We start from the raw sequence: 52010 nt of genomic DNA, 5'->3' as shown, positions 1-52010 counted from the left end.
CTTGGCCCCTCCTGTGACCGGACTTTCACCGGCTAGAGAATGCGTGCTTAGCTGGGCACGCCCTTCATAAAAAAAGCATCTCTGCGCTTTCACGCAGGGATGCTCTTAACCATGATGATTTATTCAAGCTGTTACTCCATACATGCATTACTTTTGGCCGCGCACATACAAACGGGAAGTTTCTTCCCAGATCTCGCCTGATTTCAGACGGAACAGTCCGATCTCATCTGCCGGAAGATCTACATTCGGGGCATTTACAAGGTTAATTTGCGGCTCCGGACAGAAGAAGCCCTCGGTCGCGAAGTTGTTCCAGATCATCCACTGCTTGTACGAGGTGCCCGCATCATAGACAAACGTCAGACCGCTCTTCGTATCGGCAAGCTCCATCCGGTTCCGTCCACCCTGCGCAGCTGCCGTGTAATGATTGTCCATCGCTTCAAAGAACGGATAAACTCCTTCATCACGGAGCTGCTCTTCCTCAGCTTTAAGCGGCTGGAATTGTCCGGTCGGCAGCATCCGCTGATCCAATTCCCAGCGCTCTCCGATCGTTAACTTGACGCGGTAATCCTTGGCCGAGCTGTTCGGGTCGAAAGGAGCATTTACTGCGGTATGAAATGCCAACAGGCACGGCAAGTCGGCTTCGCCGTTATTGCGCACCATTACACGCTGGGACAAACCGTCCCCGCTCAATCCATATCTCAGCTGAATCGTGAAGGAAAACGGGAAATGCTCATATACCGGGTGGTCTTTATCAATCGTGACTGAAACGGTTACATAGCTCTCAAGCATGGATTGTCCGTATTCCTCTACTTGCCATGGAATGTTGTGCAAAAACCCGTGCAAATGGTTGCCCGTCGCCTCTTCATTCACAGGAAATTGAAGCGTGCTTCCATTCCACGGAAAGCGTCCATCTTCATAACGGTTCGGTGGAAAAAGAACCGGAATGCCGTGAATAATCGGCCTTGCTTTGAAGGCCTCCATTTCTTCCTGCTTTGGTTCATGCAAAAACTGCAAGCCGCTCTCCGTATCGCGAAACGCGATCAAATTTCCGCCAGTCTCCGGAAGCAGGGCTGCTTCATAACGCCCCGCTTTCAGCCATACTGCTTTCTCCCCTTGATACAAACCCTCATACGCATTGGTGTGAATCATTTCACATCTTCCTTCCCTGAATTATGGTACTGCGCTTTCATAAGACTAGAATCAGTACGGATCGTCCGCTAACAAGCATTATATCGCAAAATGTGACGAATGACTGCATGAATTCCAGCCTCTGGATCCCAACTTAGTTTAATCGCCACTCAAAGGTCAATTTTATCTACCTAATATACATATACCACCACTATTAGCTAATGATTGTTCATATGAATCTTGTAGAAAGCCTTACGATACTCGGTAGGCGTCATATTCTCGTACTTTTTGAACAGCCGCATAAAATACTTCTCATCATTAAAGCCGACGTAATCGGAAATATACTTTATGCTTCGCGAGCCCCTTGTCAGCATATCCTTAGCCTTGGAGATTTTCATTAAGTGAATGTATTCCTGCAGATTGAAGCCGGTTTTGCGCTTGAAGAATCGAGACAAATAATCCCGGTTATAGACAAATTTCTCCGCTACATCAGACACAGAGATGTCTTCCATCGCATGAACCCTGATCCATTCGATAATCTCGGAAATATTCCAGTCGCCCTGTGACATGCCGGGAGAAATATAGTAGTCCGATATCATTTGCTCCGACAGCTCGATCAACAAAGAGGTTGTTATATAATGTGCGGCCAAATGGGTATAGTAATTCGAGTTCACCACATGCTGCAGCTGCTGGAACAAAATATTGACTCTCTCGATCCGGGATGGCGCTGAGAGAAGCGGAATGAAAACATCCGAAGTATGCTTGGGGGCTTCCGGCTTCTTCAGCTTCGTTAATTGTTCGGTTAATGCTTCTTCATCGAGCAATTCATAAATTTCGTCTACTAGAAAGTGAAACCATGAGAACGAGACATCCTCCTCGCATGGCTTATACCCGTGATGCACATGACCGGGCAGCAGCAATAACACATCGCCAGGGCCGACCTTGTACTCCACATTATTTTGCGCGATATACAGGCATTTGTTGACTCCAATAATGATTTCAAACGAATCGATGGTCCGGCTGGTATGGGTCCAAGGAACGTTCGAAACAAATAAACCACATGAAATAAACTCGACCGGCTTATCTATACTCGTTTTAAAATATTTCATAGCAGCCTCCTAAGTAGTCAGTTTTATCCACTTAATATCTTTGACCGACTACTTACATTTACCTGCTTGGGTGATAAACTATTTTTGTAAACGTTTACAGTAGTATTCTGCAACACAACATGATACCGCAGCCTGTTCTTAACCAATGAAATTGGAGGAGGGTCTGTCCGTTGAAAAAATTTCGTATGTTGTTCATTGTGTTGTTATGTTTGCTTGTCACTGCTGCATGCTCCAGCGGCGGCACGAATGGCAATACCGCTAACAGCGGAAATAACTCAGGAAATGCCTCAGGTGATGTTGTCACATTAAAATTCATGGGTTGGGAAGCCAGTCCGCTCGAAACGGAGGCCGTAAAAAAAGGCCTTGAGAAGTTCATGCAGCAGAATCCGGATATTAAAGTTGACTATCAACCCGTTCCCGGCGCACAATACGCGCAGAAATTGCTGACCATGCTTGCCGGAAATGCCGCTCCGGACGTATTCTTCCTCGGCGCCACCGAATACCGCTCCTTCCAGAATAGAGGCGTGCTGCTGGATTTGACAACCATGTTTGAAAGCCAGATGTCGCTCGATGAATTCATTCCATCCTCTGCTCAGATTATGGAAATTAATGGAAAAATATATGGCGTAAGCAGCTGTACGGTATCTCCTGTGCTTTATTACAACAAAGATGTTTTTGACAAAGCAAATATCCCGTATCCTCCGAGCGATCCGGCTAATGCCTGGACCTGGGATGAATTCCGTGAGGCAGCTAAACAGCTTACCGTTACGGAAGGGGACAAGATCGCCCAATACGGCGCATTCGGCTTTGAGAACTTCTATATGACCACAGCTGAAATCTTCTCCAACGGCGGCCAATTGTTTAATGAAGATGGCACGCAGATGAAGATTAATTCACCGCAAGCCCAGGAAGTGCTGCAAAGCATTCTGGACTTGCGCGTTGTAGACGGCACTTCCCCGACCGCAAAAACGCTTGAAAGCATTGGCATGAGAGCGAACCAGATGCTGCAGACCGGCAAGGTAGCGATGGTCGTCGACGGATCCTGGGCACTGCAGGAGCTTGCTACGATGGGCTTCCCGGTCGGCGTAGCCGCCCTGCCCAAATTCGAAGATGCGAAGACGCATGGCCAAGCCCACGTCCATTCCGCCTCCGCCAATACGAAGCATCCGGAAGAAGCATGGAAGCTCTTGCAGTTCCTCTCCTCCGAAGAATATCAAATTGGACTGATCAGCGAAGGCTTGTGGATGCCTAACCGTAAATCCCTCTATACCGAAGAAGGCATTCAAAAGTGGTACAACGAATCCGTCCATCCGGAAGGCTTCCGGGAGCTCGTCTCATTCTTTGAAAATGCCGAGCCTTATCCGTTCACATTGATTACGCAAAACAAGGTCAACGATATTATCACAGAAGAAACGGATAAACTGTGGTATTCCGGACAATCGGTTGCTGACACGCTCGCCAATATCGAGAGCCGGTCCAATGTAGAGCTTGCCAAATAAAATACAGACGTTGCCCCGGAAGTCAATCTGGGGCTCTCTCTTGGAGGTGATCACATGAAAGTCGAGAAGCGTCTGAGTGGATCCGGTGCCAAGATGCGGGGGCCGGCTCCGGCACCCGGCCGCACGAGCGCGATTAAGAATATGTTTCATAAAGATGGTACGTGGGCCTTTCTGCTGCTGCTGCCTAACATCATCGGATTTCTGGCGTTCACCTTGATCCCCGTGATTGCTTCTTTTTTCCTCAGCTTTACTTCCTGGGATATGCTCTCGCCCATGAAGTGGGTTGGACTAAGCAATTATGTGGAGTTGCTCAATGATGAGACGTTCATCAAGGTGTTCTGGAATACGATTTATTTTGCTGGCATTTCCGTGCCGGCCGGCATCGTGGTTTCACTGTTTCTTGCTGTCGCGTTGGACCAGAATATCCGGTTCAAAAAGTTTTACCGGGCCGCTTATTTTCTGCCGGTCGTCTCTTCGATGGTCGCGGTTGCCGTCGTATGGCAATTCATTTATAACCCGGAATACGGCCTGCTGAATTATTTTCTAAGCTTTATCGGCATTACAGGACCGAATTGGCTGACCAGTACGGTGTGGGCAATGCCTGCCGTTATATTAACGACGATCTGGAAAAATCTCGGATTTAATATGTTGATCTTTCTGGCCGGCTTGCAGGGCATATCGGACAGCTATTACGAAGCGGCGGATATCGACGGTGCGAGATGGCATCACAAGTTTTTACTGATCACCGTTCCGCTCCTCTCTCCAACGACATTTTTCGTGACGGTCATGTCATTTATCGGCTCCTTCCAGGTGTTCGATACGGTATTCCTTATGACGCAAGGAGGACCTGCGCGCTCGACGTCCGTCATTGTCCATTACTTGTACGAGAACGCTTTTAAATACTTCAATATGGGTTATGCCAGTGCGATGGCCTATATCCTCTTCTTCATGGTTTTCGTCATTACATTGATCCAATTCTGGCGCCAGAAAAAATGGGGCGTGAACTAAAGGGGGTGAATCGGTGAATAAACAGACGGCATTGAAGCTTACGGCGCACTTCATCCTGCTGTCCGGGGCGATCACGATGATACTTCCGTTTCTATGGACGGTAAGCACATCGCTCAAGCAGCTTAGCGAGGTCTTTATATTTCCGCCCACCCTATTCGGCGAAGAAATACGATGGGATAATTATTTACGGATTTCCGACCGGTTTCCTTTCGAAACTTATTTTCTAAACAGCTTGAAAATTACGGTCGTTGTTGTCATCGCTCAGTTGATTACAAGCTCGATGGCCGGGTTTGTATTCGCACGGCTTCGTTTCCGGTATCGTGAAGTGCTGTTCGGCTTATATCTGGCGACGATGATGGTGCCGGCTCAGGTAACGATGATTCCGAATTTTATCATCATGCGTAATTATAATCTGATCGACACGCATTGGTCGCTTATCCTTCCCGCGCTTGTGTCGGCATTCGGGACATTCCTGCTCCGTCAATTTTTCCTGACGATCCCCGCTTCGTTAGAGGACGCCGCCAAAATAGACGGCTGTACGCCATTTGGGGTATACTGGCGGGTTTTCGTTCCTTTATCCAAGCCTGCAATGGCGACGCTTGGCGTGTTCGTATTCATGGGCACGTGGAATGACTTCTTGGCACCGCTCGTCTATATCAATACCCAAGCCAAAATGACCCTGCCGCTCGGACTTGCCTCCATGCAGGGCATGTATTCGACAGATTGGCCAGTCTTGATGGCCGGAACCGTCATCAGCATCATTCCGCTGATCGCCATCTTCCTGCTGGCGCAGGATTTCTTTATTAAAGGCGTTACGTTATCAGGCCTTAAGGGCGAATAAAATTGGACATGGAAAAGGAGATCTCAAATGAACAAAACAGAAAAGCAAATCCAAAATCAATTGATACCGGTAGTCCTTAAACAGGTTGCCATTCAAGATTCCTTTTGGTCCGCTCGCGAACGCAATGTTATCGAAACCGTCGTCCCCTACCAGTGGGATGCGCTGAACGATGCCATCCCCGGCGCTGAGCCGAGCCACACGATCGAAAATTTCCGGATTGCTGCCGGGGACTCACAGGGCGAATATTACGGGATGGTGTTTCAGGACAGCGATCTTGGAAAATGGCTGGAGACAGTAGGCTTTGTCTTATCGAAGAAACGGGATCCGCAGCTGGAGAAAATCGCGGATGACGTCATCGACCTGCTCGGCCGCGCCCAGCAGTCGGACGGTTACTTAAACACGTATTACACCGTTAAAGAACCAGGCGCCCGGTGGACGAACCTGCGGGATAACCACGAGCTTTACTGCGCAGGACATTTAATGGAGGCGGCAGTCGCTTATTATGAGGCAACCGGCAAGAAAAAATTTCTGGACATTATGTGCAGATATGCCGACTATATCGCAACAGTCTTCGGCAGCGAGGAAGACAAAACACGCGGTTACGACGGGCACCCGGAAATCGAGCTTGCGCTCGTGAAGCTTTATCAGGCTACGGGAAATAGGGCCTATCTTGAGCTTAGCAAATATTTCGTCGATGAACGCGGCCAGCAGCCCCACTACTTTGACCTCGAAGCGCAGGCACGGGAAGAAGTGCTGTCACCCAATAAGAAAAAACGTCTTTATGATTATTTTCAAGCCCATCTTCCGGTACGGGAACAAAAAACGGCGGAAGGACACTCCGTACGGGCTGTTTATCTATACAGCGCCATGACTGATCTGGCTGCTGACTATAACGATGCAGAGCTGTTCGACGCCTGCAAAGCCTTGTGGAAAGATACGGTACAGTCAAAAATGTACGTGACCGGAGGCATTGGTTCTTCTGCGTATGAAGAAAGGTTCACCGTCCCGTTTGACCTGCCGAATGACCGCGCCTATACCGAAACCTGCGCCGCGATCGGACTGATGTTCTGGGCCCAGCGCATGCTGCAGGTTGAGAAGGACCGGGAATATGCCGATGTGATGGAATTAGCTTTATATAACGGGGTGTTGAGCGGCATCTCACTGGACGGCAGGAGCTATTTCTATGTTAATCCGCTGGAGGTGTGGCCAGCAACCGCTAACTTCCGCAATGATATGTCTACCGTAAAGGTAACCAGGCAGCCTTGGTTCGGGTGCGCATGCTGTCCGCCTAACATCGCCCGTTTGATCGCATCCTTGGGACAGTACATTTATTCCACCGACCCGGGCAACAGCGAATTATATGTTCATTTATACATCGGCAGCGCGCTTGAGCTGGAGCTGGGCGGACAGACCGTTAAACTGCAGCAGCAAACGAACTATCCTTGGGACGGCCGCGCGGCATTGGAGATTGCCTTGGAGCAAGCCGCTCCATTCACTATCGCGCTGCGGATGCCCGGCTGGTGCAGTTCTGCGAAGATTTCTGTTAATGGGCAAGAGATAACCGATTCGGTCCAGGAGAAAGGATATGTGAAGATCAACAGAACCTGGCAAGATGGCGACCGGATTGAGCTCGCGATGGAGATACCGGTCCAGCTCGTCAGATCGCATCCGGATGTGCGGGAAAACGCCGGCAAAGTCGCCCTGCAGCGCGGCCCTGTCGTCTATTGCCTGGAAGAGATCGACAATGGCCCGAACCTGCAGGACATCGTCCTCTCAAGCGATGCCGAATTCGACGTTGAATTCGATGCGCAGCTGTTAGGCGGCGTAACGGTCCTCACTGGAGAGGCCACTCGCAGCGATATTAAAGCAGATGACAGCAGGCTCTATACCACACAGGCTTATTCACGCGTACCTGCTGCGATCAAAGCGATTCCTTATTTTGCATGGAGCAACCGCACACCTGGCGAGATGACCGTGTGGATCCGGAGCCAATAACCGAAAGGGGCGAATGTGAAGTGCCGACGAAACTGTATGAACAGAAGCAACGCACGTTGCCATACGGCAAGATCAAGCTGCTGCCGGGGTTATTTCAATCCCGCGCAGCCTTAAACCGCAGCTATGTGATGAGCTTGAACAGCAGGGATCTGCTGCAGAATTTTTATGTGGAAGCCAACCTGTATGAGCCTAACAATCATGTGCACGAGCATTGGGAGCCCGGACATCTGGGCTGGGAGTCCCCTGCCTGCCCGCTGCGCGGCCATTTTCTTGGCCACTGGCTGTCTGCAGCAGCCAAGCTGTATGCCGCAACCGGGGACGGCGAAGCAAAGGGCAAAGCCGATTGGATTGTGGAGGAGCTGTCCCGGTGCCAAGTGCAGAACGGCGGCGAATGGGCAGGCTCCATCCCGGAGAAATATTTGCATTGGATAGCCGAGGGCAAACAGGTATGGGCCCCCCATTATACGCTGCACAAGACGTTGATGGGCTTGTATGATATGTACGCCTTTGCAGGTAGCCAAAAAGCACTCGAAATTATTGATAAATGGTCCAATTGGTTCTACCGCTGGACTGAAGAATTAGGGGAAGAACAGCTTGCCGATGTGCTCGATGTCGAGACCGGCGCCATGATGGAGGTTTGGGCGGACGTTTATGCGGCTACCGGCAAACGACAGCATCTGGAGCTGATGCGGCGTTATACGCGCCATCGCCTGTTCGAGCCGCTGCTGCAGGGCGAAGATATCTTAACGAACATGCATGCCAATACGACGATCCCCGAAGTTCACGGTGCCGCCAGAGCGTACGAGGTGACCGGAGAGCGGAAATATCGCGATATCGTTGAAGCATATTGGAAGTCCGCCGTTACGGATCGCGGCACCTATTGCACCGGCAGCCAGACATCAGGCGAGATCTGGTCCCCGCCGGGAGAATTATCCGCCCGGCTCGGCCATCGGAATCAAGAGCACTGCGTCGTCTATAATATGATCCGGCTCGCTGATTTTCTGTTCCGCTGGACCGGGGAATCCGTCTATCTGGATTATATAGAGCAGAACCTGTATAACGGCATTCTGGCACAGCAGCATCCCAAAACCGGCATGATCACTTATTTTCTGCCGCTTCATGCGGGAGCAAGAAAGAAATGGGGTTCGCCTACCATGCATTTCTGGTGCTGTCACGGCTCGCTGGTCCAAGCGCATACGATACATGCGAATCTCGCCTTTTACGAGACGGATGAAGGCATCATCGTAGGACAATATATCCCTGCGGAACTAACATGGCGCTCCGGAGCTGCCAACATCCGTCTAAAACAAACGATCGACAGTCAGACCAACTGGGGAATACGCAATCCTGCGGTGGACCGCACGCGGCGTCCGAACGATCTGTCTGTGACCCTCTTAGTCGAGTGTGATCAGTCAGCTGAATTCACGATCAAGCTAAGAATGCCCGGCTGGTTGAGCGGCAATGCAGTCATCAAGATAGGAAGCCAGGAAATTTCAGCTCAGCGGGACGAATCCGGTTTCGTCAATATCAGCCGCGTATGGAGTGATGGCGACAAGCTGCAACTCAAGCTGCCTAAGACGCTTACTGCATTCCCGCTTCCCGACCGCCCGGATATGGTCGCTTTTATGGAAGGCCCTGTCGTACTGGCAGGATTATGCGATGAGGAACGAGAGCTTCATGGGAATATCAATCATCCGGAGACGCTGCTGACGCCTGATAATGAACGGGAATGGGCAACCTGGCTGACCGGCTATCGGACCGTTAATCAAGACCGCGGCATACGGTTCATTCCGTTATATGAGATTGAAGAACAGGCTTATACGGTATACTTCCCGGTGAAGAATTAATACTCCATAACAAACAAAGAATCACCTGGCGTTCCTTCGAACGCCAGGTGTTCCCTCTACCCCTTAATCCCCGATAAAGTTACCCCTTCGATAATGTAGCGCTGGCCGATGATATACACAATCAGGACAGGCACCAGAGCGATTGCGGCTCCCGCCATCATCAGCGTCCAATCCGTCGCGTACATGCCGCGATACAAGTTCAGCATCATGGGAACTGTGAATTTATCCGGGCTGTTGAGAAAAATAAGCGGATAGAAAAAGTTGTTCCACATGCCCAGAAAGGTGAAAATACCGAGTGCCGACAGTGCCGGCTTCGTAAGCGGAAGCATAATGCGGAAATAGATCGTCCAGCGGTTTGCGCCGTCCACAATCGCCGCTTCTTCCATCTCTTTGGGAATACCCTTGAAGAACTGGCGAAGCAAAAAGACGCCGAATGCGTTCAAAATGGCGGAAGGAACAATAATCGACAGATGGGAATCTAGCCATCCGATATTTTTCAGCAGCAGATAAAGCGGAATAATTGTCACCTGCCCAGGCACCATCATCGTAGCGAGGAAAAGGATAAACATCGGCTCCCGGAACGGGAAGCGGATTTTGGCGAAAGCATAGGCTGCCATGGAGCACGTCAACAGCTGGCAAAATACAACGATCACATTAATGTAGAAGCTGTTGAAGTACGCCCGCCCGAAGGGTAAAGCAGTCAAGGAATCTTTAAAGTTAGACCATACGAACGGATCGGGTATCCATTTCGGCGGAACGATAAATACCTGTGATAAATCCTTTAAAGCGCTGAGCACCATCCAGACGAACGGCAGCGCCATAACGCAGGCGCCCAGGAGCAGTGCGGCATGAAGCAATATTGTAGATATGCGAAATCCCTTAGCAGGCATGTTTGTCTCCTCCTCCCCGGTCGAACTTAATCTTCATAATGAACCCAACGTTTCGAAATATACATTTGAAATAAAGTCAGCGTCAAAATAATCAGGAACAAAATGACCGCTGCGGACGTGCTCTTGCCGAACGTGAAATCGACGAAAGCCGTTTCGTAAATATGGAACACCATCGTATAGCTGGCTTTGGCCGGCCCGCCGGATGTCATAACGAACGACTGGTCGAATACCTGAAACGATCCGATGATGGATATGATGGTAACAAAGAATGTCGTTGGCGACAGCAGCGGCAAGGTAATGTGCAAGATCTGCTGCCATTTATTGGCGCCGTCGATTTGCGCAGCTTCATAATAGGTGGAAGAGATGCCCTGCAGGCCCGCAAGAAACATGACCATGCCAAAACCAAGTCCCATCCAGATACTAAGCAGGGCGATCGATGGCATAACGAACCGGGTATCCGTCAACCAACGCGGACCCTCGATGCCGAACCATTCCTTCAAATAGAGATTGATTAATCCGAAATCCGCGTTGAACAGCCACATAAAGACGACCGCTACGGCCACGGACATCGTAATATTCGGCATGAAATAAATGAGCCGGTACAATATCTTGCCCCTTACTTTATTGAGTCCGATCGCAACCAGGATCGCCAGCACGATGCTTGTCGGTACCGTAAGCAGGGTATAATACGCCGTATTGATGACGGCAATCTTGAACTCTTCATCCTTGAACTGCGCAGCGAAATTCTCGAAGCCGACGAATGTCCTTTCACCGAAGCCATCCCAATTCATCATGCTGAGAACAAAGGATAAGATAAGGGGTATCAAAGAAAAGCATATCAACCCGACCAATTGCGGAAAAATAAACACAAATCCCCAGATGTTATCCGCCGTCTTCTTTTTTAAGAAGTTCTTCTTCACTTTTTCCCGTGTCAAAGAAGTAGAGGCGTCCGGGCCGGCAGCTTGAACCTTCATGTCGATCAACCTTCCCTCTTCTAAAAATATGAAGGAAGGAACCCGGGCGACCGGCATTCCTTCCCGTCTCCTGCTGTGTGATCACACGGTTAAAGTCGCTGCTTATTTATTTTTGTACTCTTGAATTTTTTGATTGGCCATATCCTGCAGTTCTGTCATAGCCTTATCGAGGTCCTCGTCCTTCAGCCAAAGCGCCTCAAACCTGGAATTAATCTCGTTGCCCAAGCCAGGAATGCCGGCTTCGTCTGGAGTCAATGCATATCCAATCTCGCGAGCATCGAGGAAGAACTGTGCATGCTCAGGCAGATTTCCTTCCAGTACGACATTATCTGCTCCCGATACCGACGGAACGGCATTACCGCCGCCCTGCAGACGGAAGATCTGGCCTTCCTTGCTTACGAATTCGGACAAGAAGGTGTATGCCGCTTCTTTGTGTTTCGTCGCTTTATTCAAAACCATGTAAGCGGTCGGAATGCCAGCCGGCTCGATCTTGTTGCCGGTATTGGTCGGCCAGGTGACAATATCGAATTCGAGCGCTTCGTTCTTGCTGAACAGCGGCAGATACCAGCGTCCAGCGCCGACAAAACCGACTTGATTGGACATGAACATGGCGTCGCTTCCTTGTCCTTTTGGCAGAGTGCCTGCAAAGGTAATGTTTTTCTCTTTTATGTTATCATACAAAAACTGGAAGGCTTCTTTGGATTTCGGATCTGTCCAGCCGATGTAATTGCCGTTTTCATCGTATACTTTACCGCCGTTTGATGTGACCCAGCTTTGTGTATGGCCCCACCAATTGTCCAGTACATAACCGTATTTGCCTGTTTCTCTAATTTTAGTCGCCATGTTCTTGAATGCTTCCCAAGTCCACTCGCCCCGCTTCTGAAGCTCGGCAGGCATTTCCGTAATTCCCGCTTCCTGCAGCACCTGCTTGTTATACCAGAGCACCATAGGGTTATTGTCCACTGTTACTCCGTATATCTTGCCGTCTTTCTTCGCGGCGCCCCATAGTCCGGGAAAGAAATCCTCGTCTTTAATGATGCTGTCGGGAGCCTGCATGAGCGGTGTCAGCTCCTCAATGCTGTTATTTTCAATCAGCTTGGATACGAATCCGTCACCCGCATAGAAAATGTCAGGAGCCGTTCCTCCGGTTAGCTGGGTGAGGATCTTCTGGTCGTATTCACCCGGTATCGGAATAAGCTCCGCTTCAATATTTGGATGTCTTTCATTAAAATCTTTAGTGAATTCCTGGAAGCGCGTCAGTTCTCCCGGATTACCCCAGGTTGCCCATTTGATTTTGACCTTTTCCCCTTTTGCCGCTTCTTTACCGCCATTCGCTTCTGTAGAAGCCCCTTCATTTGTGCCTCCGTTCGCGCTTCCTCCTGATCCCCCGTTGTTCGAGCCCCCGCAAGCCTGCAGCACTGCGGATAATGCAAGGATTACCAAGAGCAAAGACCATCTTAACTTTTTCATTGCTGATCCTCCTTTATTTTTCTCTGCATTCTCACTTACATTTATGTAAGCGCTTTTATTATAAAATTTTGCTAAAGTGTTTTGAACGGTTTATGTTCCGAAAACGTGTTTTGTTTTCCGGCAAGCAATATCTATTTATCCTCCCGCAGGCCTTGGAACTCTGCTGGCGACATGCCAACCATTTTTTTGAATTGTTTGCTGAAATACTTCACATCGTTGAACCCCGATCTTTCAGCCACTTCATACACCTTAAACGATGAGCTCTGCAGCAGCTCCTTGGCTTTCTTTACACGCAGGGCGAGCAGATAATCGATAAAGTTCTGCCCAGTGACACGCTTGAACATTTCGCTGAAATAGTTTCGGCTGACACACACCTCGTCGGCAACCTGCTGCAAAGAGAGTGATTCGGTGTAATGGGCATCGATATACTTAATGGCCTGCATCACAATCCGCTGATGAAGCGTTTTGTCCGGCTTCGGTTTTTCATCGCCGCCGCACAAAGCAATAAAACACTGCTTAACATGCTCGGCGACTTCCGAGACGTAACGCAGGTGGCCTAACTGCCTGATCTGCCTGACTGCAGCGCGATCCGTATCCTTGCACAGGGCAAACAAGCTCAGCAAATCTTCGGCTTCCTGAAGCACATCATCCTTCGTCCGGTATTGGGGTACCCAGCAGTTAATGATTTGGTCGATATACGATTTAGATTTGGCATGAAAGCCCATTGTTAGCGATTCCTGAAGCTCGTTTAATGCCGTCATATAATCATAAGGAGGTTCTGCTTCAGGGAGTAGCTGGGATTCCGCCAGCAGCACGCGGCAGGGTCCGTTGAAAAAACCATACGCCAATGATTTTTTAGCCTCCCTATATGCGCTTTGGATCTGGGAGAGAGCATTATGGATGCGGCTCATTCCAACGGAATATTGGAAGCGGTCGAAGGAGGCCTGATCTCTCAAGTACTCGATGTTTTTTTGCACGATGGCATCTTTGAGTTTATCAGCCGGGAGAATAGCCACCATGAAATCGGGACGGATTTGCACCGATATGGATGAGGGGAACATTTCATGGATATACTGCTTGAGCGTTTCGGATTGTTCAATAAAGAGGGCTTCCTGCTCCGATGAAGATTCACCGGTTACATCCGGCCTGACGACTGCGATTCGGTAGTTCCCTTCCGTCCATGCTTGTTGCATTCGCATCATCGCCTTCGCATCGCCGCAGAGCGCTTTGCAAAATGTCTTTTCCAGTTCCTTGAGCGTGTTGGAATGCTGCTGATCTTTAAACTGCTCGATGATATGCTGGTTTTGTTTCTCCTCTTGAAGCTTTTGCCGCATTTGCTGCAGTACCGATCTGAGTGAATCCGAATCGAGCGTCGGTTTTAAAATATAATCGGATGCTCCGAGCCTTATTCCCTCTCGGACATATTCGAAGTCACTGTGGCAGCTTAACAGCAGCACTTTAACCCAAGGGCACATTTCCCTCGTTTTTCGGGTCAATTCCAAGCCGTCCATCACCGGCATTGCGATATCTGTAATCAGGATATCAACTTCTTTATTCTCGATCCATTTCATTGCATTTTGGCCATTAGAAGCCTCCCCGACAAGCGTGTACCCATTCTCTTCCCAATCAAAAGTCGAGCGAAGGCCGACCCTCGCCATCTTCTCATCGTCAACCAACAGCACTCTGCACATGTTTATCCCCCTCTGATTTGGAAATGGTTATCATCACCTGCGTCCATTGGCCCTTGCAGCTGGTAACGCTGACGCCGTACGAATGGCCATAATACAATTGGACCGTCTGATGCACATGATGCAGTCCGATATTCGTCATCCCTTTATTGTGGCGCTCCCGATCGTTGAATAATAGCTGAGATAGCCGCTCCTCCTCAATCCCTACTCCGTCGTCCGTGATCCGAACGATGAGATCATGCTCGGTATCGTCCACCTGAATTTCGATTGAACCGTCCTGATCCTTAGGAGCTATCCCGTGAAAGATAGCATTCTCAACAATCGGCTGGAGCAGCATGCGCGGGATCAAAACTTCCTTCAATTCGTTTGAACATTCGATTCTAAGGTCGATTTTATTATCATAACGGTATTCCTGAATGATCATATATTTCTCCAATAACTCAAGCTCCTCACCGAGCTTGACAAAGACGCCTTTTCGCTCAAGGCTGCCTTCCAATAGATGAACCAGCGTAGTCACCGCATTATCGACATCGTTAGTCCGGTTCAGCTTAGCCATCCAGCGGATGGAATTGAGCGTATTATAAAGAAAATGGGGATTGATTTGATAACGAAGCGCGCGGATTTCCGCCTTTTTCTTCTCTGCCTCTTCTTTGGCGATTCTGCCAATTAACAGGTCAATCTGCTGGATCATCTTGTTAAAGCTCCGTCCCAGCTGTCCGATCTCATTGCGGCCAACATTTCGGCTCCGCACGGTCAAATCCCCATTCTCGCCCTTGCGCATCAACCGGCTTAAATTTACCAGCGGATTGCCGATTTTGTGGGCTACGAAATACCCCATACCAATCGCGAACAAAATCGAGCACAGCGCTACCCACATCGTAAACTTGCGGATGCTGGCCGAGTCTGCACTCAGCTCTTCGAGCGGAACTACGCCAACGACATGCCATCCATTATCCAGCAGCTCCGGAAGGACAAGCGTACTACCCTGTATTGTTTGGTGAGAAGGCGTGATGTCGGACATTTTACCGTATTGATCTGGATCCGGGTGGTAGAAATACCGATTCTCTCCATTGGATACATAGATATAGCCTGTATCGCCGAATTGCACACGGTCGAGCTCGTCAATCAGCACATCGCCCATCACTTCGAAAAACATGACACCTATAATTTCTCCCGTCTCCCAGCTTCGAATGGCCCGGCCTAAACCGAATACGGGAAATCCCATTTCTGTTTTCTTCAAGTACGAGTCCTTTGAGAGGCCGAACCATACCGTACTTCCGTTTGCGTTCCGTATTGTTTTGTACCAATCCGAGTCCCACTGGTCAGGAGTAGACATGAGGGTATCTGAGCTCAGCACCGAATTATTCCGTTTCACATCGAAGATATAGATATCGATCAGCTCCGGAGAATTGATCATGATCGAAGTGAGCAGTTCCTTCGCCTCTTTAATCCTCAAATTGTTTTGATAAGGATCCGTCTCCATCGGCTGCTCCAAAATCTCCTGTACAAGCTTGCTGTTCAATACCATCATCGATGAATCGTCAAGCTTTTTAAAAAAAAGATTTAGCTTGTCACTTACCTGCGTAATGGTGAGAGAAGCCACTTTACTAACCTGCTCCTCAACGATGGAAGAAGATTTATTCGCGGACAAAATCCCCATCACGATGACGGGGACCGTCATCCCGATGAAGCACAGCAAAAACAGTTGGACTACGATGGAATGAAGATAACGGAACCGCATGATTGTTCCTCCCGCTTAAATAAATGCTAAAGATTTATAGTAAATAATGGTTATCATATCGCATTATCGCGAATAACGGCAGACCAGAAAAATTCAGCAGATGAAAATTTGTCCTGGTTACAGAAATCAAGCAGCAGAAAATCGGGAATCCTTTTATTTTAACAGATAATGATAACGCTTTCTTATTGTTTCTATCGAATCCGAACATCCGACGAAAAATTGGAATAAAAGACACCCGAACAGAATTGGCTGAAGCTATCTTTGGTGGCTGGAGCTCCGTTCACATTAAAAAAACCGGTCCCTGCACAAAGGCAGTACCGGTTTAATGAGGTTCTACTATTTAATTTGAAATTTTTTAAATGTTTTACGGGGTATTCCCAGCTTAATGCGTCTCCGCTTTTCCTTATATAACTGTATATCCGCATGTTTTACCAGCTTGACCACCGTATCGCCATGATCAGGATAGATTGCATACCCTGCGCTGGAACAAACCTGAATATTGTATTCTGTATCCGGCAGGAAACATGGCTCCGTAAGCGAGCACATAAACTGCCGGATGTAATAATTAACATCTTCGTCCCCTTTAAGATCTTTTAAGACGATTGCAAATTCATCCCCGCTCAATCTTCCGACAGCATCGCCTTCCCGCCTGCAATGAAGCAGCCGCCGCGAGAATTCCTTTAACATCAGATCGCCGACATCATGGCCGTAGGTATCGTTGATTGTTTTGAATTTATCCAGGTCCATGATAATAAAACCGACTCTCTGTCCTGCTTGTGAAGCTTCAAGTAAAGCCTCTTCCATAAACATCCTGATTTTTCTGCGATTATACAGACCGGTTAAGAAATCATGGAAGGCCATGTACTCCAATTCCCTTTCATATTTCTTTCGATCGCTAATATCCCGCGAAACTACGATAATATTTTGTACGGTCCCTTCCTCTGACATGACCGGCGAACAGGAAGCTTCGAGCCAGCCCCATACACCATCGCTGTACTTTTTCCGAAACTCCAGCATCTGCGATTCCTTCGTTTGCAGAATATCTTGATAGATGCTTTTGAATTTCTCCACATCATCCGGATGGATGAATTCGAAGATGTCTGTCGTCTCATCCATATAATCAAATATTTTCTTATGCGAGGGAGAGGCATACTCGATCTTGCCGTGAATATCCGTCACTTTGATCGTATCTTGCGAATGCTCGGCAATAAGTCGATACTGTTCCGCCCCATTTCTCAACGTTTGTTCCAGTTTCTTCTGGGCGGTAATATTACAATATACGATCAGTGCTCCTTCGATATTTGAATGTTCATTCTTAATAGGAGTGACTCGAATCGTAAAAAATTGGTCACCCTCCTTTGATGGATGGACAGCATCATAGTGAAATGCAGGAAGCCCTCCCGTTAAAACGCTAACAATTCCAACAGTGAATTTGTCCTGATCTTTGTACAAATCTAAAAATTGATCGCTTGAAACACCGCGCACATTTGCATCATTTCGAGTCCGCAGCTCTAACCAAGCTTGATTTTCAGAACAAATCGTACCTTGTTTGTTTATGATTACGGCCGGCTCAAGAAGCGAATGAATAAGCAACCCGTTTAAATCATTTCTGCGTAGTAGAGAGTCCATACAATTTCACCCTGCTTTACTTCAGATATTTTCATAAGATGCGCTCAATACCTATTGATTTATCCTTACTTAAATCGATATATCTTCCATTTACTTCTATTAAGGGGTTCACAGGATCATCCGGAGAAATCATAATAATCTTCCCTTTAACCCCATTGGATAAAATGACCGTATTGCCAATCAGCATTTCCATAATTCGGCTCATAAAGCACAGCGTAATGTCAGGTTCGAGCGTGCCGTATGCATTGTGTGACATTTCTTGAAGCACTTTATAGAAAGGCACCGGATCTTTATAATTGCGTTTGGAGATCATCGCATGAAAGACATCCGCTACGGCCACAATTTTACTGAAAGGATCGATCTCCTCCCCCTTTAAACCGAAGGGATACCCGCTGCCGTCTTCGCGTTCATGATGCTGCAGCGCTACGATCGCATGCCGATAGGATATTCCTGATGTATTGCGGAGAAGCTGAAACCCATGAACGGTATGTTCTTTCACGAGTTCGAATTCTTCGCTGGTCAATTTTCCGGGTTTATTAATCAGCTCGGACGGAACTTGCGTCTTTCCGATATCATGCAAAAATCCGGATATGGTCAGTTCCAACAAATCAAATGTATTAAAACCTTTCGCTTTGCCAATTAATCTTGCGATTAACGCTACGCCTATGCTGTGTCTGTAGGTATACTCATCATGATTTTCCAGATGGGATAAGATTTCTTTTAATTGCTGATGGTGGCTCATCTCGACAATGATCGGAATCACTTTCTTATAGATGTGATCAAGCGGGATCTGCTCGGTATCCCGTATTTTTGCAAATGCATATTTGATCTCTTGAATAGCAGAATCGACGAGATTGAGAGTGGACAGCTTCTCAACATCGCCGTCTGCGATTAAAATGTCTTGTTGAATGAGCAGAGCAATGTCTTTTTGAGTCAGCAACGTTGATCGAGGGATGACCAGCACGCCTAACCTGTTATAAATATTTTTGTTCACTTTCATACCAGCATATAGATGTAACCGGGAATCATTTTCTTTCATTTTCCCCACCACTTTCTTTAGCCATGCTGCCTCAAGTTATCGATTTCGAACGTTTTATTTTCAACGTACTCCATAATATCCGTGTAATATTTGCCAACACAAACTTTTCCTGTGTACATTTGCTTAACGGCTACCTGTTTTCTCGCTCGAAGGATCGTATTCACGCCTGTTTGCCCGCCAACAATCTTCGCTGATATACTGCCTTCAGCATCCAGCTGTGAGCCCCTGCAGACGGAAGATTCATGCTTGAAGATAATGTTCCCCGTCGAGAACAAATCGCTAAGCAGCACCCCTTCGCGATGGATCAAGATATCGCCATTACTTTTCAACTCACTATTCTGGCATTGGTTAATGCTGATATGTACGTTTTCTTCCTGCATGCTTGCGATTTCTTGATGGGTATCCTTGAGCAGTACGAGAAAGCTCTGGACAAAGCTGTACGTTGCCATTTCCAGCAATGTTACCGGTTGAAAGAAAATCTCGCACATTTCCTTCAGCTTTTGATTCGCTTCTTTTTTTAGATGCTGTATGTTTGTGATGACATAGAGAAGATCTCTAATCGTTACCGAAATGTCTTTAAATTTATTCTCCATCAGTATTAAAACAATTTGGCCATACCGAATCGTTTGCTTTTGGGATTCCAGAGCCTCGCCCAGCATCTTGGAAGCAGCCAATAGCTTCTCTATTTTCTCGCTTAAGTGTTTCGAAGTATGATACAGCCGGTTGAACATCACCCCGAAATACCCGGAGTATAGCTTGCTTCCAATCACATTGCCTTTCACATGAATACTTCCTGTCGCCGTAATCGTCGAATTATAGACGCCTCCGATTACATATACATTGCCTAATGACTCAACAATCATATTATCGGTAACGTTTCCATATACCGTGACGTCTCCCGAGAAAACGATATTTCCCGTCTCGATGTCCACATCTCCGGAAACGATATAAGATGTGGAAATATCCAATGTTTTGATTTTTCCGCCTGTCAGTCTGGGCCTTCCTTCTTTTCTCGCAAATATCTCACCATCCGGCGTCATTTCAACATTGGATTTAGTCACAATGATGATATCTTTGGGCGGCGCCGGAATAATGACATTTCCAAATACGTCATATCCCGGAATGCCATCGACCATAGGCGTTTTCTTCGCGATAAGATCGCCGCTTTTGACAGAAGGAATGTGCAGATGATTGCGGAAATCGACCGATCCGCCCAATTCTGAAAAATGGCTTTCCACTTGCTCGGAAAAATAAATATCCAGCTGCGCGTCTTGACCTGGAGCCGCCGGCTTTCCTTCTGCGACCAGTACTGACTTATATGTAGGATTCATTAATTCCTGTTGAATCGAAGGGATATCAAGATTCGATCGAATCAGCTTCTGCTCAAGCTTCATAACAACATCGCTCAAATGTAAGGTCTGGAGGACAATGTCCCGATCCTCTTCAGCCATAATGATAATCATGGGAACTGGCTCGACATCAATTAACCGCCAAGCATACCGCTCTTTCGATATAAGCTGGAAGTAAGCAAATAATTTGTCTTCGGAGACCGAGATCTCGAACAAGTTTTTCTCAACAATTTCCCATTCGATTCGATCGGTTGATGTGACCGCAGCTTCGGTCAAAATTTCAATATCGTTAATTTTTAGTTTCACAGGAGCTAACGAACTAATAACAGGCGGCTTTCCGCCGTCATTCGGGTCCTGAACGACAATCGTATGATCAGCAACCTGAATCCAGCCGTTCTGCTTTAATGAAGCACCGTCTATATTGCTATCTATTGTTACGTTTATTTGTTCTTCTGCTGGATCTGTTTCGAGTTCGTCAAGGTTTAATTGCTTGATCAGAAGCGTCAATTCATATTCCGTTATTTGTTCCATCCCGGTATCCACCCCGTCAGAAAATCACTTCTCAATGTTGTCGATGCAACAACCACAAAAAACATCAACCAAAAGGCTGATGTTTAGTCTCCTGATTTCAGCAGCCTGGCGACCATAGATGGGCTTCCGTAGGTCCATAGCTTTGCGTCCCTTGCTTTCGTAAGGTTTGCCCTTATTCGTTTATTTAAAAGAAGATTCGTACTCATTGTTATCGTACACCTTTCTCTCCCGACTTGTCGAATCATGTCACATAATTTCAAGAACGGTTTTCATTATTTCAAGCCTGTTATTATTCACTTAAGAGGTTTAACAGGTCATTTGAAGACATTTCAAGCCTAGTTATCATGAACCGTATCCAACGGCAGTTTATAACCTTTTTGTTTCATCTCATGTCCGAATTTCATCCATTCAATCCTAATAATTAACATTTCGCAATAAGCCTCTTCCATTCCCCGTATTATCGTATATACTTAGAATTTACTTTAAATTTACAGTATTTTATATAATTCATTTATTAACCAATAGATAAATAATTTACAATAAGAATTCTCCTTCAATTTTGTGTATCATTTGATTAGATGGTTATTTTCTTTTATAAAGAGGGAAATTAGATGTATACACTAAAAAATGGGATCATCGATTTTAGTTTTTTGGAAAGTATCTCGGAGGGTTTATTTCTTCTGGATCATTCATCTCACATTATATATGCCAATGCCACAGCCAGAAATTTGCTTGAAACGGATGAGGATATCATTGGAAAAGAACTCTTGGGCGCTCTTCCTGAAGGGTTAATGGTTGTGTTCCGTAAAGAACTTACAGCCGTTCAGCAATCCAGCATAACGACGCATTTTGAAGCTTCCTTTTCACAGCCCAACTCCAAATGGATTGATGTTAACCTCTACCCTCACAAAGATGGAATCTGCGCCATATTTCGTGATCTAACCGCTCAGAAAGAGGTTGAACTCAAGATTAAAGAAAACCATTCCAAATTAGTCCTGCTTGCGGAAGCAGCGAATCATCTTTTACTGCATGATGAACCGAAAAAAATATTGGATTCTTTATTTAATGATTTATCCGATTATTTGGACCTCGATGTGTATTTTAATTATATTTACGATAAAGATAACGAAAAGCTGCGGCTGATGAACTATTCGGGTATTTCCGATGAAACCGCCAAAGAAATAGAATGGTTGGAATTCGGCGAGGCGGTTTGCGGGTATGCGGCCTTAATAGGTAACAAAGTGATTTATGAACAAATACAAGATTCGGTCGATCCGCGCGTTGATCTCGTTCAAGGGTTCGGCATAAAAGCTTACGCCTGCCATCCGTTAATCTCTTACGGAAGATTGATCGGCACATTATCCTTCGGCTCATCGAAACGGGCGAACTTCACCGCAGAGGAATTAGAATTAATGGAGCGAATCTGCAGCCAGGTCGCTATGGCATTGGAGAGGACGTTACTCATCGCTGAGCTTAAAAATACGAATGCCAAGCTTTCCGAGAACATCGTGGAATTGCAGAAAAGTGAAAAGAAATTTAAAGATATCTTCCATGGCGCCCTTGATGGTGTCGTATTGATCAATACGGATGGCGACATCGTGAATGCCAACTCCTCAGCCTGCGACACATTGGGCATGAAAAGGGAAGAGTTGATCTCAAAAAAATTAGATGAATTCTTTCATATCGTAAAATTAGGAAGAACAGACCGTGAACTCACGTTTAAATTAAAAGATGGAACAGAAAAATGCATCGAATATTCTGCAACAGAAAACATTGCTCCGGGGAACCATCTCATTATCTTTAGGGATATTACATCGAAGAAAAAAGTAGCAAAGGCATTAATTGAAGCCAAGGTACAGGCAGAGAATGCGAGCAAAGCGAAATCTGAATTTTTATCACGTATGAGCCATGAGCTTCGTACTCCTTTAAACTCGATTCTTGGATTTTCCCAAATTATGCTGGACGATGACAAAAACAGATTAAATGAAATCCAGAAAGAACGAACGTTCAGAATCTTAAAATCCGGCCGTCATTTGATTAATTTAATCAATGAAATTCTTGACTACTCACAGATTGAATCCGGAAAAATGAGTCTGCATTTGGAAAATATTTATTTACCCGATGTCGTGGAGGAATCGATACGGCTGCTCCAGCCTTTAAGTGAACAGAAGGGCGTGTCGATTTCGAATCAGATCGAGATTGCAAAGGATATGATCATCGAAGGCGACGTGACAAGAATCAAACAAATCTTTATTAATTTGCTGACAAATGCAATTAAGTATAACAAACCCGGCGGAGAGGTACTTTTAAGGAGCCAACTCAATCCAGATTATATGACCTTGTTTATCGAAGATACGGGTATCGGTATACCAAAAGACAAGCTGAATCAAATTTTCTATCCTTTTTATCGCATTTATGACCCCTTCCACAATATTGAAGGCACCGGAATCGGGTTAACTTTGGTTAAAAGTTTTGTAACGATGATGGGAGGCTCGATCGGGGTCACAAGCAAACCTAATGTAGGAAGCAGTTTTTGGTTTACGCTGCCTCTCTCCCGAAATACACTTTAGACTTCACAACAAAAGGGGAAGCGTGCATATGGATAAAGCTCGGATTGTCATTGTCGACGATAACGAAGATTCATTGGATATATTGCAGTTTTATATCGAACAACTCCCCGACTTTTCTATCGTAGATCGTTGTGTTAATGGCGAAGAATTGATCGATTCCGTCATGAGAACAAATCCGGATGTCATCTTGCTGGATATTAATATGCCAAAGCTTAACGGTGTGGATGCGATCCAATCATGTCTGAGAATCAAAAGTGATCTTATTTTTATCTTTATTACCAGCTATAATGAATACGCTGTCCAAGCCTTTGAGCTTAGCGCACTAGACTATTTGGTAAAGCCAATCGAGAAAACAAGGCTGTATGCCGCATTGGAAAAAGTAAAAAAAACGAGAAAATATGCCGCCTTACAGGAAAAATCGAATCCATACCCCGGACAGCGACTATTTATAAAAGATAATAACGATTATTATTACATCCCGCAGCTCGATATACTATTTATCGAAAAGGTAGGCAAGAAGTGCCATATCTATACGGCAGACCATACGTACACAACGAATGAGACCATCGGCAGCATTATGAATCAGCTGCCCAAATCTATCTTTTTCATGTCGCATCGCTCTTATATCCTCAACTTGACCAAAATATCTCATATCAAAGCAAATAATCAAACTTACCTTGCCTACTTTTTGAACACAAACAAATATGCACATATATCAAAACTAAAAATCGATGAATTGCAAACCAAGCTTAAATTGCTTAACTAAGTTCATTAATTTGCTGTGCCCGGCTTAAGAGAAAGGATTTGTTTTACAAACGCACCCCTAGTTGATATATTGTATATATCAACTTGAGGGATTGTAGGTGGTACGAATATATGAATGCTTCTCCCCCTTTGTACAAACAAATCTACGATTATATTATCGGCCAAGTAAAAAGCGGCGTGTTGGCGCCGGGTGATCGAGTGCCCTCGGAGAAAGAGCTGGCATATAATTTCCAGGTAAGCCGAATCACTTCGAAGAAGGCGCTGGATCTCCTCTCCCAGGAGCAGGTCATTGAACGAATTCAGGGGAAAGGCTCTTTTATCGCGCATTCAAGACTTGAACCGGTCATAAGAAATACGGAGCCGGACATACGGAAGGAAACCTATTTGATCGGGCTCATTATCCCGGATTTCGGAGATAGTTACGGAACCGGGATCGTACGAGCGATTGAAGGAGCCTGTAATAACAATCGTTCCCACTTGATCATTAAGCTTTCCTACGGGAGCAGCACATTAGAAGAACAAGCAATCACTGACCTAATGGATCTGGATGTAGACGGTTTAATTGTGTTTCCCATCAGCGGCAGACACTATAATCAAAAAATATTGGAGCTCGTCATAAAAAATTATCCGCTTGTGCTTGTCGACCGGCACTTAAAAGGCATACCTGCCAGCTCGGTCAGCACGGACAACCGGCTCGCGACATTGGAAGCCGCGAAGCATCTGTGGTCGCTCGGTCACGAGAGAATCGGATTTATATCGCGCCCTCCCGAAGGCACCAGCGCAATTGAGGAGCGTATAGAAGGTTATCAGATGGCCTATTCGCAGCAAGCTCTCCAACTGGACCCAAGGCTGTTTCTGACGAATATTTCAGAGCACAATCTCGAGGGCAGCATGCGTTCCATCCAGGATTTTATCGTTCGCCATCCGGATGTCACTGCCTTCGTCGTAAGTGAGTATGTGCTTGCTGCCGTATTAAAATACGCACTGGAGGACATCGAAAAATCGATCCCTGACGACTATTCCGTCATCTGTTTCGATTCTCCCCCCACCTGCGCGGGCAAGCCTTTATACACCCACATTAGACAGAATGAAAATGGGATCGGAAAGAAAGCGATAGAGCTGCTGTTAGAACAGCTGCGCGGTAATATCGTACCGCAAAACACGTTTATCGCGTTTGAATTGGTAGACGGACAATCCACGAAAAAGATTGATGCAACCTAGGGAAGCCATCCCTAAGGTTGCATTTTTTTTGTAAAATTCAAAAAAGGAATTGACCAAAGTTGGTATGTTTTGTTATTATGCATAATATATTAAGTATATCATTTTTACATGTTAATATGTTTTTTGTAAACGCTAACAAGGAGGTGTTGTAAATACACACCGAGAATCCGCTCGATGGTTTGAACCTACCAATTTGAGAGGGGTACTGTTATGAATGCAAAGAAAATGTCGGTAACACTATTGGCAGTAATTTTATCTGTTGCGATTGTATTTGCGGGCTGCTCCAATTCACAGCAATCGGGCGGATCGACGGATGCATCAGGTAAAACGACCATTACATTCTGGCATGCGATGACAGACGTGACTGCGGAGGCAGTAGAAGCGGTTATTGCCGATTTTGAAGCGAAACATCCTGATATCAATATTGAACCCACTTATATTGCGAACCAAGGGGAAGGACAAAATGAAAAGCTGCTGGCCGCGATTGCAGGCGGAAATCCTCCGGACGTCGCTTACTTCGACCGGTTCGAGGTTGGGGCCTGGGCTGCCCAAGGCTCGCTTGAAGAATTAACGGAATTCGCCGCAGCGGACGGAATTAATCAGGATATGTATTATCCATTCGCATGGAATGAGTCCTCCTACCAAGGCAAACTATATGCGGTTCCTACAACGACCGATTCAAGGCTGGTGTATTATAACATCGATCATTTTACGGAAGCAGGCTTGGATCCGAACAACCCTCCGAGCACGATCGCCGAGCTGGAAGCTGCGGCAGAGCAGCTGACGAAAAAAGACGGCAAGCGCTTTGAGCGGATCGGTTTCATTCCTTGGTACGGACAAGGCTGGTTGTACGGCTGGGGCTGGGCGTTCGGCGGTGATTTCTACGACCCTGAAACGAATCAAGCGACTGCTAACGATCCGAAAAATGTGGAAGCGCTTCAATGGATCGCGGATTTTGCACAGAAATACAATGTTGAAGATATTGCCGCCTTTACGGATTCACAAGGAACAGGTGCAATGGATCCCTTCTTATCCGGGCAGCTTAGTATGAAGGTTAGCGGTCCTTGGGAAGTTTCCGCCATCGAGAAATTTATGCCTGACTTGAATTACGGAGTGTTCCCAATGCCGACGCCAACGGGTACGGATCACACAACTTGGTCCGGCGGCTGGTCGGTCGTAATTCCGAAGGGGGCGAAGAATAAAGAGGCTGCATGGGAGTTCTTGAAATACTTCGGCTCTGCGAATGGACAAAAAATATTCAGCGACATCTCCAAAGACTTCTCCGTCATCGATTCAGTCAATGAGGAGTTAGGGTTTAAAGAAGATCCGATCTTGAAGCAGTTTGTTGATATCCTGCCAGTATCCAACAACCGCCCGGTGATGACACAAGGTTCCCTTTACTGGAATGAGCTGGCCGGTGCTGTTGAGAATGCCACCCGGGGCAATGGAACGCCGCAAGAAATTCTGGATCAGGTCACGCAAAAAGTAAATAACGAGCTGGCTAAAGAATAGAGAGAAATTGGGGGAGGACATCGATCTCCCCCATTTTTCAGGAAGGGAAGTGACGTTTCATGCAACCAACAGAATCTACCCCGACTTTAAAGAAGAACAAGGAAAAGAGCAATTATTACGGCTTGCTGTTCGCTTCTCCGTGGATACTCGGCCTGATGCTGTTTTATGCATTCCCCCTGCTCTCTTCCGTCTACTTTAGCTTTACTTCCTACAGCATCCTGCAACCAGGTAATTTCGTCGGACTGCAAAACTATAAGGATTTGATGAACGACGATCTGTTTTGGAAATCGATCTATAACACCGTGTATTTTGCGGTATTTTTTGTGCCGCTAAGCATTATTTTCGGTATTGCTCTGGCTATGGTTTTGAACATTAAAGTAAAAGGAATGGCCGTCTACAGAACCGTCTTCTTTTTGCCGACGCTCGTCCCCCATATCGCTTTGGCCGTGCTTTGGATGTGGCTGCTTAATCCGGGCTTCGGCCTTGTCAACGGCATGCTCCATTCCATCGGAATCGAAGGCCCCGCCTGGCTCGGCAGCGAAACATGGTCTAAGCCTTCCCTTGTTTTTATGTCGCTTTGGGGGATTGGGCAGGCGATCGTCATCTACTTGGCAGGTCTTGCAGACATCCCGCAGGATTACTATGACGCATCTGATGTAGACGGGGCCAACTGGTTTCAGAAGATCCGCACTATTACGCTGCCGCTGCTTACGCCGGTCATTTTTTTCAATCTCGTCATGGGTGTTATCGGCGCGTTCCAGCAATTTACGCTCCCATACGCATTAACGAAAGGCCAAGGTTCACCGGCCAACTCCATGACCTTCTACGTTATGTATCTCTATGACAACGGGTTTAAGTTTTTCAAGATGGGTTATGCCTCCGCCATGGCGTGGATTTTGTTTGTCATCATTATGGTGCTGACGGCCATTATTTTCTGGTCGTCCAAACGATGGGTTCACTATCAAGGAAAATAGGAGGTGGAATGTATGAACGTCCGTAAAGCGCTGGCCCATGTTTGTCTGATCGCCGCTTCGCTATTCTTTATCGTACCCTTCATCTGGATGCTGTCGACTTCCTTGAAGCCCCGGGAGCAGATTTATTCCTTTCCGCCAGAGTGGATCCCAAGTCCGGTCATGTGGAGCAATTACGTCGATGCCATGAGCTATATCCCGTTTTTTACGTACCTGAATAATACCGTGATCATAACGTTTATGAGTACCCTTGGCGTTATTCTAGCTTGTCCGATTGTTGCCTATAGCTTCGCAAAGCTGAGATGGCGGGGGCGTAACGGGTTATTCATCACTACGATCGCCGTCATGATGATTCCCGGACAAGTTACGATGATTCCGCTCTTCCTGCTGTTCAACAAGCTCGGATGGATCGGAACGCCGCTGCCGCTCATCGTGCCCGCCTTTCTCGGGGTCCCCTTCTTCATCTTCCTGCTGCGCCAGTTTTTCATGGGGCTGCCGGACAGCTTAATGGATGCCGCACGTATTGATGGAGCCGGTGAATTCCGAATTTATGCACAGATTATGCTGCCGCTTGCTAGGCCCGCAGTGCTTGCAGTCGGATTATTTCAATTCATGGCAAGCTGGACTGATTTCATCGGGCCGTTACTATACTTAACTAATGAATCCTCTTATACGCTGTCGCTCGGGCTGCAGCAGTTCCAGAGCCAGCGTGGCTCCGAATGGGGACTCATGATGGCAGTGTCCACGATGATGACGCTTCCTGTCATTATTTTGTTCTTCTTCCTCCAGAAAACGTTCATCCAAGGCATTACGTTCACTGGAATTAAGGGGTAAATTGTCTGAGAGAGGTGGCTTCCATGGAAAAGGTACGAATCGGCATCATTGGTACAGGCGGGATGGCTCACGTTCATATTCGGCAATTATTGCAATGCGAAGAAGCGGATATCGCTGCATTAGCCGATGTAAACGAAGAAAGCTGCGCTGCGATGATAACACAGCATGGTCTTCAGACAGTTACACGGTATTCCGATTACAGACAAATGCTGGCTGAAATGCAGTTAGATGCGGTACTGATCTGCACGCCCCACACACTGCACTTTCAACAGGCCATGGATGCGCTTCGTCACGGATGCCATGTGCTGATCGAAAAACCGATGGCGACCTCGGAAACCGAGGCCGAAGAGCTCATCGAAGCCGCCAAGCAGCATGGAAAGGTGCTGCAGGTATCTTATCAGCGACATTTCCAGCCGGAATTTCTGTTTATCAAGGACGCCATTGATAGCGGTGCGATCGGAAGGCTAACGTCCGTGACCGCTTCCCTGTATCAGGAATGGAGGCAGCTTACGGAAGGAAGCTGGCGCCAGAATCCCGCATTATCCGGCGGCGGCATGTTAATGGATTCCGGCAGTCATATCGTCGACGTCCTGCTGTGGACCACAGGCCTTACGCCAATCAGCGTAAACTCACATCTCTTAACACACGGCTCACCCGTAGAGATTGATTCCTTTACGTCCATCGAGTTTTCAGGAGGTGTCGTGGCCGGCTTGAATATTGTCGGTTACTCTCCCTGCTGGCACGAAACCTATGTGTTCTGCGGAGAAGAAGGCGGCATTTTCTATGATAATGGGCGAATCACCATTCGCCGCCTCGGGAAAATGGATGAACAGCCTGTCCTTCCAACAGCCATTACCGATACGGACCGCAGCTTTATCGATGCCGTGCTTGGCCGGCAGGCTGTGGCCGTACCGGGTACATTCGCCAAGGAAGTGGTCAAGCTGACGGAGCGAATTTACAAATCTGCAGGCTACGAACCAAAACTATAACAGCAATAATAGATTAGGAGGAACACACGGTGACTTTTCAAATCGGAATGCGTATTTCGCCGAAAATCGGTGCAGAAGGAATAGATAGGGTGGCGGCTTGGGCTGCGGAGGCAGGCTTGGACGTAATCGATGTGCCTTACTATAATAGCGAAATAAAGGAAACTCTGGAATCCCACTCACTGCAGGTCGGATCGATCGACGCAATCGGTTCAGTAGGCCAAACGAAGCTGTTAAGCATGGACGAGAATAAGCGCGGTGATGCGGTAAAGACAGTAATGACACAATTTTCCGATATTGCCGCACTGGGCGGAAAAACAGTATTTATGTGCTTGGTACCCGAGGATCTGACACTCTCCAGAGAAAAAAGCTTCGGCATCTGGAAAGAAACATTTCCCGATATCGTAAAGCACGCCGAGCAGCAAGGGATATTTATCGTATTGGAAGGATGGCCGGGTCCCGCCCCCTATTATCCAACGATCGGCTGCACACCGGAAATGCTGCGCGCGATGTTCAATGAAATTCCTTCGCGCCACTTCGCATTAAATTACGATCCTTCCCATTTGATTCGTCAGGGGATAGATTATCTTCGGTTTCTAAGCGAATTCGGAGAGCGAGTGAGCTATTGCCATGGGAAGGATACGGAGATACTTCGCGACGAAATGTACGAATGCGGTCACCTCGCGGCTGCATTCGGTCCGAAGTATGATTTTTCAGAAGGCTCATGGCGGTACACGATACCTGGATACGGCGAGGCTGACTGGGGAAAAATCGCCGTTCGTTTGGATCGTCTAGGTTATGAGGGCCCGATCAGTATTGAGCTTGAGGATCACCGCTACTGGGGTTCCCTGGAGGCGGAACGGCAAGGTATCATCAAGGCAAAAGAACATCTTGAGAAATACTTTAAATAAGGGAGAGGGACGAAAAGCCTATGATCAGAATCGGAATTATTGGAAGCGGCGGCATTGCGGGCATGCATGTCCGGGCTTATAAGAAAATGCCCGATGTAGAAGTTGTAGCGGTGGCTGACGTCGTTCCCGGCAGAGCGGAATCTTTCGTGAAGCAGCACGAGCTCCCGGAAGCCCGGGCCTTCGATAATCATCTCAATTTGGTTGAGTTGGATCTTGACGGCGTGAGTATTTGTACCCCTAACGTAGCCCATCATCGGACAGGGATCGACGCATTGGAAGCCGGAAAGCATGTCTTAGTGGAAAAACCGCTGGCAGTTACTCTGGAACAGGGAATCGAGATGGTACAGGCTGCAAAACGAACGGGCAGGCTGTTGACCGTCGGATTTCAGCCGCGTTATGACCCGAACATGCAAGCCGTACGGGATATTATCAGGTCCGGCCAGTTAGGGAATATCTATTATGTGCAGACTGGCGGCGGCCGCAGGCGCGGCATGCCGGGCGGCACTTTCATTAACAAGGAGCTGGCTGGTGCCGGAGCGATGGCGGATATCGGATGTTACTCGCTTGATTTGGCTCTTCATGCTCTGAATTATCCAAAACCACTGTCTGTATCCGCGTTTACATCGAATCATTTTGGCACGAATCCTATCTATCACTCAGAAGCGGATAAGTTTGAGGTGGAGGATTTCGGCGTAGCCCTCGTGCGGCTCGAAGGAAACCGCGTGCTCAACTTCAAAATCTCATGGGCGATGCATATGGATTCGCTTGGGCCTACGATTTTCCTCGGTACAGACGCAGGGCTCAAGCTGACCGCTACCGGAATCGGGCCTTGGAGCGGCGTATGGGACGGTGGAATCGGCTCCATACATTTATTCAGAGATCTGCTCGGGCATCATACGGATACGATCATACCGGTCAAATCGCATAATGTGGATATCTTCTACGAAAAAGTAAGAGACTTTGTCGTGGCCATCCAAGAGGGAAAACCAGCACCCATCCCGGGTGAGCAAATATTGATCAACCAAGCCATCATCGATGGCGTGCTTCGCTCGTCCGCTCTCGGACGGGAAGTTGAGGTTCATATTCCGGAGCTGTAAGCGGTAACGGCAGACGCTGTATTTGGTCGGGGGAGATCCGTTCACGAATAATGAAAAACCGTCAGGGATAACATCATATCCCTGACGGTTGAGCTTGTCGGTCCTCCCTTCCATCATTTACATACCTCTTCCAACGAATGCGATTCATAATCAAAGTACTTTCCTTCCAACATGCCGATCAATGTGTTCGTTACCTTAACTTCGATTATATTCTCGCCTTCTGCCAAAAGCGAAGAGCTTCCTTTCCATTCATAAGGGGTCCAGGGCTGAACGCCTAGGGAATGGCCGTTTACGAATACTTCAGCGCAATCGTGGAAATCAGCATCCCAATCCGTGAAACGAACCACAAATTCACGCGATACCGGAATCATGGCCAGTGTTACCTTCCGCTTGAATGTTAATGTTCCTGCATAGTAAACGTAGCCTTGATACGGGCCCGCATGTAACTCGGCAAGCTTCGGCGCAGCACCTAGCACAGGAGAGGATCCGTCCGTAAAGTGAACCCCGAAATCCCCGCAAATATACAGCGCGTCGACCAAGCCGTCGCAATCGTGTTCTACAGTGACTTCTACCGTAAGTATATTGCTGCCTTCCCGAATAAAGGCCTGAATGTCTGCACCTTGATTCTTATAATCATAGACCAGCTTCGGCTGGAAATGGGCTTCCGTTACCGGATGGCCGTTGATCATAATTACATAGTCCCCGGCAATCGCACTACAATCCTTAAGCAAATAACAAATCTGAGGCAGCTTCTCGACATTGAACTCAGCTGTGTACTGAACACGCATTGGATACGCGTTTTGCATTTTCATAGGCGTACCGAACAGCTGCTTGAACTGCAGTGACAGCTCTTGCACTCCGGCGATATCCTCACATTGATCGATGAAGGTTTTCACCTGGACCTGTGTGCCTCTCTCGTTCCAAGCATTCCCGGTATTGAGCCGAAGCTCGAAAGTATCAAAGCGAATCACATTATCCTGTTCGGGCTGGATGTCCCACGCTTCCTTCGCATTTAATTTCCACACCCAAGCGTTCCCTTCCAGTTGAGCATCTGTATCTGCAGCAGCTGCTTCTTTGATATGAATAAGATACGATGCATACGCAGCGAAATACAGCGGGATCCGCCATCTCTTCTCCGTCCGATCCACAGTCACAGCCTCAGATTCACCTGTTTCCAGATTTAAGCGAAGCGCCTCAATAGGTTGTTTATGCTGCCCCAAATCAAGGAAGGTTTGATGCTCGTCTCCTTCCTGATTGCTGATGAACACAAGCCTCGAATCATCCTCAAGGCGGCGCTCCTGCATGAGAAACGGCGTTTTGCCGTCCGTCTCCAGCTTAACCTGCGCGGGAAGCAGCGAATCCAGCAAGGACATCAGTTCACCCGTATGATCACTTCCGATAAAGTAGGCTTCCTTTGTCCCCTTCACCAGCCCCGCAGCTCCTGTATGTTGGGAATCTCCCCAATAATCCGGGCCCGTCGGACGATCCAGCCCAAAGGCCTCCAGCATCTCCTTCTCCACCTGAATGGTGCCGTCAAGCGATTCATACGGAAGAAGGCCATTGGCGATCACCGTCCCGCCCTGATCCAGGAACGCTTTGATCTTCTCCCAAGCTCCGGATTCAAGATTGCTTAGCGGCGGCAGGACAAGCACCGTATACGCAGCACGTCCGACGCGGATCACACCGTCCGCAATCTCAGCTTCGCATAACAGCTCAGGATCAAGATGGTCGAAATCCTTCCGGTGTTGTGTTAATGCTTTACATATCGATAGCCAGTGACGCTTCAGGCGCTCCAGCCTTTGCTTTTCTTCCTCGTCCTGACCGCCATACTGGAATTCATGAAGAGGGTTGCCCATATGTGTCCAGAATGTGGTCGTCGGATCAACGACGGCAATGGAGCGAACCGGGCAGCCGCTGCTCATGACATAACTGATACGCTTCACATAATCAGCTAATCGGTTAAAATGCTTCCAATACGGATTCTGTAAAAATTGTGAAGGCGGGGCATCATGCTTAGTCAACCCGTCCAGTGTATAAAAGAAAGCATGGAAATTAAAGAAATTCGTTCCCATCGCCGCCAACCGGTCGATCATCCATTTGGCATCCTGCAATGTCATCGACCAGCCGACGCTGTGAAAGCATTCGATCAGCACCCGCTCCCTAGCGAGCTGATTGCCCAGCGAGCTGATCATTTTCGGGTTGTACCTCAGACTAAGCCCATAGCGATCGAGAATCCAGTCCAGAGAACGCCCCAGCTTCTCATGCCCGCTGTCCCCGCCAGGGACATGGCTGTATAATTGCGTAGTCATCCGTACAGAAGGCACTTCGGCCACATACCGCAGCCCGTATTTCTCACACCAATCATGTACCTGCTTATGATAGGCGGTTCTAAGGAGGAGATGCACAGTCTGGTAATAGTCATATCGAACTTTAGCTGAATGCTCACTATCTTGATATAGTAAAGCATGCAAATGATCCTGCAGATCGTATCCGTTGCGCTCTTTAAAATAAGCCGGAATTTGCGGTGACCAAGGAACCTTGCCTAACAGCCCGATCTCATCAGTGAACACCCCTTTTACCGTGCTGCCAAAATGCTCGCCGATCGACAACGCATACCGCTCATGCGTAAGAGCAATAAAGGTCTTCATCGCTTCTTCATTGCACGGATCAACAAACGTGCCGTAATACTTGAAATCCTCGATCTCCTCTTCCAGGAAGCAATGAATTTCCCACTCCCCTTCCGGAGCTGTCCAGTGCAATTTTTTCACGGTTTTGTAAGTGAAAAAACGCTTCTTATTATAAGCGGTTAGCCCTGCCTTCTGAAAGATCCGCTCTGCCTGATGGTTCCCTACATTAGCGCTGATATCGAGCGCCTGGTCCCATGCCCGCTCCCCTGTCTCCATATGAACCGGCACGGCCTTCGCAGATAGCAGCCTGGCCCAGGGCAGCTCAAGCGTGCTCGTCTGCCCGCCCCTAATTTTTTCCATTCGGTGAACTAACGTATAATGCTTTGCCTCCGGATGGGCTAATGTCACCTCGCCGCCGGCGATCCCGCTCGGATAAGGGTACTCATCATACAGCCACACCTCCATCTGCCGCGATGCTGCCGTTTCGACCGCAAGCTTGACCTTTCGGAACCAGGCATCGGACAAGTAAGGAACCATCAGCCCCTGTCTTGGACAAATAAAGAAACCGCCGACTCCCTTATCCGCCATCTCATGAATCTGATGAATAATCTGCCGGTCCTCCATCTCCCCGTTCCAGAACCAGAAAGGATGGATACCGTAAGAAGGTGCCGGATTTTGAAATGCCTCGATATGAAACACATTCATTCCCTCCCTTTAACCTCGAAATCAGGTAACAACGCAAAGCTGGCCGGAACATCGACAAGGTACAAATTGCCGTACCCGTTCTTATCGCTGGTGAACAACAGCTTGCTGCCGTCAGGGCTGAATCTGGGATGGGCATGCACCTTCTGCGAATGAAAGCTGCAGCGATGCTCGCACAGCACCTTTGGCGCTGAGAAGGCATCCCCCACTTGCTCCCATACAACCAACACATCAATCGGTGCTCTGCCGTCGACGACAATCTTTTCGAAGCCGTGCGAGTATGCATGCCAATTGACAAAGGAAAATTCGGTTTCCTCCAGCTCGGTATTGTCATATTTGATCTTGCCGAAAAATCCGGCTCCATTCTCTCTGAAACCATGGTATCCGATCGTCTCGCCATCCGGGTACCAATATTCATGCCCGACCTTTTCTTGCGGCTCCTTGCGCGGACGTATCTTCCAAGTCTCGCCCGAATCCAGGTTAAGGCCCCAAATGCGCTGATCCACTAAATGCCACGGTCCTTCATGGCAGAAGGTGATGAGATTCGGGATCGTCGGCGAGGCATTGATATGCGTAATAAAACAATCGTCTTCGAATACAGCTTCCGCTTCCCCGCCGGCGACGGGAATACGAAGTATCGCACTTTTGGGCCTCGCCTCCATTAACTCCTGATGGCCGATGTAACCATTGCCCAGATCGATGAGAAAACGGTGTGACAGGTCTTCCCTTTGGCTCGTAATCACATATTTTCCGTCTGCTGAGCAATTCAGATTTCCGAGTATCCATTGGTCCGGTCCGCTGAACAGCAGCCTCTCCTCCAAGTTCTCCAAATGGAGCTCCACCACTTGATTCCCTGTCCTGTAATATGCGATCGGTTCCGCCGGATGAAGACAAGCTGACAAATTATCGGCTGCGCCCGGCGGCAAATCCGTCAGCTGCAAAATTTCCCCAGTCAGCAGATCGATCCGAAACAGATTGCTACGATTATCCCGATCCGAGAAGAACAGCAGCTTCTGCCCATTGTCATACCAGCCGTTCTCTGTAAAGTACAGATGATGGCTATGCGCTTTGTAATTCGTTAGCTGGCAAATATCCACATCTGTGATCCGATCCTTCATCCGCTTCCATTCTGTCGGCCATACCCTTCCCTTTGTCATAATCTCCCTCCTCTTCATCTCCCAATATACGTCAAGCCGGCCTTGCCAACCATTACACTTTTTTGTTTTCAGCACATAGTCAGGGTGGACTTTTTTGTGCGATCAGCATTTTTTTGCGCAAGCACCGGATGGCAGCCTCCGCCGCCCGCACCCGATGACCACATTTTTCGCTGTATTTCTGTCAGCCTGTCCGGCTCATCTCCCTGTACCGGCTTGGCGTAACGCCCTCCTGTTTTTTGAACAACCGGTTGAAGTAGCTATGCTGATAACCGACTTCATCGGCGACCTCACTGATTTTTAGATCGGTATCTCTCAGTAATTCTCTGGCCTTCTCCAAGCGGATATGGGTCAAATAATCGATGAAATTAATGCCGACTACTTCTTTGAACGTTTTGCTTAACACATACGGGCTCATCTTAAGGGCATCCGCGCAGGAGTCCAATGAAATATCCGTCTTATACTGCTTCTGCAGCAGGTCGACCGCTTTCTCAATGATCTGCCTCATCTGCATATTTTGTTTTTGGGAGAAATCTCGAATGAACGGATGAATGACTCGTGATTCGAACCATTCCACAATCTCATCCGGTTCTCTGATTTGGCAGAGCTGCTCATACAGATTCGCGCTATCATAGATTTGTTGAATGCTTAGACCCGATTGCAGAACAACATGCAGCACGCTTCCCAGAAGATGCAGCGTCCCCTGCTTCAGCATGGCCTCATTCGCTGATTTATGCGACAAATCCGTCACAAATACCTTAATGAACGCCACCGCTTCCTGCTCCTTGCCGATCCGGATGGCATGAAGCACCTGCTTCTCCAGATCGAAGGGATAGTCGAATGCATACCTGCTCTCGGACTCATCCAGCTTATCGATATCGATGATCTGATTGCCGGCATGAAGTCTGCGAAAACTTAAAGCCAGCTTGGTTTCCTCGAACAGTACCGGGACCTGCTTGATGGCATCAGTTGCCCGGCTAATACAAATCGTTGCCTGCATATGAAGAATCCGTTCAATACAAGCGATGATCTCTTCACTGATCTGGACCACCTCTTGATCGAACTGCTCACGAGGCATCTGATGGGGCAAGGAAACCAACAAGCCTACCGATAAATCGTGAAAATTAATGACATCCGCTTGAATAGACCGATTGGGGATTAATTCTTCCACCATATTCGCGGCCGCGAAGGTAATCAAGCCCTCATCTCCTTCAGAGAATCTTCCCCCCAGCTTGGAGAAGCCTAACAGCTGGACGAATACAATGCAGTATCGCTGGTTATGGACCTCCCGCCCGAAGTGCGCCATCCGGTCCCTCAATTCTTTCTCGGAGTATGCGTACATATATCCATGCAAAAGCTGCAGCAGAAAGCCCTCCCGTAAATGCGGCAATTGCCGGTCAAGCCGGGTTTGAAGGGTCTGGCTTTCCCTGGACAGATTATTCCACTGCGATTCGATCAGTTCAAATTCATTCCTCACCGGTTTTCCTGGCGATTCATCCTTCGAACCGCCGATCGTTTTCAGCAGCTTATCAACCGGTGTGTACAGCCTTCGTGACGCAAACCAGGAAAGGATGACAGCGAACAAGAATAACGCCGTGCTTGTATACATGATCCATTTCGAAATGAAGATCACCGGTGCGGTGATGCTTGTTAACGGAGCGGCCGATGCATAAAACCATGCCGCCCCCATCCGTGTAAAATTCCCGTAGGTCACCGAATAATTATTCTTCTCCCAGCCAAGCAGGAACGTATCCGCCCGCTCCTCCTTTTCCAGCACCTGTGCAAGGATCGCTTGGTCTAAAGCCGTTGGATCGTTTTGCCGGGTTGTCGTAAACAGCCATCCGCCGTCCTCTTTAAACAGGAAGGTCGTGCCTTGGTTATAAGGGGTTAACGTTTCGATTAACGCCAGAACATTATTTTTATTTAATACCATAATCAGCGCTCCGAACGGCTTGGTGCCGATGCCGGGGATCTTATGCACTAAGCTGACAGAGGCGGCCTGCTGTTGATGCTGCGCTGAGCGTTCCATGAAGGAATCCGTCCAGAATAAGGACCGGTTATGCTCCAATAAGCGGCCATACGCTTCGAGTTCATGACTATTGATCGAACGGTACATATCCTTCGTGAAGATAATGCCACCCGGCTCATTCAAAAACAGCTCCACCCTCTCGATCAGCGGATTGGAGCCTTCCATAATGAGCAATGTCCGGTAAATATCATGGATTTCCTTATAATCATAAGCAAAATCAAGATTTCTGAGACTGCCGGTAAATTGGGGATCGAATGCCCAATGGGCCATCGATCGTTCAAGGAAGGAAAACTGATCGTCAATCGTTCCGACTGTTTGTTTTAATTGATTATGATGAACCTGCTGCAGCTCATTCTCAATTTGCTGCTTGCTTACAATAAATAAAATGGAACCGGTTACAATTCCAGGGAAACTTGCGATTAGCAGAATCGCAATCAAGCTTTTGCGATAATTGCCCCCGAGCCTCCCGTTGATGTGCCGTACGATGTTCTGCATCGTTAATCTCACCCTACTCACCTGCCTTTGCGGAAAGCATTGCCTCTATGTATTCTATCATTGTTTTCCACAGCGGACGATAACCTCCCAAATTCCTTGGGAGGTTATCGTCCTTACGCATAGTTTATCGGTTTTTAAAGGCCTCATTTATTTCTTCGGACATTTTGATAAAGTTCTGGTCATTCTGCAGCTTGGCAACAAAATCATCCCATGCTGTGATCGGCTCTCTACCTAGAATGATTTTTGTTTTTAAATCCTGTTGATTTTTCATAAATTCAGGCATGTAAGTTGTTCCCGTTTCCGAATAGAGTCCAAGCGCGCTGTCAGCTACGCTGGTCTTTTCCCTTTCGTCCTGTATTTGGGCATAGAGCTGCTTCGTCTCTTCAGGGAAAGATATTTTTACCGTACTCGCATACGGATCCGAGACATAGACGATCTGATTGAAATCGCCGACGGCATCCGCCGTCATTTTATCGGTGTTCAATTCGATCTCGCCATTATTCAACGTGTGGTGGATGCCCTCAATGCCCCGCTGATGCAATATAAAGACCTCGTCCGTCATCCATTTGTCCATCATCGCCAGTATCTTCTTCATTTTCTCTTCCGGCACCGATTTCGGAATTGCGTTCATTCCGGCAAATCCGGGACCTTTCGGATTGTAACCGTTGATGCTCGTTAACGGCAATAAATTCATGAAGTCAAACTCAGGGTTCGCCTGGGCCAGCGCATCATAGTACTCCTGCAGAGCGCCTGACTTTTCAACAAGGATGCCGGCTTTGCCTGCTGAAAACATCTCTTTGACCTGCGTCATCTTCAACGAAGCAAAATCAACCGGAATTAACCCTTCGCTGTAGGCTTTAGCCGCATATTCTAAGCCTTCACGCGTTTCAGGCAGTGTAGCGACATGAACCAACTGTCCGTCCTGTTCTTTCCATTCCCCCGTAGCGCCGGTGAAAATATTGACTAACAGTCCCAGGGTGCCCATATCCGTCGGATTTACCTGACCGGCAATCGCTACCGTATCGTCCTTGCCGTTCTGATCAGGGTCCTGCTTCACGAACGCCTTCATCACTTCATATAATTCGTCTGACGTCGTAGGCGGCTCGAGCCCCACATTGTCCAACCAATCCTTGCGAAGGATGAAGAAGCCTTCTCCTTCGGATGGGCGCGGACGTGGTACGCCGTAATTCGCGCCGTCAATTTTCGTCAAGTCCCAGGCGATCGGCGCAATCTTGCTGGATAAGTTCGGATAATCCTGAATATAAGGCGAGACATCCCAGAATGCGCCCTGATTAGCCGCTTGTCTGAATACAGGATCGAAGGGGTCTCTGACAAGGATTAAATCGGGAATGTCACCGGAGGCCAGCGTCACATTAAACTTGTCGACATAATTATTCGATGAGACCCATTGAATGTTCAGCTTGGTGTTTGTCGCTTTCTCAATCTCCCGTTTCACGGGATTGTCATCTGAAGGCGGGGTCGGGCTGAAGAAGTGATTCATCACCGTTATTTCCACAGGCGCCTCATCCTGCGGTGCCGGCTGCGCATTTCCTCCATCATTCGTCGTGCCGCTGCCTGTGTTTCCTTCCTGATTAGCGGTCTGATTGGATCCGCTGCATGCAGCTAAAACAGTAGAAATGGAAACGATTAGAACAAGCATCCACAACATTTGTTGCTTTACCGATTTCCCTTGCATCATTGTTCATCCTCCCCTTCAACATTTTAATCTATATGATAGGGCTTCCTTTCGGAAATCCTCCATCACCCCTTGATCGATCCTACCATAGCGCCTTTGGCAAAATGCTTTTGCAAGAATGGGTAGACCATTAGGATCGGTACAATCGCAATGACGACGGCTGCCATTTTCAACGTTTCACTCGGCGGTGGCTGGATCAACGGATCGACATCGCCAAGGCTGCTGCTGGACGCATCGATCAGCATATTTTGCAGCAGCACTTGAATCGGCCATTTATCAGCGTCGTTCAGATAGAGCAGCGCATTGAAATATTGGTTCCAATAGGCAACGGCGAAAAACAGCCCGAAAGCGGCAAGCGCCGGCAGCGACAGCGGCAGCACAATGCGGATCCATGCGGTTATATCATTGCAGCCGTCGATCGCAGCGGCCTCCTCCAGCTCGTCGGGGATGCTGTCATAGAAGCCGCGCATCAGAATGACGAACCAGCCGCTGGATAAAGAAACAAAAATCACCGACCATATGCTGTTGATTAATCCCAGCTCTCTAACTAATAAATAGTTGGGGATAATCCCGGGACTGAATAGAATGGTGAACAAAATCAGAATCAGAAACAGCCTTCTTCCCCGCAGCCTCTTTCTTGACAACGCGTACGCCAAGGAAGAGGTAACCGCCAGGCTGCACAACGTGCCGACGCTGGCCAGAAAAGCGCTGACTCCCAACGCTTTTGGAAAGGCTTCGGTAGAAAGCAAATATTTATAGGAAGCAAGCGACCAATTCTCCGGAAACAGGATGACGGTCTTGCGGAGATATTCGGCCGGTTCCGTAAACGATACAACAAACACATAATAAAGCGGAAAGATGGTCACACACCCGATCACGCCCAAGACCGCAATATTGATCGCGTTGAACAGCTTGTCGCCAAAGCTTAATCTCACAGCCTTCACCTCCTTCTAAAATACGCCCTCTTCACCGAATTTCTTGGCCAGCTTATTTGCCAGCAGCACTAAGGCCACACCTACAATGGATTTGAATAATCCGGCAGCCGTGCTGTAGCTGAACTGTCCCTGCTGAATCCCTACACGGTACACATAGGTGTCGAATACTTCAGCCACATTTGATACCGCTCCATTGTACATCAGGAATACCTGCTCAAAACCAACCTCCATGATGTCTCCTAAACGCAGAATAAGCAAAATGACAATGACATTGCGAATCGCCGGCAGCGTGACGTGCAGCATCTGTTGAATTCGATTTGCTCCGTCCATTCTTGACGCCTCATACAATTGGGGATTCACGCCGGCAATCGCCGCCAGGAAAATAATCGTCCCCCACCCGGCCTCCTTCCATATCGATTGCACCGTGAGAATGATCCAGAAAATATTGGGGTTTGTGAGAAAATCGATCTTAGCAAAACCAAAGTAAGCAATTAACGAATTAATAATGCCTTCCGACTGGGAAAGCATGATAAAGCTAAGACTGACGATAATGACCCAGGATAGAAAATGCGGCAAATAAATAATCGATTGAATCGTCCGCTTATACAGCTCACTCCGCAGCTCATTTAAGAGAAGAGATAGAATAATAGGAAGCGGAAAGAAGAAACACAAGTTCAGCAGATTGATCGCCATCGTGTTGCGGAATAAAATCATGAAATCCGGATTCGAGAAAAATCGCACGAAATGGCTAAGTCCGACCCACTCGCTGCTCCCAAATCCCAAAAATGGCGAATAATTTTGAAATGCAATGACAATGCCCCACATTGGTAAATATTTAAAAATCAGAAAATACAACAACCCCGGAAGGGCAAGCAGATACAAGTATTTATCCTTTTTCAAGCTTTTCCACAAGCTCAGCGAGCCACTAAGCCTTGTGGCTGTTCCGTTCTTTCGCTTAAGAGCTGCTTTTCCCTCCACGATCATCCCTGCCTCTCACATTGGTCATGACGCCGATCAGCCTGGCTGATTTCAGATTAGAGGACATGTTATTTTCCTGCAATTATACTTTCTTGAATGGGCTGAAAAAGCGGTTAGCACTTTTTTGCCTGAATTGACTTTTCTGGAAAAAGCCCATGAATAAAGGCTTCCTCCATCTAAAGAATGGAAGAAGCCTTTCAGTTCAAAAATAATTCATTCTACAACCGACCGTCAGAGTCGGCTTGCTGCAGAAATTTCCGCATTTTGATCACTTCGATTCCGGCTAACATCACAATCCCGATGCCATGCGTATCGTTCAAATTCCAAGTCAGCTCATCCTTATAATACAGCGGGGAGAACGAATAGCCGGAGCCTCTGCATACCCCGTAAATGTTCCCCTGGCTATCAATTGCGATCCGGGTCATGCCTTCCCATGCGCTCAGGACCGCTTCAATATAAAGCTCAGCTTTCTTAAGCCACCCATAACGGATGCCTCTGGAGAAGGCATAGATGAACATGGATGTGCAGGACGTCTCTTCATATGACGCCGGCATCGTTAACACTTGATACCACATCCCGGTTTTCCCTTGTAATCGCAAATACCCTTCGCATAACTCCCGGAAAAATGCCAGCAGCTCCTCTTTTAACTCATGCTCCTGCGGCAGAACGGCGAGCAGCTCGGTAAGCGAGAATAACACCCATCCATTTCCCCGTCCCCAAGGGATACCGGTTTGCTTTCCGAATTTGAAATCATAAATATGCGACATATAGCCATGCTCCGGCATGAACAAGTATTTCTTGTAGAGCAGAAACTGTCTGGCCGCATCGTCTAAATAAGTACGGTCTCCCGTTAATTGATAATATCTGCAAAGAAAAGGTGTACTCATATACAGATCGTCACACCACATCGTATCCTTCATCATATCCGTGCTGCCATGTGCGCGATATAAGGCTCCGTCGGGCAGCCTGTCCTGGATGCGGGAAATATAGTCAGCTATTCGATCGGCGGCCTCCCTTGCGCCCTTGAGCTCCCGTTCATTCATCGCAAGAAGCATGGTTGCGCCAAAAGATCCGCAATCATCCAAGGAATCAATGGCGGACAGCTGTTGATTGATCGGCGCAGCGCCATACTGCTCTTTGTCCCATAGCGCGTATTGATCATAGGAGGCGCACAGCTCAATATGATCCAGCACATAATCAGCATATTTCGTACTGCCGAGTTCAAGCCCGGTTTGCAGCAGGCCATACAACGTCACGCCCAGCGGATAATTCCATTTCCCGAACAGCTTATTTTCCAGATAGGGCCTGATGACCATACCCGGAGCATCCAGCTGCCAGTAGACACCGCCTTTACCGTTTTCAAATCGTGTATCCATTGTACACAAACGATCAATGAAAGGCTCTTCCGTATTTTCGAATGGCCCTAAATATAACCACACATCATCTGTCCCTTGAATAGATACAGGCTGCCCAAGCGATAATCCATGTTCGAGAGGCTCCAATTCAAAGCCCCATGTCTCTTCCGTGCAAATGGAGTGAATAACAAGATCATGTTCCCCAAACGCGAGCAGAAACTGCGTTTTAAAGGGACCTCCTTGCTCTGAAGCATAAATCTTCTGTTTATTAACATAGATTGCTAGAGCGCCATGATGGCTTCCCTTCAGCTCAAAGCCCCGCTGCCCTGGAACCCGATTGTGAAGCTTCGTCCAAGCAAAGGCAGACTGCTCCGGCTTCGTGCCGAATATTCTGGTCAGCTGTCCGGCTGCCTGCGCTTTCTCATCCCATTCCAATTGGGGCTGCCAGATCAGTCCAGTAACGGTTTCCGTCTGTCCCTCAGACGGCAGCATCAGCAATTCTTCATTCAGAGGCTCCGTATAGATCCAACCCTCCTGTCCGCTTCGCTCCACCGAAGGGGACAGGAAGTGCAGCGGCATTCCCTTCATCGATCCCGTTCCGAAACATCCGCCGCAGCCCGTCGGCGTCTTCATAAATTGGATGATAACATGGTTCCACCCCGGATTAATCGCGGCAGTAATAACTTGCGTTCGCTGCGGGAATACATCATCCATAATGCTGGACTTAAATACTTGTTCCCCGTTGATATAGATTCGAGTCGGGCCAAAGCAGCTTACGCTAAACCGATATTCAGCCTGCTGTTCACTCCACAGCTTTGCCCATGCATAGACGTACTGAAAATCCTTGATCTCCTGATATTCCGCCTGGAAATCAAACACATACTGAATCTTGTCATTACGAATGATTCCCTCCTTGCAGAAAGCCCTGAATACCGGCCCATGCCTGGGATGCTCCCCGATGTACCGGTCGGCAATGACTTGCAGCGTCTCCTCCGGCCGTCCCTGAACCTTATGGTACATACTATCTAACGCGTGAAAGTAAGACATCGCTTCAGCTCCTATAACGCAATCTATTCACCATTTCATATGGTAAAATAAGAGCTTTATCGATTCAATCGTACTTTTTTGTGCGAATAACACTTTTGAAATTGAATATCATATATCCCAATTTTTAGGATACTCCATAATCTTTGTCTAAATAATAATTATTCTAAATTAAGTATTGATTTATTGCCGTGAAGCGTTATCATAGTATGTGTAGTGGTACCAAAATAATCTAATGAGGTGATTCTATTATGAGTACAGAAAAGAACAAACTCACCACGAGTTGGGGCGCTCCGGTTGGGGATAATCAGAACTCCATGACAGCCGGCGGACGCGGTCCAACATTAATTCAAGATGTTCACCTTCTAGAGAAATTGGCGCATTTCAACAGAGAACGTGTTCCAGAACGTGTTGTTCATGCTAAAGGTGCCGGTGCACATGGGTATTTCGAAGTAACTAACGACTTGACGCAATATACAAAAGCTAACTTTTTATCTGAGGTAGGCAAGCGCACGCCGATGTTCATCCGTTTCTCCACAGTTGCAGGTGAGCTTGGTTCTGCCGATACGGTGCGTGACCCGCGCGGCTTCGCCGTGAAGTTTTATACGGAAGAAGGAAATTATGATCTCGTCGGCAACAACACACCCGTCTTCTTCATTCGCGATGCCGTCAAATTCCCGGACTTTATCCATACACAAAAACGCCATCCGCAAACGCACTTAAAAAATCCGAACGCGGTATGGGATTTCTGGTCCTTATCCCCTGAATCCTTACATCAAGTGACTATTCTGTTCTCCGATCGCGGCATTCCTGCAACGCTCAGACATATGCACGGCTTCGGAAGCCATACCTTCAAATGGGTGAATGCTGAAGGACAAGGCGTATGGGTAAAATACCATTTCAAAACGGAACAAGGCATCAAAAACCTTGATGTCGATCTGGCTGCCAAGCTTGCAGGTGAAAACCCGGATTACCACATCGAAGACTTATTCAATGCAATCGACAAAGGTGACTTCCCGGCTTGGAAATTATATGTGCAAATCATGCCGTTAGAGGATGCGGACACGTATCGTTTTGATCCGTTCGATGTAACGAAGGTCTGGTCTCAAAAAGACTACCCGCTCATTGAAGTCGGCCGTATGGTACTGAACAAAAATCCGGAAAACTACTTTGCAGAGGTTGAACAAGCCACCTTCTCACCTGGTTCATTTGTTCCTGGTATTGAGGCGTCTCCGGATAAAATGCTGCAGGGCCGCCTGTTCGCATACTCCGACGCTCATCGTTACCGCGTTGGCGCAAACCATAACACGCTGCCAATCAACCGGCCACAAGCTGAAGTGAACAATTATCAGCGTGACGGTGCTATGCGTGCTGATAACAACGGCGGTGGTTCCGTATACTACGAGCCGAACAGCTACGGCGGACCAACAGAAACACCGGAGAACAAACCGGCCCCTTTCGAGGTATCTGGTGAAGCAAACAGCGTAGGCTATGATCATCACGATCATTACACGCAGCCTGGTGACTTGTACCGCCTGTTGAGCGAAGACGAGCGCACCCGCCTCGTTCAAAACATTGTCGGTGCAATGATGCCGGTGGAAAAAGACGAGATCAAGCTTCGTCAAATCGGACACTGGTACAAAGCAGATCCGGAATTCGGACAGCGAATCGCTGAAGGGTTAGGTCTATCCGTTCAAGTTTAATACCTATACTTACACATATCATGATTTTTCTAAACATAACTAAGAAGCCCCTATCCGGCCGGATAGGGGCTTCTTCGTTAACCTCCTGGTCGCTACGCTGCCGCAGCGCCTTCCTGGAGCTGCTTCATTTGTTTGCGGGACCGTCTGAAATATAATAATTCATACATAACAGGAACAACGACCAGCGTAAGCAGTGTCGAGCTCGCTAATCCGCCGATTACAACTACCGCAAGGCCGCTGGAGATGATGCTTCCTCCGCCAAGCCCGATTGCAAGCGGGATCAGCGCGCAGATCGTAGCAATCGCAGTCATCAAGATCGGACGCAGGCGCGTTCCGCCTGCTTCGATTAACGCGTCGCGAATCGAATGTCCTTTTTCGATTTGCTGCTGGACACGCTCAACCAAGACAATCGCGTTCGTCACGACAATACCGATTAACATCAAAAACCCGATTAGGCTGGAGATTGAGATCGGCTCGCCTGCCACCATGGTTCCGACCAGACCGCCGATAAGGGCAAACGGCAGGGAAAACAATACAGCCAGTGGTGCGCGTCCTTCCTGGAAAGCTACGACCATTACAATATAGACCATGCCTACGGCAATCAGCATTGCAAGCAGCATATCGGTCAGCATTGTTTGAACATCATCATTGCTGCCGCCAAGCGAATATTCTACCCCTGCAGGAAGCGATATTTTTTCCAATTGTGCAGTCAGCTCTCTATTGACTTTGTTAACGTCTTTATCTGTTATTTTTGCCGTAACCGTTGAAAACTCGGCGCTATTCTTCAATTGAATCGCGCTTGGCAGTTGGACTTCCTTCACATCAGCAATATCCTTGACAGTAACCTGGGTACCCATTGGCGTATTCAGCTTTAAGCTTTCGATATCGGATATCGACTGAAGCGATTCACCGCTTAACGCCAGATACAAATCATTCGACTGCATGCCATCTTCGATTCTGCCCGCTTTCATCTCTGTCAAGAACGGACGCAGCATCATCGATGCTTGTGCCGCAGATAATCCATTCGCTGACGCATCCTTCTGACGGACTTCGATGGCGATGCCTTTTGTACCGACCTGCAGATTATTGCTGACGTTATCCGTACCCGGCATATTACGGACCGTTTCCGTAATTTGTTCGGTCGCAATGCGAATATCTTCTATGGCCGCACCAGTTACCGTAACTGCGATCGAACCGCCACCGCCGCCGTCTTTTACCAGTGAGAATTCACTGCCTTCAGGAACTGATAACTGCGGGTTCATGTCTTCTATGAATTGATCCAGGTCGGTATTGGAGCTCAGCCCAAGGAACCATTCCGCTGTATTGCTCTCCGTGCTGCCTGTCATCCCGCTTCCGATCGTTATATTGCTATTTTCTACTCTACTGTCCTTCGTAATCACAGCATCTAAACGTTCGGCTTCTTTTTGAATCGCATCCAAGCTTGTGCCTTGCGGCATTTTTAGATTCGCAAACATATATTTGTAATCTGTCTCAGGCAGGAAGGTCACGCCTACCGCGCCTGCAAAGATCGGGACCAAGCTGCCGATAAAGAGCACGCTCGCAGTAAGAATAACTATAATCTTATGGTTTAACGACCAACGGAGCGTTTTCTTGTAACCTCGGCTTAACACCGACTCGGCATGCTCCTTTGGCGTACGCTCTTTCATCAAAGACCAGGCCAATAAAGGCACCACGGTTAATGCCACAAGCAGGGAAGCCAGTAAAGCAAAAGCGACCGTTAATGCAAATGGCCTAAAAAATTCACCGGTAATGCCCTGCAGCAAGCCTAATGGAGCAAATACGGCAATCGTAGTCAGTGTCGAAGAGGTAATCGCTTTGCCTACCTCCATCGTCCCCGATTGGATCAAGTCCTTGGATATCTTCTCGCTTTGCAGGCGACGGACGATATTCTCGATCACGACGATGCTATCGTCAACCACCCGTCCGATGGCAACCGCCATGCCGCCGAGTGTCATTATATTAAGCGTAACGTCTGTAAAATATTTCAGACAGATCAGCGTAATTAAGATGGACAAAGGAATAGACACAATCGCGATGATCGTCGCTCTAAAATTACGCAGGAAGAACAGGATCAGGATCGAAGCAAATAGTGCGCCGAGCGCCCCCTCCCGGGCAAGCGTGTGAACCGACTCCTTCACATCGCTCGCACGGTTATACATCATAAGCGATTGGAGTTTGCCTTCCTTCTCCATGTCGTCGTATACGCTCAATACGTCGTCAGCGACCTTTACCGTATTGGCCGCTCCGGTCTTAACAATGTTTAGCGTGACGCTCGGCTCCCCATTGGTTAAGCTGATGACATTTAGCGCCGCGCCTTGTTGGATGTCTGCAATTTCACTTAAGGTTAACTGTCCGCCAGGTGATACAATAAGCTGTTCTAATTGTTGGATTGAGCGGATATTCCCTTGCACAAATACAGGTAAGCTGCTTTGGTTCATCGTAACTTCACCAAGCGGCACACTCAAGTTATTCGCCTGCAGCGCCATTTGAACTTGATCATACGTCACTCCGTTTTTCGACATGGCTGGAGCATCCAATCGGATATACACACCGTCATCAACTAACCCGGTAGTTTGAACCTCAGCCACTCCTTCAATCCCTTGCAGGGTCGGCAGCAGCGTATTTTTTACCAGGTGCGTCAACTCTTCCTGCGATACGCCGGACGCAGGAGATACCGTTGTATACATAATCGGTTGGTTTGTCGTTGAGAAGTACATGACTTGAGGCTTCTCTACCTCTGCAGGAAGCTGAATACCGGAGAGCGCCTCCTGCACCAGCGCATTTTTCTCCTTCATATCATCGCTGTACCCGAATTCCAGCTGCAGCATGGATACGCTGTTAGCTGATTGGGAGGTGACATTCTTGACGCCATCCACATTGCGCAGCGCCTTCTCCAGCGGCAGAGTAACCTGACTAAGCACCTCGTTCGGCGCGGCTCCAGGATATACCGCTTGAACCATAATGCCCGGGAAGGATACATCCGGCATTTGCTCCTGATTAAACTTTCCTGCCGAATAAAGCCCGCCGACAGCAATGAGGATGACCAGCAGTGCAATCGCTACTGGATTCCTTAGTGAAAAACTTGTGAACATTTTCATGAGTTGCCTACTCTCCTTCATCTTTTCCAGAACATGGAATGTTGAACTTGTCGCTTCTCATTGTATCTGGATTAGCGAAGGCCGATAACGGTCTGAGGATTGTATTTCAACCTGGACTTAAGACGGGGACTATCTCGGTCTTCAGTAAGGCGAGATGGATGTGGAATCCAACAATGTAAGTGAGATGAATGTGTAATTCAACAATATTGCTGAGATGAAATCGTAAAATAAGCCGCAGAGCTTGGCTCCGCAGCTTTCAGACTGGCTTACGAAGGCACAATGCCCAGCCAATTCCGTAAAACACTTATAAAAATAGATCGGTTCTGGTCAGGACTCCTGCTGTTCGCTTTCCGCCACTTTTTTAATATATAAATTCCTCTCCAGCAAGAAGCTCTTCATATACTTTTCAAGGAAAAGCACGTCGGCCACTTTTCCGATCCATCCGAGTGGAGAAGTGTAATCGAAGGTGTCAATCATCAGCGTCTGGCTGCCCCGCTCAATAAACTCATGTTTATGCCAAAAGCGCTTGAATGCGCCGCTAACCATCTCATCTGCAAAGTAGAACGGCTCCTCAAGCTCAGTAATCTTCGCGGTCAGATGCTGCTTAATACCAAAGTGAACGGCTTCCCATGTCACTGATTCTCCAACATTTATCAAGCCGCTTGTTACACCTGCTACCGCTTTTTCATTGGTTTTGGCAGTTGACTCCATATGAATGTCGATACTCCTAGCCAATTCAAAACACCGTTTTCTGGGAGCGCTAATAAGCAGTTCGGTTCGAATGACAGGCATTTGCAACCCACTTTCTTTATAACAATCTCTTTCTGCATTTTACCCAAAATACAATTAGATGCCTTGCTTTCATAGACAAGGTCAATCTCTTTCCAGATCTTGCTGCGAATTTGGAAGCCGTAAAGTAAGGAACAGCATTAACAACCCAATTGCCGCGCAAACCCAGGCCATGCTGTGCAGATGGGCAGTCGTGATGTTTTTGCCGAATAATGCAGCAAGCAAACTGGAAGACAGGATCGTGCCCATAAACCGTGAGGTCATGAATAGGCCGGATGCAACACCGGTCTCTTCCTTCGAGACAAATTCGTACAGAGCCATCTGCAGCCCTAAATTATTAAAAGCATTGCTGATCCCTAACACGGAAAGGATAATGAAAATGATTGCCGCACTCGTTTGGTCCTGAATAAGCAGCAGAAGCAAAGTGCCCAGAATGATCGTCAGTGTTCCAAGCAGCAGCGACGGCTTCGAACCGCTCCGATCGATCCAACGGCCGGCAAACGGTGTAATAAGAACCCCAAAGCCCGCAATCGAGAGCATGACAAGGCCGGTTTGCTGCGCATCCATCTGCTGCACTCGCTGCAGATAGGATGGAATGCCGAACATGATGGAATAAAATACGATATTAACCAAGATAAACTGCGCATAGATTAACGTCACCTTACCATTTTTCCTTAAAAAACCGACATCGATAAACGGTCGGGATTTTCCAAGCTCAAACCGGTAAAACATAAAGCTGAGCACTATACTGACTCCCAGCATCCATAGGTTAAAGCCATTCTCAAAGGACAGGAAAAACAACAGCCACATAAAAATGGTAATAGAAAATAATAGAACCCCGGACCAATCCATATCAGATATGCTGCCAGTCCGTTTCGGATCACGGGGAAACAGCTTCCAGGCCAATATAAAAGAACCAGCTATAAACGGGAAATTGAACAGAAAAATGAACGGCCAATCTCCATAGTGAATCAGGAATCCACCAAGCGATGGTCCAAATGCCGCCGATGTGCCGGAAAAAACCGACAAAATGCTAAGCGCTTTAGCTTGGTTCGATGTGATTTGACTGCGAATTATTCCCATGCCCGCCGGATATAGCGCTGAGCTGCCGATGGCCTGGATGATACGAAAGCCGATCAACCAGCCAAAGCTGGGAGACAAAGGGGCCAGACAAGAGGCTAACGTTACTAAACATAACCCCAGCATGAACACCCGCTTACGTCCGAATAAATCGCTCCATTTCCCCATAATTGGCTGGCCGATCGCGCTGGCAAGATAATAGGTTGAAATGAGCCATGACACATCGGCAAAGGTCAGATGAAATTCATCCTGAAGACGGCTTAAAGCAACCGATATCATGGTCGTATTGAGCGGATTCAACAGCGTTCCGAGCGCTACGGCGATTACAAGAAGCAATTCTGTTCTTTTAGATCGGGACGGATCCAGCGTCAATAACGTCACCTCATTATTTGTTGATCTTTTATAGCTAATTCTAAAGCTTCAGCTCAAGAAGTGAAAGTGTAGTTTAATGATACTCGATTCGAACAACTGAATAAGCAAGTATCCCGACTTGCTCACGATTTTTCAGGTACTCAAACCGGGAATACCGGGATATACCACACCTTGAACATTAAAAAAACCTGCTGAGGGTTCCTCAACAGGTTAAAGCTGCAGCCTATCAGCTGAAAGCTTTATAAATAAAATAACTTACACCTTAAAAACCGGATGCGAAAGTGATGAATTACCTTAGCTGTCTTGCTGTTGTTTAGGATAAGCCCT

Annotated in this window: 35 protein-coding genes and 1 riboswitch; of the genes, 15 read left to right on the top strand and 20 right to left on the bottom strand. The window is 47.7% G+C overall.

Annotated elements, in window-relative coordinates; genetic code table 11:
- Positions 1 to 147 precede the first annotated feature (147 nt).
- Positions 148 to 1149: an aldose 1-epimerase gene (locus IEW11_RS23860; protein ID WP_188533601.1), complete on the bottom strand. Its 1002-nt coding sequence runs from the start codon at positions 1147 to 1149 to the stop codon at positions 148 to 150.
- 197 nt (positions 1150 to 1346) lie between these two features.
- Positions 1347 to 2237, bottom strand: coding sequence for a helix-turn-helix domain-containing protein (locus tag IEW11_RS23855; RefSeq protein ID WP_188533600.1), 891 nt, complete (start codon positions 2235 to 2237; stop codon positions 1347 to 1349).
- A gap of 170 nt (positions 2238 to 2407) precedes the next feature.
- On the opposite strand from IEW11_RS23855, the gene IEW11_RS23850 reads away from it, so the two are divergent.
- Genes IEW11_RS23850 through IEW11_RS23830 form a run of 5 tightly spaced genes read left to right on the top strand, consistent with a single transcriptional unit; the run spans position 2408 to position 9427 of the window.
- Positions 2408 to 3736: an ABC transporter substrate-binding protein gene (locus IEW11_RS23850; RefSeq protein WP_229725647.1), complete on the top strand. Its 1329-nt coding sequence runs from the start codon at positions 2408 to 2410 to the stop codon at positions 3734 to 3736.
- A gap of 54 nt (positions 3737 to 3790) precedes the next feature.
- Complete coding sequence (locus tag IEW11_RS23845) at positions 3791 to 4744, top strand: carbohydrate ABC transporter permease (RefSeq protein ID WP_188533599.1); 954 nt, start codon at positions 3791 to 3793, stop codon at positions 4742 to 4744.
- 13 nt (positions 4745 to 4757) lie between these two features.
- Positions 4758 to 5585, top strand: a complete 828-nt coding sequence (locus IEW11_RS23840; protein ID WP_229725645.1) for a carbohydrate ABC transporter permease — start codon at positions 4758 to 4760, stop codon at positions 5583 to 5585.
- Between the two features lie 27 nt (positions 5586 to 5612).
- Positions 5613 to 7580, top strand: coding sequence for a glycoside hydrolase family 127 protein (locus tag IEW11_RS23835; RefSeq protein WP_188533598.1), 1968 nt, complete (start codon positions 5613 to 5615; stop codon positions 7578 to 7580).
- 20 nt (positions 7581 to 7600) lie between these two features.
- The gene (locus tag IEW11_RS23830; protein ID WP_229725643.1) at positions 7601 to 9427 is read left to right on the top strand and encodes a beta-L-arabinofuranosidase domain-containing protein; all 1827 of its coding nucleotides are present in this window, start codon (positions 7601 to 7603) and stop codon (positions 9425 to 9427) included.
- Between the two features lie 56 nt (positions 9428 to 9483).
- Here IEW11_RS23830 and IEW11_RS23825 read toward each other — a convergent pair whose 3' ends face one another.
- The 8 genes from IEW11_RS23825 to IEW11_RS23790 form a co-directional block, all read right to left on the bottom strand.
- Positions 9484 to 10317, bottom strand: coding sequence for a carbohydrate ABC transporter permease (locus IEW11_RS23825; RefSeq protein WP_188533596.1), 834 nt, complete (start codon positions 10315 to 10317; stop codon positions 9484 to 9486).
- Positions 10318 to 10343: 26 nt separating this feature from the next.
- The gene (locus tag IEW11_RS23820) at positions 10344 to 11291 is read right to left on the bottom strand and encodes a carbohydrate ABC transporter permease (RefSeq protein WP_188533604.1); all 948 of its coding nucleotides are present in this window, start codon (positions 11289 to 11291) and stop codon (positions 10344 to 10346) included.
- A 102-nt stretch (positions 11292 to 11393) separates the two neighbouring features.
- On the bottom strand, positions 11394 to 12761 hold the full coding sequence (locus tag IEW11_RS23815; RefSeq protein ID WP_188533595.1) for an ABC transporter substrate-binding protein: 1368 nt from the start codon (positions 12759 to 12761) through the stop codon (positions 11394 to 11396).
- A gap of 131 nt (positions 12762 to 12892) precedes the next feature.
- Complete coding sequence (locus IEW11_RS23810) at positions 12893 to 14452, bottom strand: response regulator (RefSeq protein WP_188533594.1); 1560 nt, start codon at positions 14450 to 14452, stop codon at positions 12893 to 12895.
- A complete protein-coding gene (locus IEW11_RS23805) occupies positions 14430 to 16190 on the bottom strand; it encodes a cache domain-containing sensor histidine kinase (RefSeq protein ID WP_188533593.1) in 1761 nt (586 codons plus the stop codon). The genes IEW11_RS23810 and IEW11_RS23805 overlap by 23 nt, the downstream gene beginning before the upstream one ends.
- Before the next feature lie 336 nt (positions 16191 to 16526).
- A complete protein-coding gene (locus IEW11_RS23800) occupies positions 16527 to 17819 on the bottom strand; it encodes a diguanylate cyclase domain-containing protein (RefSeq protein WP_188533592.1) in 1293 nt (430 codons plus the stop codon).
- 31 nt (positions 17820 to 17850) lie between these two features.
- Positions 17851 to 18858, bottom strand: coding sequence for an HD-GYP domain-containing protein (locus IEW11_RS23795; RefSeq protein WP_188533591.1), 1008 nt, complete (start codon positions 18856 to 18858; stop codon positions 17851 to 17853).
- A gap of 17 nt (positions 18859 to 18875) precedes the next feature.
- Positions 18876 to 20738 (bottom strand): flagellar assembly protein A, encoded by a 1863-nt coding sequence (locus IEW11_RS23790; RefSeq protein ID WP_188533590.1) that lies wholly within the window; start codon positions 20736 to 20738, stop codon positions 18876 to 18878.
- 96 nt (positions 20739 to 20834) lie between these two features.
- A riboswitch (cyclic di-GMP riboswitch) is annotated at positions 20835 to 20919 on the bottom strand.
- A gap of 430 nt (positions 20920 to 21349) precedes the next feature.
- On the opposite strand from IEW11_RS23790, the gene IEW11_RS23785 reads away from it, so the two are divergent.
- The 9 genes from IEW11_RS23785 to IEW11_RS23745 all read left to right on the top strand — a co-directional run bounded on the left by IEW11_RS23785 (position 21350) and on the right by IEW11_RS23745 (position 31605).
- Complete coding sequence (locus IEW11_RS23785; protein ID WP_188533589.1) at positions 21350 to 23308, top strand: GAF domain-containing sensor histidine kinase; 1959 nt, start codon at positions 21350 to 21352, stop codon at positions 23306 to 23308.
- A gap of 28 nt (positions 23309 to 23336) precedes the next feature.
- Positions 23337 to 24074: a LytR/AlgR family response regulator transcription factor gene (locus IEW11_RS23780; RefSeq protein ID WP_188533588.1), complete on the top strand. Its 738-nt coding sequence runs from the start codon at positions 23337 to 23339 to the stop codon at positions 24072 to 24074.
- Positions 24075 to 24184: 110 nt separating this feature from the next.
- Positions 24185 to 25294, top strand: coding sequence for a GntR family transcriptional regulator (locus tag IEW11_RS23775; RefSeq protein ID WP_188533587.1), 1110 nt, complete (start codon positions 24185 to 24187; stop codon positions 25292 to 25294).
- Positions 25295 to 25504: 210 nt separating this feature from the next.
- Entirely contained in the window at positions 25505 to 26806 is a 1302-nt protein-coding gene (locus IEW11_RS23770; protein ID WP_188533586.1) for an ABC transporter substrate-binding protein, read from the top strand.
- A gap of 59 nt (positions 26807 to 26865) precedes the next feature.
- On the top strand, positions 26866 to 27780 hold the full coding sequence (locus IEW11_RS23765; RefSeq protein ID WP_188533585.1) for a carbohydrate ABC transporter permease: 915 nt from the start codon (positions 26866 to 26868) through the stop codon (positions 27778 to 27780).
- Between the two features lie 12 nt (positions 27781 to 27792).
- A complete protein-coding gene (locus tag IEW11_RS23760) occupies positions 27793 to 28611 on the top strand; it encodes a carbohydrate ABC transporter permease (RefSeq protein WP_188533584.1) in 819 nt (272 codons plus the stop codon).
- 23 nt (positions 28612 to 28634) lie between these two features.
- A complete protein-coding gene (locus IEW11_RS23755) occupies positions 28635 to 29600 on the top strand; it encodes a Gfo/Idh/MocA family protein (RefSeq protein ID WP_188533583.1) in 966 nt (321 codons plus the stop codon).
- Positions 29601 to 29629: 29 nt separating this feature from the next.
- Complete coding sequence (locus IEW11_RS23750) at positions 29630 to 30508, top strand: sugar phosphate isomerase/epimerase family protein (RefSeq protein ID WP_188533582.1); 879 nt, start codon at positions 29630 to 29632, stop codon at positions 30506 to 30508.
- A gap of 20 nt (positions 30509 to 30528) precedes the next feature.
- On the top strand, positions 30529 to 31605 hold the full coding sequence (locus tag IEW11_RS23745; RefSeq protein ID WP_188533581.1) for a Gfo/Idh/MocA family protein: 1077 nt from the start codon (positions 30529 to 30531) through the stop codon (positions 31603 to 31605).
- Between the two features lie 113 nt (positions 31606 to 31718).
- Here IEW11_RS23745 and IEW11_RS23740 read toward each other — a convergent pair whose 3' ends face one another.
- From IEW11_RS23740 to IEW11_RS23710, 7 genes are all read right to left on the bottom strand, one after another.
- Positions 31719 to 34931, bottom strand: a complete 3213-nt coding sequence (locus tag IEW11_RS23740) for a glycosyl hydrolase (protein ID WP_188533580.1) — start codon at positions 34929 to 34931, stop codon at positions 31719 to 31721.
- A 2-nt stretch (positions 34932 to 34933) separates the two neighbouring features.
- Complete coding sequence (locus IEW11_RS23735; RefSeq protein ID WP_188533579.1) at positions 34934 to 36091, bottom strand: oligogalacturonate lyase family protein; 1158 nt, start codon at positions 36089 to 36091, stop codon at positions 34934 to 34936.
- Positions 36092 to 36272: 181 nt separating this feature from the next.
- Positions 36273 to 38612: a helix-turn-helix domain-containing protein gene (locus IEW11_RS23730; RefSeq protein ID WP_188533578.1), complete on the bottom strand. Its 2340-nt coding sequence runs from the start codon at positions 38610 to 38612 to the stop codon at positions 36273 to 36275.
- Between the two features lie 124 nt (positions 38613 to 38736).
- Positions 38737 to 40311 (bottom strand): extracellular solute-binding protein, encoded by a 1575-nt coding sequence (locus tag IEW11_RS23725; protein ID WP_229725641.1) that lies wholly within the window; start codon positions 40309 to 40311, stop codon positions 38737 to 38739.
- Between the two features lie 62 nt (positions 40312 to 40373).
- Positions 40374 to 41243, bottom strand: coding sequence for a carbohydrate ABC transporter permease (locus IEW11_RS23720; protein WP_188533577.1), 870 nt, complete (start codon positions 41241 to 41243; stop codon positions 40374 to 40376).
- A 15-nt stretch (positions 41244 to 41258) separates the two neighbouring features.
- Entirely contained in the window at positions 41259 to 42227 is a 969-nt protein-coding gene (locus IEW11_RS23715; RefSeq protein WP_188533576.1) for an ABC transporter permease, read from the bottom strand.
- A 212-nt stretch (positions 42228 to 42439) separates the two neighbouring features.
- Positions 42440 to 44623 (bottom strand): glycoside hydrolase family 88/105 protein, encoded by a 2184-nt coding sequence (locus IEW11_RS23710; protein ID WP_188533575.1) that lies wholly within the window; start codon positions 44621 to 44623, stop codon positions 42440 to 42442.
- Positions 44624 to 44871: 248 nt separating this feature from the next.
- On the opposite strand from IEW11_RS23710, the gene katA reads away from it, so the two are divergent.
- Positions 44872 to 46323 carry a catalase KatA gene (gene katA, locus IEW11_RS23705; RefSeq protein ID WP_188533574.1) on the top strand — a complete coding sequence of 484 codons (1452 nt, stop codon included), beginning with the start codon at positions 44872 to 44874 and terminating at the stop codon, positions 46321 to 46323.
- Positions 46324 to 46415: 92 nt separating this feature from the next.
- Here the strand turns inward: katA and IEW11_RS23700 are convergent, their stop codons facing one another.
- The 3 genes from IEW11_RS23700 to IEW11_RS23690 all read right to left on the bottom strand — a co-directional run bounded on the left by IEW11_RS23700 (position 46416) and on the right by IEW11_RS23690 (position 51683).
- On the bottom strand, positions 46416 to 49442 hold the full coding sequence (locus tag IEW11_RS23700) for an efflux RND transporter permease subunit (RefSeq protein ID WP_188533573.1): 3027 nt from the start codon (positions 49440 to 49442) through the stop codon (positions 46416 to 46418).
- A 327-nt stretch (positions 49443 to 49769) separates the two neighbouring features.
- Entirely contained in the window at positions 49770 to 50234 is a 465-nt protein-coding gene (locus IEW11_RS23695; protein ID WP_188533572.1) for an SRPBCC family protein, read from the bottom strand.
- Positions 50235 to 50315: 81 nt separating this feature from the next.
- The gene (locus tag IEW11_RS23690) at positions 50316 to 51683 is read right to left on the bottom strand and encodes an MFS transporter (RefSeq protein ID WP_229725636.1); all 1368 of its coding nucleotides are present in this window, start codon (positions 51681 to 51683) and stop codon (positions 50316 to 50318) included.
- Between the last annotated feature and the right edge of the window lie 327 nt (positions 51684 to 52010).

It is taken from the genome of Paenibacillus abyssi, from assembly GCF_014640295.1.
In the GTDB taxonomy this organism is placed as follows: Bacteria; Bacillota; Bacilli; order Paenibacillales; family Paenibacillaceae; genus Paenibacillus_D; species Paenibacillus_D abyssi.
The sequence above is the reverse complement of the archived record's forward strand: the minus strand, read 5'-3'. Positions and strand labels throughout refer to the sequence as shown.

Excerpts from the sequence above, each read along its gene's own strand:
- IEW11_RS23795 (WP_188533591.1), bottom strand. The coding sequence starts at position 18,858 with ATGAAAGAAAATGATTCCCGGTTACATCTATATGCTGGTATGAAAGTG.
- IEW11_RS23845 (WP_188533599.1), top strand. The coding sequence starts at position 3,791 with ATGAAAGTCGAGAAGCGTCTGAGTGGATCCGGTGCCAAGATGCGGGGG.
- IEW11_RS23730 (WP_188533578.1), bottom strand. The coding sequence starts at position 38,612 with ATGCAGAACATCGTACGGCACATCAACGGGAGGCTCGGGGGCAATTAT.
- IEW11_RS23775 (WP_188533587.1), top strand. The coding sequence starts at position 24,185 with ATGAATGCTTCTCCCCCTTTGTACAAACAAATCTACGATTATATTATC.
- IEW11_RS23700 (WP_188533573.1), bottom strand. The coding sequence starts at position 49,442 with ATGAAAATGTTCACAAGTTTTTCACTAAGGAATCCAGTAGCGATTGCA.
- IEW11_RS23860 (WP_188533601.1), bottom strand. The coding sequence starts at position 1,149 with ATGATTCACACCAATGCGTATGAGGGTTTGTATCAAGGGGAGAAAGCA.
- IEW11_RS23735 (WP_188533579.1), bottom strand. The coding sequence starts at position 36,091 with ATGACAAAGGGAAGGGTATGGCCGACAGAATGGAAGCGGATGAAGGAT.
- IEW11_RS23755 (WP_188533583.1), top strand. The coding sequence starts at position 28,635 with ATGGAAAAGGTACGAATCGGCATCATTGGTACAGGCGGGATGGCTCAC.
- IEW11_RS23765 (WP_188533585.1), top strand. The coding sequence starts at position 26,866 with ATGCAACCAACAGAATCTACCCCGACTTTAAAGAAGAACAAGGAAAAG.
- IEW11_RS23780 (WP_188533588.1), top strand. The coding sequence starts at position 23,337 with ATGGATAAAGCTCGGATTGTCATTGTCGACGATAACGAAGATTCATTG.
- IEW11_RS23785 (WP_188533589.1), top strand. The coding sequence starts at position 21,350 with ATGTATACACTAAAAAATGGGATCATCGATTTTAGTTTTTTGGAAAGT.
- IEW11_RS23820 (WP_188533604.1), bottom strand. The coding sequence starts at position 11,291 with ATGAAGGTTCAAGCTGCCGGCCCGGACGCCTCTACTTCTTTGACACGG.
- IEW11_RS23855 (WP_188533600.1), bottom strand. The coding sequence starts at position 2,237 with ATGAAATATTTTAAAACGAGTATAGATAAGCCGGTCGAGTTTATTTCA.
- IEW11_RS23790 (WP_188533590.1), bottom strand. The coding sequence starts at position 20,738 with ATGGAACAAATAACGGAATATGAATTGACGCTTCTGATCAAGCAATTA.
- IEW11_RS23695 (WP_188533572.1), bottom strand. The coding sequence starts at position 50,234 with ATGCCTGTCATTCGAACCGAACTGCTTATTAGCGCTCCCAGAAAACGG.
- IEW11_RS23835 (WP_188533598.1), top strand. The coding sequence starts at position 5,613 with ATGAACAAAACAGAAAAGCAAATCCAAAATCAATTGATACCGGTAGTC.
- IEW11_RS23805 (WP_188533593.1), bottom strand. The coding sequence starts at position 16,190 with ATGCGGTTCCGTTATCTTCATTCCATCGTAGTCCAACTGTTTTTGCTG.
- IEW11_RS23770 (WP_188533586.1), top strand. The coding sequence starts at position 25,505 with ATGAATGCAAAGAAAATGTCGGTAACACTATTGGCAGTAATTTTATCT.
- IEW11_RS23715 (WP_188533576.1), bottom strand. The coding sequence starts at position 42,227 with ATGATCGTGGAGGGAAAAGCAGCTCTTAAGCGAAAGAACGGAACAGCC.
- katA (WP_188533574.1), top strand. The coding sequence starts at position 44,872 with ATGAGTACAGAAAAGAACAAACTCACCACGAGTTGGGGCGCTCCGGTT.
- IEW11_RS23710 (WP_188533575.1), bottom strand. The coding sequence starts at position 44,623 with ATGTCTTACTTTCACGCGTTAGATAGTATGTACCATAAGGTTCAGGGA.
- IEW11_RS23725 (WP_229725641.1), bottom strand. The coding sequence starts at position 40,311 with ATGATGCAAGGGAAATCGGTAAAGCAACAAATGTTGTGGATGCTTGTT.
- IEW11_RS23800 (WP_188533592.1), bottom strand. The coding sequence starts at position 17,819 with ATGGACTCTCTACTACGCAGAAATGATTTAAACGGGTTGCTTATTCAT.
- IEW11_RS23810 (WP_188533594.1), bottom strand. The coding sequence starts at position 14,452 with ATGTGCAGAGTGCTGTTGGTTGACGATGAGAAGATGGCGAGGGTCGGC.
- IEW11_RS23815 (WP_188533595.1), bottom strand. The coding sequence starts at position 12,761 with ATGAAAAAGTTAAGATGGTCTTTGCTCTTGGTAATCCTTGCATTATCC.
- IEW11_RS23745 (WP_188533581.1), top strand. The coding sequence starts at position 30,529 with ATGATCAGAATCGGAATTATTGGAAGCGGCGGCATTGCGGGCATGCAT.
- IEW11_RS23825 (WP_188533596.1), bottom strand. The coding sequence starts at position 10,317 with ATGCCTGCTAAGGGATTTCGCATATCTACAATATTGCTTCATGCCGCA.
- IEW11_RS23760 (WP_188533584.1), top strand. The coding sequence starts at position 27,793 with ATGAACGTCCGTAAAGCGCTGGCCCATGTTTGTCTGATCGCCGCTTCG.